Source organism: Bacillus cereus group sp. BfR-BA-01524 (genome assembly GCF_022662595.1).
Classification (GTDB): Bacteria; Bacillota; Bacilli; order Bacillales; family Bacillaceae_G; genus Bacillus_A; species Bacillus_A thuringiensis_S.
This window is the reverse complement of sequence record NZ_JAKUDW010000003.1, coordinates 1-57,671: the sequence shown is the minus strand read 5'-3', so window position 1 is coordinate 57,671 and position 57,671 is coordinate 1. Positions and strand designations below refer to the sequence as shown.

The window sequence follows — 57,671 nt, the reverse complement described above, 5'->3', positions numbered from 1 at the left end:
TCAACACTGATTCGTAACGTTGAAATGGCCATCACAACAAAGAATATGAAATCTATCCAGTATCCATACATGCCTGAAGAAGGTATGGTTGAAGTAGGCGAACTAAAAATACACCAAGCATCACATGCCCGCTACTTTGAAGACTTCTTAAAATTCGTCGAATATGAACGCTCTATGCCTGAAATTATGAAAACACAGGTAATGGACATGGTATACGACCAAATTGAAGATGTATTTGAAGAAGGTACGGAAGAACGCGAACAATTCGACCAAGCGATGGAAGTATGGGCTGCCAGTCCGAAACGCGAAATTATGGAACAATTTTCAACCGAAGAAGTAATGGAAGCAACTGCCCAAATCGTCGAGCACGCTCCTGAAGTGGAATTAAAACTAAAAGCAGATCATATCTCTGTGAAGGCGTTACTTGCTGATTTCGGGGATCAAATACATATTGCGAAGGTAAATGACCGATATGTACTTATGATTGAAGCAGACACACTTACGTTTGAAAAGGGCTTCTCTCCTATTGAGTTTCTGAAGCCAGATGAGCTGCAAGATGTGATTGAGCGAATTGAGAATAAGCAACAGTATTCTTATGATCCGAACGGGATTGAATAAATCCTTCCATATATCTGTCTTTACTGGGCGCTTTTAATAAGCGCTCTTTTATTTTGAGCTTAGTTGATGTTTATATTAAAAAACGATTCTTAATAGAATCGTTTTTCCTGATTTATAACAAAAACATGCTTATTTTTAAAAATTATTATTGATCCAAGATATCAATTGTCGCAGAATCAAGTAAATTCCTTCCTTGTTGTACAAGCGTATTTCCATTAGAGTAGTCACTATATATGTTGGTAAAATGAAAACTTCACTTCACTACCTCAAATTTATTATACTCGTAAAAAGATAATTGAAAACGATATTCTGGATGCTCTCTCACCCAATCATAGGCTTCTTCTAAAATATCCATTTTGTTTTGCAAGTCATTAAGTTCACTACATTCGTCCCTTTTCTGTTTGCACAGAGGGCAGAATCCATTCACTATGTCGGCACTTGTCGCCCTAATAGTTTTACTTTTTAAGTCAACTACTAAACGAAGAAGAAAAGAATGCTCAGCTTTTGTAGTCACCGTCATTTCAGCAACCCCATCCTCATTCCAAAAGACACCGTTTAATTCCATCTGTACGGTGACGTCTTTAATATCCAAGTCTATCACTATCACACCTCCCTTGTATAAAACTCATATTTTACTCTTCGATTTTAATCTTTAATACACCACGCTTTAAAGATATATTAAGCTTTTTCCAATTCTTCTTCTTTGCTATGAAAGGAAGTATAATTACTGCTGATAGCGTGGTAAATATTATCCCCAAAACTACAACTGTTACAATGTTAAAGATTGCTTCCATTTAACTCTATCCTCTTTCATTTCTATGGGCTCTAATTTTATGAATGTATTTAAAAATTCTTACCACCCCTTAATTTTCAAAGCAATTATAATGGCCCAATCACAACAAATCAATTCCTATTTAATATGAATACTTTATTCATCCATCAGTATAATGATGTTAAATTTATGTAGCTAGAAATAGAGGAGAATGTCATTTAACCTCTACATTCTCCTCCATCTCAGCCAAATACCTAATCTGCCGCTCCGCTTTTCTCACTGCCGTAAGCAAATGTTTTTTCAGGAGTTCTACTGTATTTTCACTTATATAATATCTTTCCGTTATACTTTCCCACGTGTCGCTACTTTCAAATGTACTCCATTGATAAGGGCGTTCTGTATTTTTCTTTAGTTCTTTAAACACCCATTTTCGCATCTTTTTTTTCGCTTTTTCTGTTAGTTTTCCGTTTTTTACAAGTTCAAGTTCACCATGTCTTTTGTATCGCTTATTAATATCTCTCTCGCTATACACTTTAAGAAGTATATTTGCTGTATTTTCGGCATCTGCTAAAGCACGATGCTGTTTCCCTTCCCACATTAAAGCGAGCTGTTCTACCGCAAATTGTAAACTTGGCGTATGTTCAAACAATTCCTCATATGCTTGGAAAACAAATTTTTGCAAATCAATTCTACTTTCTTTTTCTATACTTGGGCATTCAACATCATGTAATGTACAATCATGAGATAGAAAGCGATAATCTTCTTTTCCCCATGAAACAAATATAGAACCTTCGCCGATGAACTGAATAAATTTCTCTATAATTTGAGGGAATTTTTCTACATCCATTAAATCTTTCTTTGTAATACCGGTTAATTTTGTTGTATGACGAGTTAATCTTGCACTTGGTTTTACTAACTCTGAAAATTCTTCAATTATCTTCATTGTACCTATTTCTATTTTTACAGCTCCGATATCAACTATTTCTGACGGATCTTCTGATTTATACGGTCTGAAATTCCTCTCAATATCAAACACAATAAAATGTGTAGCGTTTTTCAATTTATTTACCTCTTTCTAAATTCCTTTTCACACAAACACTTTATTTTCAGTATTTATTTATTCATGTACTTTATACAAAAATACTACGAATAAATAAATGAAAATTCAGTCTTATTATGATATGTAAGTAGGAGGACATCTATAAAAATGCAAAAAAAAGAAGGGCGAGCCCTTCTTTTTTCAAAAATTACTTCTTGTTTACGTTAGTAGCTTGAGGTCCACGGTTACCTTGTTCTACTTCGAAAGTAACTTCTTGACCTTCTTCTAAAGTTTTGAAGCCTTCGCCTTGGATAGCTGAGAAATGAACGAATACGTCTTCTCCGCCTTCAACTTCGATGAAACCGAAACCTTTTTCTGAGTTAAACCATTTTACTTTACCGTTTTGCATGAAAAAAATCCTCCTACAATGTACCTATATGTACATATTCATTTTCAACCACCTTACAATAATAAGCCAGATATTAAAAAACTGCAACCCCTGAGGAGATTTAACATTGCTATCCTCCTCGGAAGTTACAGCTCATTTAAATCTCTATATTATTAAAAGTAAAATGGTTTAAACATACTATATCATATCAATATAATAAAAGTAAAGTTTTTTTCTCAAATTATTTTTTGTTCCCACTGCATTGCTTTTAATTCACCTGATCCAGCTACTACATAACCATCTTTTTGATTAACAATGCGCCATCCGTGCCCTTTAACTGAATCACATACTGTAACAATACCTTCGTCAAGAAGTACACGGCACACACTACTAATACCCGCCTTATTTTGCGTTGAAGTTGTATATAAGACATGTTGGTCTACACTTAAGTCTAAATAGCTACTTGCTTTCTGCTCACTTTGACATGTATGCCAATATATTTTTTCACTTGCAATACTTTCATCTATTTTACAATAAGAAATATTCCCGCTAACTCCCTTGCACGATCCACTTGCCGCTACTAAATAAGAATTGTGTAAAGTCAACGCAGAGATCATTTGATTCATCGCAATTTTAATCCTCTTTAATTTACGTGTCTTCAAATCAAAGAGCCAAACACCACCATACTTAGCATGTATTTTCGTACCAATAAATAAGTAATGTTTATATAAAAATAATGATCGAATAGACGGTGCCGCACTGCCATACTCAAGAAACGGATGAATAGTCTCCCATGTCGAACCGAAATTATTAGAAAGATACAGCGTTTTTTCTCCATGAGCAATGACAGTTCCTTGTACATTGCTACATACATTCCAACTCGTTGCTTTTGTTGGAAAACGCTGAATTGTCCAGTTCTCTCCACCATTCATACTACGAATAAAAATCCCTTCGTCACCTACACCATAAACTACATTATCTTCGCTATGTAAATCCCTAATTCGTTTTTGAAAACCATTTAAAATTCGTTTCCATTCTCCGTCTTGTTCAACAAATAAGCCATTATATGTAGTAGCTAACAACAGTTTTCCATCTCTTAACTTTGTAATAGCAGTTGCACTTAACATTGTCTCCACGTTGACACTCCCATTCTTAGAACTTCTCAGCAAATGCAATTGCAAAATTACTGCATTTTTCAACATCCTCTTCATCTTCTGGAGCTAATTCAATTTTCAGCCCTTCTTGTACAAGCTCTGCACCTCGTTCTACAAGGCGTTCTTCAAATATCGTTACCGCTTCACAAAACAGTTCATACGCCGTATCACCTGATCCGAATACCGCTACCTTTTTCCCAGCTAAATCTATATTTTCTAAGTCCTCATGAAAATCTTCCGCTTCAAATGGTAATTCACCATCGCCCCACGTATAAGATCCTAAAATGATTCCATCATAAGCTAATAATTCTTCAGCATCCATGCCTTCCATCTCTTGCAATACTACTTCATGATCAAAAGCATCTAAACTAACTTTAATTAAATCAGCAATACTCTCTGTATTTCCTGACATACTTGCATAAGCTATTAAAATTTTTGCCACTTTGGCATCCCCCTCTAACAATAAATGATTCTCATTCTCATTATATTAATAATGAGAATCAATTTCAATTGATTTTTCTACTTTTATTTACATTTCACATCTGACTATTTATATTTCATTTTAAACATCTACATTCATATTCAACTATTGCCAAATCTATCTTCAAACATTATTGTATTATCATCATTTCACATTACTTATTTCAAATAAAAAATGTGTTTGTATCATGCTCAATCATTAATCAACTGTTCACTTTACAGAAAGAGGAGTCCTTATGATGAGAAAGTATTTTATTAGATTTTTAAAAGCAACCTCCCTTTTAACAATATTCTTACTAATAGGAGCTGCTATTATTTTATTCGGTACTGCATACGGTCATAATTTACGTGTTATCGCCGCCGAGAGTATTTTGACTTCTCAGCATCCTCAATATGCAAAATTCACGTTATTGTCTGATAAAGAATTAAATGATATTTATCAATCCATCACAAATCCAAAATGGAAAAATAGTGAATTTTTAACTTCTAAACTTTCAAAAAAAGAGTTAGAAAGACGAAAAGATTTACCACTAAATGTTTCTATTGAAACAATAAAGAAAAAATATAATGACCATTTTTTTGAAGGGAAATTAATGACAATTAGTAATCCATTCAACGTAAAACTTGTTACCCAGCAAGGTTCAGAAGGTAAAGACGTCGGAGAAAAAATATACGTAATGGCAAAGCGAAACCATGCAGTTGCCGCTGTCAATGCCAGTGGATTTTGGGATGAAACCGGGCATGGTGGTGGTAAAACTGGAATCGGTATTGTTATTGAAAACGGTAAAGTTATAAACACTCCGAAGGATATTAATACCCCTACCCTCACTAGTGGTATTACAAAATATGGACAAATGGTTTCTGGGGAGTTTTCTGCTAGCCAATTGTTAAATAAAAATGTTGTTTCCGCTGCTGGATTTATGCCTCAGCTAATTGTAAATGGAGAAAAAATGATTACAAATGATGGTGGTTGAGGATATGGCCCTCGAAGTATTATGGCCCAGAAAAAAGATGGCTCGATTATGTTTTTCGTCATTGATGGTAGACAACCTCACAGCATTGGTGCTTCCTTGAGAGATTGTCAAGATATTCTTTATGAAAAAGGTGCTGTCAATGCGATGGCAATGGACGGTGGATCATCAGCAACATTATATGCAATGGGAGATATTTTAAATATCCCTTCCACCTTATCTCATAAATCACGCTATTTACCAAACGCATGGGTAGTTAAAGCGAACCCTAAGCAACAAGTTCATGTAACAATAGACGGTAATTCTGCGAGCTCTCAAAAAATTTCTGAATTAACAAGTACGACCGCTATAGCTATCAATAAATAAAAAAAGCACAGATGACTATACAATCATCTGTGCTTTTTTATTACTTTTTAAAAATACCAAAAGGCTTTCCTACTGGTAAAACAACTTTTCCGAAGTGTGTATTTAACACTGCTGCTGCTGAACCATAGAAAGATAATAATGAAATAAGAAGTTCAGAATATGCTGCTAAATTATGCATTGCGTGCGGCATAACACCTAAAGTACTTAATGAAAGACCAATAAATAAGAAATCAATAAGGACGAAGATCATAAATAATACTTTATGTGTTTCCATTGCACCAATCGTCATAAAGATTGTGAAAATCAAATATCCGATAAAGGCTACACCAAGCTGTTTTGAATCTGCAGCTTGTGCTAATTTTTCGCCAAATACTCCAAGTTGAATTAACCAAGTCATTCCAACACCTAACCAAAATAGGCCGTACGCACCAAATGCTGTCGTACCGAATGTATTGTTATGCTTTGCATCGTGAATGCAAGCAAAGATTTGTGCAAATCCTCCTAAAAAGATTGCCCATGGTAATACAAGTGAAACGCCATCTGTTAAGCCTAACTTTTGAGATGATGCTACAAGTGTTACCATCGCTAATCCAAATAGACCAATTCCAGATGGATCCGCTGTTGTCATTTTCACATGATGTGTAGTAGTTTGATTGCTCATATAAACCTCCTGATTATAAACATACTCGAATACAATACTTAAATCAGAGGCCTATGTCAATGGTTTTTTTTGTATGTTGTCAGACGTTATATTTTATAATGATTAAATATATTTCCGACCACTTCATAAGGTTTTATATTCACTTTTTCCAACTCGTTTATCGGTAGCCATAACGGAATATAACTTCCTCTATCTTCCCGCTGAAATTCCTCAGCTGTTCCACTTTCAAACACTCCGCCAGTAATATAGGCACCATAATAATATTCATTTCCTTTATATTTTACCTTTGCAATAAGGTGCTCCACTTGTATATGTACCCCTAATTCTTCGTATACCTCTCTTTTCGTTGCCTCTTCAGGCGTTTCACCTTCCTCAATCCCTCCGCCAGGAAAAACATAATATGTTTCCTCTTCTCGAATACGTTTTATAAGAGCGATTTTCCCTTCCTGTACAATGATAGCCGCCCCGCGATTTCTTATCATTTTATTTCCTCAATACGAATCGCGACTGTTCCCCACTCTTTTTCTTGTTCTTTCGTATATATTTTGTATGTACTTTCTAACATTTCCTCTAAACTATCATTTTCACAATCCAATAATTTTTTATCAATTTGTTCATACATAGATTTAAAGCTCTCGTATCGCTTTATTTCCGTTACTTTTACCGTCATCATTTCTGTTGTCGTAAGATTCGTAAATACGATTTCATCGCCTTTGTTTATTAGTTGACGTTTTTTTATCGTATAGGCGTACTTCATATACTTTTTTTCCTGATTGAATTGACTGAAACGGTTTATTATATAAACCCATTTCGTATCGCATACATCCCACTCCCTTTTGGTCATTTCACCTATTAATACAGTTCACATTACTACATCTTGCATATAATATTCCATACGTATCACTTAATTAAGAAAGGAGGCTGAAGAAGCATGTTATATTTAAATCAAAAACCTGAATATAATAAATATGATATTGGTGATTATACTTATAGTAAAGTAGGGCCAACCATTTTTTCTTGGAACGATGAAACAAAATTAAAAATAGGTAAGTTTTGTTCATTAGCAGAAGAAGTCGTTTTCATACTTGGCGGTGAACATCGTGCAGACTGGATAACAACTTATCCATTTAATGCACTTTTTGATGAAGGAGCACATATTACTGGTCACCCTTCTTCAAAAGGTGATATCGTAGTCGGCAATGATGTATGGATTGGTTATCAATCCTGCATTTTATCTGGTGTTACAATTGGTAACGGGGCCATTATCGGCGCCAGGAGCGTTGTTACAAAAGACGTACCCCCGTATGCAATTGTAGCTGGTAATCCTGCAAAATTTGTTCGATATCGTTTCCCACAAGAAACGATTGACAAACTAGAGAATCTCGCATGGTGGGACTGGGACATTTCTGTTATAAAAGGAGCCATTCCATTACTACTCTCCGACAAAATCGACGAATTTTTCACCTCACCCGAAAATGAATCTATATGATTAAAACAGAAAGAGCATCCAATTATTTTTCAGGATGCTCTTTCTGTTTTTATTTTTTATGTCCATGCAAATGATTACACGGAGAACATTGAAATGGAATTTTATCTAAGCAATTAAAGTTTGTTTCACAAATTTGTTCAATCGTTGGAACAAATGGAATGACAACTATGTTACTTTCTACTATTTGTGTAACAGGTGGCAATACTGTGCCTACTTGATGTTCAAAACGAATATTCGCTTGATTTATATAATTTCCTGAACCATTTGGCGCACTCTGTACTGCTACTTGGAACGAAACTGTCCTTGCTTCACCAGGATTTAAACTTCCGATAAGAAACCCTACTGCCGGGCTTACATTCGGCACTGGCGTATTATCGACCGTTACACTTCCAGGAACAAATCGAACACTACTATCTAACATATCTTGAAAACGAATATTTTGCATTACAGTATCACCCGTATTTGTGATGACTGTCGTAAACGTAATGACATCTCCAATTGTTGCTGCCTGTAAATCTGCAGTTTTTACGACTGTCGTTGAGACATTTTGAGGAATAAACGGGATAACAACTGTATTACTATCACCTTCAACTACTACTGGCGGCTCATTCGGATTTACAGTTGCGAGCCCATTCGCTGTAGCAGTATTTGTAACTAAATTATTTATTTGCCCTCCTGTTATTACAACTTGGAAATTAATAATTGCTGCATCATTTGGCTGAAAATCACCTAACGGAATACCAGTATTCGGATTAGCGAATGGAAGAGGTACATCATTTACCGTTACCGTACCATTTATAAATAGCGTATTCGGATCAATGATATCTGTTAACACAATATTGGTCACAGGAACTGTACTATCATTTATAACAGCGATTCCGTAAGTGACAACATCCCCTATCATCGCTACTTCAAAGTTTGCTCCTTTTGCAACAAATAAGATTGCAGTATTTACCGTTACAATAACTGTATTGCTCGTGTCCATCACTGTAACTGGCGGCTCTCCTGGTACTAAAATATATTCTGCTAACGCTCCAGCAACGTTTACTACTGTTCCACCATCCGGAAAACTTGTAATCGTAGCTTCATATGTTACAAGTGCCGTCTCACCAACTGGTATATCAGGTATCGTAAATCCAATCTGCGGATTTAACCCCGGTTGCGGAACCCCATTTATTGTTACACTATTTGGAACGAAATCAGCTTCCTGAGATAGCACATCGATAAATTGAACATTCATTGCATCAGCAGTACCAGTATTTAATATACGAACAGTATACGTTACCGTTTCTCCTACACCAACAACTGAATGGTCTACTTCTTTTAGCATATCTAAGCTGCCTCTATTTACCGGCGTAACCGTCGTATTACTTGAATTTGTAATTGTAGACGGAGGTTCTCCTGGAATCAATTCGAAATCACCCGTTACTCTTGCTGTATTCATAATGCTACTAGAAGGCGGAACTGCGATTACATTTACTTCAAATGTAATTAATACACTATCCCCTACTGCAAGATCAGGCAATGCAAAGCCTACAAATGGATCTAAACCTACTTGCGGAATCCCATTTATTTGTACACTTCCAGGAACGAATTCTAAACTAGGTGATGGAACATCGATAAACTGAACATTCGTTGCTGTTACTGTTCCTGTATTTGTAACTTGCACACTATAAGTTAACGTATCTCCTAATCGTGTAGCTTCTTTATTTACAGATTTTATAACGCTGAATCGTCCTCTATTCACTCTAGTTATCGTCGTATTACTCGGCTCTGTTACTACAACCGGTGGCTCTCCTGGCACTAAAGTAAAGCTTCCTGTTATATTTGCAACGTTCGTAATTGTTCCTGATGACGGGATGTTTGTAACTGTCGCTTGAAACGTCACTATAACTGTTTCACCTACCGGTATATCTCCAACTCCAAATCCAGTAATTGGATTTAAGTTTGGTTGCGAGGCTCCATTTATCGTTACACTATTTGGTACAAATGACGCCCCTGCTGAAATGGTATCAACAAACTGAACAGCATTAGCTGTTACTGTTCCTGTATTCGTTATTTGAACCGTATACGTTAATATATCTCCAACGAGAGTAGCAACCCTATTTACTTGTTTAATAACATTAAATTGCCCTCTATTTACAGTTGTAAGTGTTGTATTGCTCGGCTCTGTTACTATAACTGGTGGTTCTCCTGGTACTAATACAAAACTTCCAGTTACATTTGCCGTATTGGCAATTGTTCCGTTTGATGGCGCACTAACAACGGTTACTTGGAAGATGACTTCTACACTTTCACCTGGATTTATATCTGGAAGCGGGAATCCGTTATTCGGATTGAATCCAGTTTGTAACACACCATCTATCGTTACACTGTTCGGCACAAATGCTATAGAGGAAGGTAATACATCACTATATTGAACATTCGTTGCTGGCACTGTTCCTGTATTTTGAACTACTGTTGTATATGTGATTGTATCGCCTACTGCAACAACCGGCTGACTCACTGATTTTAAAACATTCAAACCAGGCTCATTGATTTCCGTTAATGTCGTATTACTTGTCGTCGTTTCCGTAATAGGCGGTTCTGTTTCACTTACAGCAAATGTAGCTGTAACGTCTACAAAATTAACAATCGTTCCACCTTCTGGTATGCTTGTAACCACTTCCTGATATGTGACAAGTACAAAATCATCGACAGGTATATCTGGAACTGTAAAACCAATGAAAGGATCTAATCCTGGTGCTGGTACCCCGTTTATGCTCACACTTCCTGGTACAAATGCTACACCCGCGGAAGTAGTATCGATAAATTGAACATTCGTCGCTGGCACTGTTCCGAAATTAAAAATCAATACATCATACGTTAATATTTCCCCTACCGTCGCTACTTCTTTATCTACTAGTTTCAATGGAAAAATAAACGCTATATTAATTGTCGTAACGACTAAATTTGTTAATATCGTTTCCGTAATCGGTGGTTCCTGCGGATTTGGTTGTGAAGTAAATGTAACATCTGCATCATTTAATATGACTTCATTATCTGGAATTTCTGTAATCGTCACTTGGAATGTGACCTCAATACTTCCACCAGCGATTAATAATGGAGTAACTGTAAATCCTATTTCTGGATTTAAACCAAGTTGCTGCACTCCACCTATCGTTACACTATTGTCAACAAACGTCGTTCCTTCTGGTATGACATCTTGGAAGAACACATCTGTAACAGAGATAATTCCTACGTTTGAAATGAGCACAGTATACGTTAATACATCCCCAACGGCCCCAGTTGCAACATCAACTGTTTTTGTTGCAGTTACTTCACCAGGAGGAGGTAACGGTATTGTAACTACCGTTGTATTACTTGAATTCGTTGTTGTTACAGGTGGCTGTAAAGGATTTAATAAGAAAGTGGCTGTAGCAGATGCTGTATTTAATACTGCTCCACGTGTAGACGGTGCAACTACCGTAACTTGGAACGTTACTGTCAATGATGTTCCAGCTGCAATATTAGGAAGCGGGAAACCAACATTTGGGTCAAATCCAGGTTGTGGCGTTCCATTTATCGTTACACTATTTGCTACAAAAGTTGTTTCTAAAGCAATTGGATCAAGGAAAGAGACATTCGTTGCTGTTACTGTACCGTTATTTCGAATGACAACAGAATACGTGTAAGTTTCTCCAAGTGCTGCTTGTTGTACAGATGAAGATTTTTGTATATTTAACTGTGCTGTGTTTACTTGCGTCACTACAAAATTACTATTTGTAACAGTCGTTATTGGAGGGTTTGCTGGATTTATAAGAAAACTTGCAGTAACGTTCGATTGGTTTCTTATATTTCCACCGCTCGGAACACTCGTCACTGTAACTTGAAACGTAATCGTAGCCGTTTGCCCGACCGGAATATTTGGTACCGGGAAACCTAGCATAGGATCCGCGCCTTGCTGTACGACTCCATTTATCGTCACACTATTTGCTACAAACGCAGTACCAGATGGAATTGGATCTTGAAAAACAATATTCGTTGCAGGAACAGTTCCTGTATTTTGAATAAGAATCGTATACGTTAACGTATCTCCTACACCGGCTTGTGGTGTATTTACACTTTTTATTACATTAATTGATCCTACATTCACTCGTGTCACAACGGTATTACTAATTGTTACAATTGTAATTGGTGGCTGCAACGGGCTTACTTGAAAATCGGCAGTTACATTTGCATTATTCGGAAGCGCCCTATTTGGTGGTACACTCGTGATTGTCACTTGGAAAGTAACTGTTACCATCCCTCCTACTGGAATATTAGCAAGTGGAAATCCAGTTGTTGGGTTTAAACCTGATTGAGGTGTCCCGTTTATTGTTACACTATTCGCTACAAAAGTGGTTCCGACTGGAATCGGATCAAGGAATGATACATTTGTTGCTGCTACTGTTCCACTATTTTGTATACGAACTGTATACGTTAACGTATCTCCTACACCGGCTTCAGTAGCACTTACACTTTTCATTACATTTAACCCTGAAGAATTCACGACCGTCATAACAGTATTACTTGGTACTGTTACAGTAATCGGTGGCTCTGTTGGATTTACAAGGAAATCTCCAGTTACATTCGCATTATTTACGACATTATTTCCTTGGGGAATTTCATCAATTAATACTTCAAACGTAACAATAACACTTGCGCCAGTAGGCAAATCATTTAATGGGAATCCTAGTCCTGGATCTGCCCCCTCTTGTAAAACTCCATTAACCAATACACTATTTTCAATAAATAATGTCCCTTGCGGAATTGAATCTTGGAAAAACACATTTGTAGCTGGTACACTACCTGCATTTATAACTTCGATTGTATATACTAAAACATCCCCTACTGTTGCAACATCCGTATTCACTGCTTTCACAACTTCAAAGTTTCCTGATTGTATTGTCGTATTCACAACATTACTCGGTACATTGATTGTTACTGGTGGTTCATTCGGATTCACTTGAAAGCTTGCTGTTACATTTGCTTGATTTAAAATATCTTCATTTTCTGGATTCTGTACAATTACTACGTCAAATGTGACTACAACCGTTTGAGCCGCAGGAATATTCGGAAGAGAGAATCCTGTATTCGGATTTAGTCCACTTTGCTGTACTCCATTAATTGTTACAGAATTTGCAACAAATGAAACCGCAGAAGAAATAGGGTCTTGGAAAAATACATTTGTTAACGGAACGTTCCCTGTATTTTGGACGGCAATTGTGTACGTTAAAGTATCCCCTACCGCCGCTTGCGTTGTATTTACTTCTTTTATTAAATTTAAACCGCCTGTATTAACTTGTGTCACAACTGTATTCGTTTGTCTATTAATTGTTATCGGTGGCTGATTCGGAATAACGACGAAATTAGCAGATACATTTCCGCGATTTGCAATCGTACCTCCCGATGGTGTAGATGTTACTCGTACTTGAAATGTAACAGTCCTACTTCCGCCAGGAGATATATTAGCTACTGTAAACCCAGTCGCTGGATTTACCCCAGGTTGTGAAACCCCGTCCACAGTCACACTATTTGCGATAAATGTCGTTCCAATTGGGATTGGATCTTGAAAAATAACGTTCGTTGCAAGTACATTTCCTGTATTTTGAATTGTTACCGTGTACGTAAGAACGTCGTTAACCGTTGCAAAAGCTTTATCCACTGTTTTTCTCGTTGTTATATCAGCTATATTAATTGTCGTAACTACAGTATTACTTGTCGCTTGCCCTGAAACTGGTTGTTGACCAGGCACTGGAGTAAAGTTAAATGTTACACTCGCACGGTTTGGAATTGGATTGACAAGAGGGTTCGATGTTACTCGAACTTGAAAGCGCACTACAGTCGTTTGCGATGCATTAATACTCCCAAGATTAATACTACTTGCCGGATTCGCTCCTGGACGTGCTACTCCATTCACTGTAACGCTATTTGGAACAAATGTTGTTCCAGCAGGTATACTATCAACAAAAATAACATTGTTTGCAGTAACGTTCCCATTATTTGTGACATTAACTGTGTACGTTAATACATCATTAAGCGTTGCCGTCTGTAAATCTACAGATTTTTGCATACTTATAGTTGCTTGATTCACTGTCGTTTGTACTGTGTTTGAAGAAGAAGTACTTGTAATAGGAGGACTACCAACGAAAGGACGGAATTGATATGACACCATTGCACGATTTAAAATAGGATTGGGATTCGGGAATGATGTTATTCGAACTTGAAATGTAACAATTCTTTGCATGTTATTTGGGATTATACCTAAATTAATTCCATTAGCAGGGTTTGCATTCGGTTGTGTTCCTCCACCTACTGTTACACTACCTGCTATAAACGTCGTTCCGTTCGGAATACTATCACGTAATACAACGTTTTCTGCACTTCCTGTCCCTGTATTTGGGACCGTAATCGTATAAGTGAGAGTATCCCCTACCCCTGCGACTGTTCTATTAACCGATTTAACAGGATTAATAATTGGACCTGTTGCATCAATTTGAACACCAAAACCAGCTGCAGCGTATCCATCTCCATTTGTAACAAATCGAACTGTTGCTGACGTTTGATTATTTACTAATGATGCAGAGGCATTTACATTCGTAATATCCCATCCTTGTCTTCGGACAGCTAAAGCTATCCCTAACGGCTGATTCAAATCTCCAAATGTCCCGGTTGTATCTAACTCTCCAATGTCATTACAAATTTGAGACTGGAAGAAATTATTCGCAGGGTTTCTCGGTCCGAATAATGCCACTGTAGCATTTGCATTCGGTCCAAAGCGAAGTTGATCTCCAACAATGTTAGAATCGCCTTCTTGAGCAGTTACGAGCACTCTTCCTGTAACAGCTCCTGTTGCCGGCGTAGCAAATCCTGAAATAGTAGCATCAACTGGTGGTGATGAAGCATCAATAATTTCTTGGCCTGCATATACTGACAAATTTCGAAGTGGTAAACTTGCATTTTGATACACAACCTCAAGCGTCCATCCAGCTGAACGACTGATTGTCGGGTCAGCTGAAGTTCTTGCAGCTGGCACGGCACCTGTTGTATATGTGCCTGCTCCACCTGCACTAACAAGGTTCGTTACATTGGCAGAGCGAGCATAATAAAACTGGTTTCCTACTGAACCTTGCTGCGCGGTAGCAGGATCTGGCGTAACAGAAAACGTCCCTGCTGGCGTTGTAAATGTAATGTTATCATTTAAAAATGGTAAAACATCTTCCGTATCAGTCCGGAAAGTACCAGCCCAAACTAATTCTGCATATAACACACTGCTTCCCGCTGGAAGATTTAAAATTGCACTTGAAGAATTCAATTGCCATTCATCTGTTGTCCCTGCTGGGAATCCTGGTACTTGCAACGCTGTATTTACTGTCGTAAACACAGCAAGTGTACCAAAAATATTACCTGGTGCAGGTGATGTAGGGCTAAGCCCCAGCGTATTCCCAGTGAACGTGACGGCACCAGGTACTGTTGTCGTAAAACGATTTATAAAAGGCACACAATCATCTCATTTCATTTATAGTAAAAAGTGCTCTATACTATAAAATGTAGACAACCTATGGGATGTACGTTGTCCAACAAAATTCCGCACATATGAGAGGAGTTTATAAAACTATGCGCTACATTATTATAACAGGAACTTCACAAGGTTTAGGTGAGGCAATCGCTGCGCAATTGTTAGAAGAAAGTACAACTGTCATCTCTATTTCTAGAAGAGAAAATAAAGAGCTTACTAAACTTGCAGAACAATATAACAGCAATTGCATTTTTCATTCCCTCGATCTTCAAGATGTACATAACTTAGAAACTAACTTTAAAGAAATTATTTCATCTATTAAAAAAGACAATGTATCCTCTATTCATTTAATTAATAATGCAGGTACAGTTGCACCTATGAAGCCGATTGAAAAAGCTGAAAGCGAACAATTCATTACGAACGTTCACATTAATTTACTTGCACCTATGATTCTTATATCTACATTTATGAAACATACGAAAGACTGGAAAGTAGATAAACGCGTTATTAACATTTCATCTGGTGCAGGAAAAAATCCTTACTTTGGCTGGGGCGCTTATTGTACAACGAAAGCTGGTGTAAATATGTTTACACAGTGCGTAGCAACTGAAGAAGTAGAAAAAGAATATCCAGTAAAAATCGTCGCTTTTGCACCTGGTGTTGTTGATACAAATATGCAATCACAAATTCGCGAAACAAATAAAGAAGACTTCATAAATTTGGACCGCTTCATCACACTAAAAGAAGAAGGAAAACTACTATCACCTGAATACGTTGCGAAAGCAATTCGTAACTTACTAGAAACTGAGAATTTTCCGCAAGGTGAAGTAATTCGAATTGATGAATAACAAAAAGGCACGCTTTAATAGCGTGCCTTTTCATTTTATTTCTCTAAAAATATAAGTACAGACTCCATCAACTTCTCATAACCAATCTCTTGATAAATTTTATTTGATGTTGGATTTGCCAAGTCAGTATATAATGTCGTTGTTTTGTAACCTTCGCCTAACATACGTTGACTAAGTGCAGCGACACAACTAGATGCGTACCCTTTTGTCCGTTCTTCTTTCGGCGTATATACGAAATTAACTGTTATATTATTTGTAGTTGGTCTCGTTTTTGCAGCTACAGAAACAAGTTTCCCGTCTACTTCTAGACCAAAAAGACGACGATTAGTAATTAATGTATGAGCGGTTTGTTTCGCTTCTTCTTTCGTAGTAGGAAGCTTCACATCTTCGCAAAATTGATATATCCACTGTTCTATTAATGGTAGCTCCTCACTACTTACTTCTCGAAAGATTCCATCTCCGTTCCATTTTTTCTTTACTTGTTTTAATTCATATACACCTTGCTCCATTGCAACAGTAGTTTTTTTCTGTTCTAACGTCGCAATCTCTTCCGCTAATTTCTGTACAATTTTCTTATTACCAATTAATCCAGGAACATTTGGATATACTTTCGTTAATTTTTTTGCAAGTTCCACGATGTCCTCTTCCACAATTTCAGACGTAGCAACAATGATTTGTTTCTTTTCTTCTGTTTGAAGAAATACAACTACAATTTCTTCCTCTTGTTTTGCTACCCCCATAAATATCGGTTGTTGGACCATTTGTAATACACCTAATATAAGATTATTTTCCTGCTCATTCTTTTCTAAAAATGGTGTAACCTCTTCTTTAAAATTAAGAATCTCTTCATATACATGTAATTGAATCATCGACAATCTCTTCTCTCTATTTATATTTTAATTAAGTATTGGCGATTAATTCATTAAATCCCTCTTTTACGATTCAATAATATTCAAAGCTAATGTATTCAAAGCATTTTCAGCTTGTAAAATTCTCTGTTTTTCCTTTTTAAATACATCTTCTTCTTTTCGAAAGGACTCTTTTCGATTTTTAATCATACGCTTCATTTCTTTTTTACTCGGTCCACCGTATACATTTCTTTTTTGAATAAAAGCTTCTGGCGATATAATTTCTTTCCACTCTTTTTCTAATAGATTTATATTAAATTTTTCTTGCAAATAGATATTTACATCTTTGAAATGTAATTCATGTAGTTCTTTTTTCTGCTCCAATGACATATTTGCAATAGCACTTGCTGCATGATGAGCATGCCGAAATGGAATTTCATAGTTTTTTGTTAAAACATCGGCGAAATCCGTTATCGTTATTGCATGTTTATAGGAACGACTTTTTAACGTTTCTTCTTCTACTTTCATCGTTCGGATCACTGCATTCATCATACAAAAAACACGAGTTGCCTTTTCAATCCCTTTATATAAATATGGCTGCAAGTCATCTTCCGTATCGACAATATCACCAAATGGTGTATTATGAATCATTTGAAATACTGTAAATGCTTCTCCTAAAGCACTACTCGTAATTGCACGAGCGTGTTCAATTGAAACTGGATTTCGTTTTTGCGGCATAATACTACTAATTTGTACATATGGCTTTGCAACAGTAATACCGTCATATTCTTTCGTTGCTAACAACAAAAAGTCATGAATCCATCTACTCGTATTCGTCATCATTACCATAAGTAGCGAGCTAACTTCTAATAAATAATCCGCTCCGGCAACAGCATCATATGAGTTCTCAATTACAGTTGTAAATCCAAGTAGATAAGCAACTCGTTCTCGTTTAATCGGGAAACTTGTTGTAGAGAGTGCAGCCGCCCCCATTGGAGACTGATTTAAAAGCTGGTATGTTTTTTTCATTCGTTCTAAATCTCTTTGCATCGTATCATAAATTGCTAAAGTATAATGACCAAATGTTGTTGGCTGTGCCGGTTGTGTATGTGTATAAGCTGGCATGATCGTTTCCTTATGATCAGCAGCAAGTTGCAGTATACTTTCTTGCAATAGCAAATGATGTTCCATTAATCGTAATACATATCGCCTTAAACTCATGCGATACATCGTTACACCCATATCATTTCTACTTCTACCAATATGCATATTACTGACAAAATCGCATTTCGCTTCTTGAGAAATTAAATGTTCGACTAAAAAAAAGAGGTCTTCATGCTGCTCTGTATATACCAATTTATCTTTTGGTATTCGCTCTACTTTTCTAAGTGCGTTTAATATAACTTTAGCTTCTTCTATTTTCATTAAACTTTCTTCAGTTAGCATCGTAATATGTGCTTTATGCACTTGAAACATATCTTTCAATAAGTGATTTCGTTGAAAATCAAATACATGTTGTAATACACAATCCACATATGTTTTTCCAGGGAAATCAGCGCCTTCACTCTTTATAAACTCTCCCTTACTCTGTTTCATCACCTTTTCCCCTCTCACCTAAGTATTACTACCCATCATACCCAGAGATAGAAAAAAAGTGCTTGTATATAAAAATAAACTCGGTGCTCTCTGCACCGAGTTTATTTAATAAAAGTCGCATCATACTTATCACTTTGCAACACTTGGAAATGTAAGTTTGCTAAATGTTTCCGTATTTCTGCACTATCGTCTTCATTTAAATTGTTCGCCAAAAACACAATTTCTGTACAGTTTCCACGTTTATCCATAGCGTAAACCGCTTTTGTAACCGTCCATGGTGTGTAACCATTCTTTTGCCCAGCATGTCTAAATGTTTTACGGTATTTCTTGGCACTCATGTCTGTTTCAACGATATTTGCCCACACTTTTTCTTCAGCTTCTGTCAAACCACCTTTATGGTTTGCCTTTTGAAGTAATACCATATAATCATTTGCCGAAGCTGCTGGTAATCTATCTGACCAAATTTTGTCGTAACGTTCCTCTAAATAAAGCGGAATTTCCTTCTGTAATAATGGTCCCTTCTTCTTTAAGCGTTCATGAATAATCATCGCATATTCACGATATTGCTCTTGAGACATTTCTTTTAACTTTTTCTCTATTTTATATTTTGGAACATGTAATTCTTTATGCAAATATCCCGGGATATACAAAGATGAAACGATTGGAAATAGTGGTTGATGTGCAGGAAGTGATAAACTTTGTAAGTTTCGATTAATGTTATCTAATCCTAACAATTCCATTAAGTATTCAGCATTTGCATTCGAACTAAACTTAACCATTCCTTTTGCCACTTCTTCTAAAGAAACCGCTCCTTCAGTTATCTTGCCCGTCTTCTCCAAATACTTTTGCCATCTATCTTGTGCACCACCATCTGTATTTGGCACATAATAGCGATTCACATCATTAATCGACACGAAACTAGACGAATCAATTTTCCCTTCAGTAACTTGTTTCGTATATTCAAGCGCCACAATTAATTTCATCGTACTAGCAACTGGCAATACAACATTTGGGTTTACAGAATAAACAACTTTATCATTTCTCTTTACTAGAAGCGCACTATTTTTTTCATCTTTATGTTCTTCAATAAAAGATGCAATATACTGTGCATCATCATTATTTGAACTCCACACTTTTTTCACTAAAAAGTTACCCGATATTAGCAAAACAAAAATACCCACAATTACTGCGCATACTATAGTTTTTTTCAAGTAAAATTCCTCTCCTATTGTGTAACTCTTCTCTATTTATCATTTAAAAACAAAATAATGGAGATGGTCATTTAAATAACCATCTCCATTATTTTAACTTGTATGCTCCTATTATGTCTACGTCATAAATTTCACAAAATCCTCAAGAAACTTTTTATAATGCAACGACCAACCAATTCGCACCCAATTTTTTAATGCTTTTGCATCAGGTTGAGGCCGAAAATCAGCAATACTCTCTCCTTTTGCAATTCCAGCTGTATCTACATCGACACGACGATATACATAGTCTAAAAGGGATGGATTTGCCGCAACCATCATTGTAACGACGTCATGTACTGGACTTCCTTTTATTTTCGGATTTAACTTTCTATAAGCTTTATAATAATACGTAAATATCGGCTCGATTAACTTATTAAAACTCGTTTTAGAGTGTTTCGTAATATATTTTACCATTTCCGGCGTAATAATTGCTTCCGATGTAACGTTAAGTGGCACTAATGTCACATTTTTGGCATTTTGCATGACTAATTGTGACGCAATGGGATCACCATGAAAATTCGCCTCTGCGACTGGTGTTACATTGCCAGGCATCAAGAAAGCACCGCCCATTATATAATATTCTTTCACATACTTCATCATCGCCTTTTCTAAAATAAATGCTGTCGCTAGTGTTGTTGATCTACCAGCATCGACTATTATTAATTCTCCTTTATATTTTTCAAGAAGATCAAAAAATGCACAAAAAGGTTTTATATTTGGCGAAAAAGTTTTTGGAGGTTTAATTGGTCCTAAACCGTCTGCCCCATGAATTTCTGGATAATACGTTGTAACATCTCCGGATAAAGGAATTTTCGCACCATTAATAACAGGTATATCTTCCCGTCCTGCCATTTGCAATAAATATGCGGCATTACTTGTCGCCTTTTCTTGTGTTACATTTCCATATCCCGTTACTACCCCAACAATATCAATATCAGGATGCAACAATCCATACATAATCGCTAAAGAGTCATCAATTCCTGGGTCTCCTAAAAATAACACTTTTTTCATCGACCTCAACTCCATCTCCTCAGTTGTTATTAACTTATGAATAAACGTGGATATACAGAATAAAAAAGAACAAATTCATACGAAAAAACGCAGTCTTATAAGGACTACGTTCTTCAGCTAACCTATACTGTTTTTTTTTACAGCACTCATACTTCCAATAACATAAGCGATAAACGCAAAACAAATTGGGAAGACAACTGTATGTATACCGAACGGATTTGGATAGAAAAGATGAATACACATATATGAACCTACTCCAACGAAAATGGAAGCAAGCGCTCCTGTAGCATTTCCTTTTCTCCAATATAACCCTAATACGATTGGCCAAATGAATGCTGCTTCTAATCCACCGAAAGAAAATAAATTTAACCATATTAAAAAGTCTGGTGGTTTAATGGCCGCTACATAAACGAGTAGTCCTACAATACCAGTAATCCACAAACTTCCTTTTTTTATCGTACTGTCTGCTGCATCTTTATTTATGTAATTTACGTATATATCTTTAATAATTGACGAGCTTACAAGTAATAATAAAGAGTTTACTGTAGACATAATCGCCGCCATTGGTGCAGCTAAGAAAACTCCAGCTAACCAAGGTGGCAACACTTCCATCGCGAGTAGCGGCATTACTTTATCTGGTACCGTTATACCTGGAAGTACTACTCTTGCAAATACACCTGTTAAATGCATACCGATCATAATTGTACCAACGACAACTGTTCCAATTATTAAAGCTTGGTGCATAGCTTTTGAATTTTTATAAGACATGGCACGCACGCTAATTTGCGGTAAACCTACAACACCAATTCCAATTAAAATCCAAAATGATGTAACATATGATTTCGTTAAACTGCCATCTGCGCCGAATGGTGTAATTAAATTCGGATTAATTTGAACAAGTTCCTGCATAATCTTTTCAATTCCACCACCAGCAATGACAGTAGCAATTAAAATGATTGTCGTTCCAACTAACATAATGATTCCTAATAATGTATCTGATAGCGCGACTGCACGAAAACCACCAATTAATACGTACACAAGTACAGAAAAAGTAAATAAAAATAGTGCTGTTGTATACGATAGACCCGTTAGTGACTCGATTAATCGTCCGCCGCCGACCCACTGGGCTACTGTCGCCGAAAATAAAAAGATAATAATACATAACGCAGAGAGTATAACAACTGCTTTATTATTGTATCTCCCTTTTAAATAATCGATAAGAGTAATTGCTTCCATCTTCCTAGCGATAATTGCAAACTTTTTACCGATAACCGTTAAAACGATATACCCTGTTACAACTTGAATCGCAGATAACAGTACCCATCCAAGCCCCATATTGTAAGCAATACCGGGACCACCAATAAAGCTACTTGCACTACCGTACGTAGCAATCATTGTCATCGCTAATAATAAACCGCCTAGCTCACGCCCACCAAGAAAATATTCTTGTAAAAATTTATTATGAGCAGTTGCTTGCACGCGTCTTGAAGCATATACACCAATTAAAAATACAACGATAAACGAAATTATCATTGGAATGATTACATACCAATTCATCTATTATTCCTCACTTTTTTCTTCCTCATCGAGTGAAATATCTTGAAATACAAAACGAACAACTAAACTAAGTAAAATAACCATAACGATAAATCCAACGATACAGCTATAAAAAAACCATGCGGGAAAACCTAATACATATGTATATTCACTCGGATTTTTACTACCAAGCCCATAAGCGAATCCGTACCATATTATAAAATTAATAATAGCAAGTCCAAGACCAATTAACGCTTCTCTATGAGCTATTCGAAACCGTGGATCATCATGATAATCTTTCATTTTTCCCCCTCCTCTCACGATGTATTATTGTACCATTGTTCTTCTAGTTTTTCCTACTAGAAAGCAAAAACAAGCAGGATTTTTTATAATTATATAGAAGCTTCTCTTACATTACATATTTTTTACAATTGTAACACAAATGAAATTTGAATTTTCAGTATTTATTAATTATGATTTTAATTAGAGGCTTTCCATCTAGTTTCCACATCCTTGATTTCGGAATAAGCGCCGTCTCGTACTGCGTTTACATTATATTTTCAAGGGGGTTATACAATGAGTCAACTAGCTGTAAATCTTCATGAAAAGGTAGAAAAGTTTCTTCAAGGTACAAAAAAGTTATATGTGAATGGATCTTTCATTGAAAGCGCTTCCGGTAAAACGTTTAAAACACCTAACCCAGCAACTGGTGAAACACTTGCCGTCGTTTCTGAAGCTGGTCGCGAAGATATTCATAAAGCTGTAGTCGCAGCTCGCATGGCTTTTGACGAAGGTCCTTGGTCTCGTATGAGCACTGCTGAGCGAAGCCGTCTCATGTACAAGTTAGCTGATTTAATGGAAGAACATAAAGAAGAGCTTGCACAGCTCGAAACATTAGATAACGGAAAGCCAATCCGTGAAACAATGGCAGCAGACATACCACTTGCAATTGAGCATATGCGCTATTACGCTGGCTGGGCTACGAAAATCGTTGGTCAAACAATTCCTGTTTCCGGTGATTACTTTAACTATACACGCCATGAAGCTGTTGGTGTCGTTGGTCAAATTATCCCTTGGAACTTCCCGCTTCTTATGGCAATGTGGAAAATGGGAGCAGCGCTTGCTACAGGATGTACAATCGTTTTAAAACCTGCAGAACAAACTCCACTATCTGCTCTATACTTAGCTGAATTAATTGAAGAAGCTGGATTCCCAAAAGGTGTTATTAATATCGTACCTGGATTCGGTGAATCAGCTGGACAAGCTCTCGTTAATCATCCACTCGTTGATAAGATTGCATTTACCGGTTCTACTCCTGTCGGTAAACAAATTATGCGACAAGCATCCGAATCATTAAAACGCGTTACACTTGAGTTAGGCGGTAAATCACCAAATATCATCTTACCAGATGCTGATTTATCTCGCGCGATTCCTGGTGCACTTTCTGGTGTTATGTTTAACCAAGGACAAGTATGCTCTGCTGGATCACGCTTATTTGTTCCGAAGAAAATGTATGATAATGTCATGGCTGATCTCGTCCTCTATTCTAAAAAACTAAATCAAGGTGTCGGTCTTAACCCTGAAACAACAATTGGTCCTCTCGTTTCTGAAGAACAACAAAAACGTGTAATGGGCTACATTGAAAAAGGGATTGAAGAAGGCGCTGAAGTACTTTGCGGAGGAAGTAATCCATTCGATCAAGGCTATTTCGTTTCTCCTACAGTATTCGCTGACGTAAATGATGAAATGACGATCGCAAAAGAAGAGATTTTCGGTCCAGTTATTTCTGCAATACCGTTTAACGATATTGATGAAGTAATTGAACGTGCAAATAAATCACAATTCGGCTTAGCGGCTGGTGTGTGGACAGAAAATGTTAAAACAGCACACTATGTTGCAAGTAAAGTACGTGCAGGTACAGTATGGGTAAACTGTTATAACGTCTTTGATGCAGCATCTCCATTTGGAGGATTTAAACAATCTGGTCTTGGCCGTGAAATGGGATCTTACGCATTAAATAACTATACAGAAGTAAAGAGCGTTTGGCTTAACTTAAATTAATGAAAAGAACCTGACCTACCTGGTCAGGTTCTTTTCATTATGTATTCCTTTAAACTTGCAGTCCTCCGCTCACATTTAATACTTCACCTGTAATATAAGATGCGTATTCTGATGCTAAAAAGGCTGCCGCGTTCGCAATATCTTCTGGCGTTCCAATTCTACCAACTGGAATAGCACCAACCATCTTTTCTTTCACTTTATCTGGTATCGTTTTTGTCATATCTGTATCCATAAACCCCGGACAAATCGCATTACAAGTAATACCGAAGCTTCCAACTTCTTTCGCTGCTGTTTTCGTTAAACCGACAACTCCTGCCTTTGTAGCCGCATAATTTGCTTGACCTATGTTTCCTTCTCTACTAATTGAAGATATATTAATAATGCGTCCATACCCTTGTTGTCTCATGTAAAGAAGCGCTGGTTGCATACAATAAAAAACTCCAGTTAAGTTCACTTGTAATACTTGTTCCCAAGCAGACTTCTCCATTTTATGTAACATTGCGTCTCTTGTAATTCCAGCATTATTCACCAAAATATGTAATGTACCAAATTTTTGAACCGCATATTCAATTAACGACTTTGCTTCATTTTGATTACTCACATCACATCGATATGAGCACACTTCATATCCTTCATCTGATAACTCACGTGTCGTTTTTTGTAGATTCTCTTCATTTACATCGCTAATTAATACTTTCGCCCCTAGTTTTGCATAAACCCTTGCAATCTCTTTTCCAATTCCCTGTGCAGCTCCTGTTACAACAGCTGTTTTCCCATTTAAAAACTCCATCCCTATCCCTCATTTCTATTACTTATACTGTATATTTCGGCTCCTTGCTTTCCAATTCCTCTTTGTATAAAAAAGTCTATTTGTGTCAAACTAACTTTGCAACGTCGCATAAAGTGAAACTTTAATCAGTGGGAAGTTTGTTCATCCCCACTGATTATTAGTTGAACCAATCGGGCATTTACGGGCAGTTAATCTCCCACCTAGCTTCTTTGTTCCATCTGAATTTTGAGGTGGGAATTTTACTACCCGTTATGCAGGATAAAGTGTAAGGAGATTGTGTCGAATGAACAAAAAGAATTTCAAACAAAGCAAAGCAACTGATGGCATTGACGTTGAGTTCTCTCGCGAACTCGCTGACCACAATGACTTAGAAGCAAACGCACGTGCAAATGCCGCTGATGCACGTCAAAAACGCCAATCAACCGAAAAATAAGGTACATCACAACCTTATTCTTTTCAAAAGGGACCTACTACCCAACAAAATAAACCGAGAGACATCTCTCGGTTTATTTTCTATATTTTTTTGCATAATGAGCCAAAGTAAGCAACGGATATATATGAGCATAACTATGATAACGAATATAAAATCCACCTGGTAAACCTGTTCCAGTAGGATATTTTTCATTTGCATAAGGGTTGGAGAGCAAATATGAAATACCTTTTCGAATGACTGGTGTTTCTTTATCATAGTAAGAAATGAGGGCATCTAAAGCCCATGCTGTTTGGGATGGTGTACTAAATGGCAAAGTAACGAATCTTTTTTCCACACTACTTTGGCAAGATTCTCCCCAGCCACCATCTTCATGCTGTATATGTTCAAGCCATAAAACTGCTCGTTTCAATGATGAATCGCTAGATGGTATTCCTAGTGACCGTACACCAGTCAACACTGCCCACGTACCATATATATAACAAATTCCCCATTTCCCATACCATGATCCATTTTCCTCTTGTACATTCATTAACCAATTTATCGCACTTTGTTTTTGTTTCTCGGGCAATTCATTTTGCGTATATGTCCCGAAAAACTCTAGCACTCTTCCTGTAATATCTGGTGTAGAAGGATCTGTAATCATATCACTTGCATTTTCGATTGGTAAATTTGCTAATATACGGCTCGTTACCCCTTTTTCAAAAGCCCCCCAACCACCATCATTATTTTGCAATCCTTTAACCCAATTAACCGCTCGCTTCCAAGCATTGTCTACATTTTCGTTCCCTCTACTTCGCGCCAATGCTCTTAACGCAGCAGTTGTATCATCAATATCTGGAATCGTCGTATTCACATCCGAAAACCCCCAACCACCTGGGGATATATCCGGTGCATGTACACTCCAATCTACTTTCTTCGTTTGCTGTTTTCTTAGTAAATACGCTGATGCATTTTGAATCACTTTACTTACTTTCGGAACTTGAGCTTCTTGCAAAGCATAACTGAGTAAAGCTGTATCCCATACAGTTGACGGAGAGTTTTGCAAATGGCCCCCTCTCTCCATCTTCCATATATAAGATGTGATTCCCGTTATAGCCTTCTGAATAATTGGTGATTGAATAGAATGTCCTAATGCAAGTAAAGCATAAATCATATAAAACGAGGCAGTTGCGTAACTATATAATGTTCCATTTTCATCAATACGCTCTTTCATAAAACGTTCTACTTCCTCATATCCTTTATGATGCAAAGAAAGTGGATACGTTATAATTTTCTTCACGTCACTTAATAGTGTTTGAAAAACCGGAGATCGGTCCTCCCGAAACCATTCTCCGCCCCCACCTGCAATGTGATTTAAATTTGGCAATAACTTTTTCCCTACTCGAAATCTTTTATTTAAACACAACATCATCGGAATTAAATGAATACGTGCTGAGCTACTCAATTCAAATATACTGAGAGGGGAATCATTCTGCAGAAACATAATTGGTGTTGGCAAATGAAAGAGAGAAGGATATTCATATTCTCCATGAATCGCTAATAAAAACTTCGTCATAAAATGAGCACGCGCTACCCCCCCACGCTCATTTATAAACATTTCCGCTCGCTTCATATTCGCATCTTCTTTTGTATATTTTTCCGATGCAAGTAAGGCAGCATAAGATTGGATTGTAGCAGATAAATTACCACCCACTTCATCTTCATACAATTTCCATGTTCCTTCATTTGTTTGAAGTGATGCTAATCTTTTTACAAACGGTTCTATCTCTTTATCTCTACCTAATAATTTTAATAAAAAAATCATATGACAATCTGTTAGTGGCGCTCCTTCAAAACAAAACCGCCACGTACCATCTTGCCGTTGCATCGTTTGAAGTGCAGTTGTTCTTCTCGCTATTTCTTCATGCACTTTTTCATATAATAACAAGTTACTCACCCACCCTTTCGAAATCCGTATAACGATATTCAAAAAGGTAGCTGAATATGTATAAAAACAAAGAAAAGCAGAACATATAACATGTTCTGCTCATAAACAATATCCTACTCCGACAATAATCCCTAATAAAGCACCAACTACTACTTCATACGGTGTATGCCCAACAAGTTCATTTAACTTCTTATATTCTGTTTCTCTACCGTGAAAAAAGTCATTCAATATTTTTGCTTGTTTACTTACTGCAAGTCTTACTCCTGAAGCATCATACATAACAATAATGGCAAAAATAGCAGCAACCGCAAACATCGAGCTTTCCACACCTTCCACTACTCCAACTCCTGTAGCAAGCGCTGTAACAGTTGAAGCATGAGAACTTGGCATCCCACCTGAAGCAAAAAACTTTGCAAAATCAAATTCACCCATTTTAACTAATTTAAAGACTACTTTCGTTAATTGTGCTAAAAACCATGAAATTACAGCTGCCATAAGCGGATCATTATGTAAAATTGTTTCCATGTTCTCAGCTCCTTACTGACTATAATGGAAATTCTATATAATATAAGTATAAAGAAAAATGCGTAGAAAATACTACGCATTATGATACTTTTGCTGATTTATTTTTTATAAATTTCGGTTGTTTCTGCACTAAAAACTTTGTCTTCGCTACCGAGAATACAAATAAAGCAACCCATATACAGAAAAATGCAATCATATGTGTAGATGTGAAATGTTCACCAAATACAAATACACCTAAAATTAAGCTAATTGTTGGCGCAATATATTGTAAAAATCCCACCATATAAAGCGGAATAAGTTGTGCTCCTTTTGCAAAATAAAATAGTGGTAATGCCGTTACAATACCTGCTCCTATTAAAAGTAACGTTGATAACATTGAAATAGATCCAAATGAGCCGAAACCATGTGCTCCTGTCATAACAAGATAAATGATCGCAAACGGCGTCACTAACATCGTTTCCATCGTAAGTCCAATTGTAGCATCATAATTTAACAGTTTTTTCGTTAATCCGTACAATCCAAATGAAAAGGCAAGTGAAAGAGAAACCCACGGAATAGATCCGAAACGTACTGTTAAAATGACAACCCCTACTCCTGCTAAACCAACTGCAACATATTGCCAAAAGTTTAACTTTTCCTTTAAAACGACTGTACCAAGTAAAATACTAATAAGCGGATTAATATAATAGCCAAGACTCGCTTCAATAACATGATTATGATTAACGGCCCATATGTAAACAAACCAGTTTCCGCTAATCAAGACTGAAGCTATTGTTAATGACATTAATAATTTAGGTCGTTTAAAAAGATTCACAAATTCCCCAATAAACTGGCGAAACCTCTTCGTAACACCTAATACAAGTAACATAAAAACAAACGCCCAAACGATGCGGTGTGCTAATATTTCATCTGCTGGAACTTCCTCAACCCATTTCCAATAAATCGGTAGAATTCCCCACATCGTATAAGCACCAGCCGCATATAGTATCCCTTTTTTTTGCTCTGCTGATTGACTCCCCATCTTCCCTTTTCTCCTCTTCTCATTTTTTCTCCATTATACGGTCTCACATGCTCACTTTACCAATAATCAATCTGCATTTCTTTCGACATTTCTCATACAACGAATAATAAACATACCGTTATTACAACAAGTAACGGTATGCCGAAAACAAATTTCTTTTTATGAGTTTTATGATGAAACATATACATACCGATCCAAGCTCCAACTGCTCCTCCAGCTGCCGCTGATAAAAACAACGTACTTTCTGGCGTTCTCCACTGTTTCTTCTTTGCTTTTCGTTTATCAAGCCCCATAAGGCTAAAAGCTATAACGTTAATAATAAGAAAATAAATCCATTTCATCGCTTTCTCTCCTTATGAAAAATTCGCTTAATGGTAACACGAAAAAACGCCGGAAACAACTGAAGAACTTTTTTTATCAAACTAGTTTCATTCCTTTTTCTTAATTAGTTACCTTCATATTTACAAAACCAACTAAAATCGCAATTAAAGCATTTAAATAGAAAAATGTTATGAGCAGAATCTTATATTTCATTACATTCACCCACTACCATATCATCAAAAAAACTGCTCTCAATCACTTTCTCCTCAAAATGAAGAACTACAATTAGCCCTACATATAAAGAAACCAAATTTAGAAACCATTCCCCATTCTCATCTTTCTTAGCTAAGCATTTAAATATCTCTTGAAATTGCATACGATCGTCTGCAGCAACAATCGGACGCACACCAAAATATTTCAATACGAGATTCAGCTTCAACTGCACGGATAATGATAAAATATATTTTAATAGCTTCGTATACTCTGTACTATCTTTTTGACTATACAACTTCACAAGCTTTGGATGTAAATTCGAAATCGATAATTCCTCGTCAGTCACTCTAGTTACTTCTATCGTTTCAATCATCTTTTTCATATCCATCACATTCACCCCTTCTGAAAAAATTCTAAAGCCAAAGAGTACTTAATTCAAAATGTGCAATAATTGTGCGTTTCTCGTCTCTCGTTCTTCCTCACTGACTAAATCATACTTTTTTAGAAGGTGAAAAATATCATTTAATAATTTCTGCGAATGATTACCTTGTAAAAAACTCTTTAACTCTTTAAAGATCCCTTCAGGTAAAGAATTCTTTTGACTTTCGAGCTTATTCATCACATCTTCAATAGAATGATCAATGTTACACGCCATACTAAACTTCCCCCTCTATCCTCTATAAATAATATCCTCAGCTAACGATGTAAACACTTCTCCAACAAGAGAATCTTCATCATATACAGATGAACCGCTATTTTCTTCACGTTTTGCAAAAGGTATCTTGGCAATTACTTCTGTTTGCAATTGTTCTGCAAGCATTTCGCCGCCGCCTTTTCCGAACAGATAATTTTTCGATCCATCTTGTTCTTCATAATAAGCCATATTTTCTACAATACCTAAAATCTCATGCTTCGTATGTTTTGCCATTACACCGACTCTTGAAGCAACGAATGAAGCTACATTGTGCGGAGTTGTAACAATTATTTCTTTCGCTTGCGGAATCATCGCTGCAACATCAATCGCAACATCTCCTGTACCTGGTGGTAAATCAAGTAATAAATAATCTAATTCTCCCCAGTGCGTATTCGCAAGGAAATTTTGAATCCATTTATTTAGCATCGGTCCGCGCCACATAACTGGGTTATTTCCTTCTGTAAAAAATCCCATCGACATGATTTTAACACCGTGACTAATGACTGGAATTGCCGTTTGATCAATCATCGTTGGTTTCTTATTCGTTTCCATCATAGCTGGAATACTAAAACCATATATATCTGCATCTAATATCCCCACTTTTTTGCCCATACGAGCTAGTGCAGTTGCAAGATTAATTGTCACCGTTGATTTTCCAACTCCGCCTTTTCCGCTCGTTACAGTAATAAACCGTACTCCCGAATCAAGGCAAAGCATGCTCGGCATACCAGTTTCTGTTCTAGTATTTTTCTTTAAATTCTCTGTTAAAGCTGCACGTTCTTCTTGCGTCATAGAACCAAATGTTATATCCACTTTAGAGGCACCAATTGCGTGAAGTGATTCTTCAATATCTTGTTGAATTTTTGCTTTTAACGGACAACCTTGGATTGTTAGTACTACTTCAAGTTTAACCTCTGTTCCGTTCATTTGTACATTTCTAACCATATTTAATTCTACAACACTTTTGTGTAACTCTGGATCCTCTACATGTTTTAATGCATTTATTATTTGTTCTTGAGTAAGCATAGAACTCATCCCTTCTCTTATTCTAATTTATATACAACATCTTCTTGGCGCTTCATCTGTTGAAAAAGCTTATTACCCTCCGCTAACGGGCGGGATTAATGCGGCTATATCTCCAGCTTTTATCATCTCTTCATTCGTTACAAACTCTTCATTAATTGCAACCATTACTGTATCCAAGGATTGCAAATGATAACTATCTTTCAACCATTCTTTTAATTGCCCAACAGTCATTTCTTGTTTTTCTGAAATTATTAATTGATCCAATCCGACTTCCTCACGCAAATTTGCAAACAATAAAATTGTAATCATTTTCTCATTCTTCCTTCTTTAGTTTTCCTCCTGGATATGGTGTGTTTTCAAGTTGATCTCCAATCCACATCGTTCCATCTTCCCAAAATTCTTTTTTCCAAATTGGAACAATTCGTTTTATACGTTCAATCGCGTACTCATTCGCTTCATAAGCTACTTTACGATGCGGTGATGAAACTGCAATGACTACCGCAATATCCATTATTTCTAGCCGCCCTACACGGTGCGTAATTGCTACTTTTGCATCCGGCCATCTTTCACTAATCTCTTCACCAATTCTCATAAGTTGTTTTACTGCCATCGGTTTATATGCTTCATACTCTAAATGTAGCGTTCGTTTTCCTTTTGTTAATTCTCTCACTGTACCAATAAATGTTGTAATCGCACCTGCTTCCCTTCTTGCGACTTTATTCGTTACTTCTTCAACTAAAATCGGATTATCTACAATCTCAAATAGCACTTGTCCCATTAAAACCACCTCTCACTTTATGAAATGTCCAAGGCCATTCACTACCTTCGTTATCTTCTAATAAAAGAACATCAACAAACATATCTTTTTTATATCCTCTTGTCCCGCCCGGCAATACGATAAACACGTTTGATTCTGCCAATGAAGAAACTGAGCTAGATTTATCAAACCCTGATGGATAAGCGATTAATTTCCCCTCATCATATTGCAATTTTGCTCGTACAAATCTTGTAAATGGATTCGGTTTTAGAAAATCTTCTCCTAATAACGCTTTTTCTCTTTTTAAATGTACTTTTTCACTAAACATATATGTCCGAATACACGGTCTTAGGAATAATTCAAACCCTACGTAACAAGCTGATGGATTTCCTGATAAACCAAATAATAACTTGCCATTTAATTGTGCTACAGTCGTAACACTTCCTGGTCGCATTGCAACTTTATTAAAAAGAACAGATGCACCTAATTTTTCGTAAATAGCTGGTAAATAATCATAATCTCCTACTGATACACCGCCCGTTGTAATTAACATATCTACTTGGCCAAGCGCTTCTTTCACAGCTGTAAAACACGTATTAAAATCATCACTAAACTTCCCAAAATATTTTACTCTTCCGCCCGCTCTTCGAATTTGAGACAATATCATATACGTATTACTGTTTCGAATTTTCCCTGGCTGTAATGAATCATCGACATCAAGCAATTCACTCCCAGTCGCTAACAGTCCAATTACAGGCTTTCTCGCAACTGGCACTTCACTATAACCGAATGTAGCAAGAAGAGCTGAAATACCTGGATTAATGTACGATCCTTTCTTTGCAAGAACCGTTCCTTTACGAGCATCTTCACCTTGAAAAGAAATATTGTCGCCCTTTTTGAATGATCGCTTCACTTCCATATAATTGTTGCCATTCTTCTCATATTGACGAGTCAGCTCTAACATAACAACCGCATCACACCCATTTGGAATTTGTGCTCCCGTCATAATTCGAACTGCTTGAAACGGACCTACTTTCTCATGGAATAGCGATCCTGCACCAATTTCACCCACTACTTCAAATACAATTGGCGTTTCATAACTTGCTAAATTAGTATCTTCTGCTCGAATAGCAAATCCGTCATACGGTGAACGATTAAATGACGGTACATCATGGTCAGCTACTAAATCCTCCGCTAATATACGTCCATAAGCTAATTCAATTGGTAATAGCTCCTTTAATCCTTTATCAGCAAATCCCATCACTTTACGAACAGCTTCTTCAACCGTAATTGGCACTCTTCTTTCCATTGTTGACACCCTCTCTATTAACCGAATACGCGATAATATAGTTGTTTCGCTTTCGAAATATCATTTGTACCATGAATAAAAACACGACCATCTCGAAAAACAACCACGCGGTAATCATCGAATTGGCAAGATAGTAAATACGGATTCCGATCTACTTTCCCCAGTTTTTGTAATACTTTTTCTATATCATCAAAATTGTATTTCCTATTGTCTACTGTTCTAATTTGAACTGTATTTCTTCCGCATAAAACAGCTGCTTTCGTTTGATTTTCGTATGATAAATAAGGATAAGTTCGATTCAAACCGCATGAGAGACAAGTGTCTGTTTTTATTTTCCCTAATTTTATAAAATGATTTTGATTACTCCATATATCAAACATGAAAAATGTTTTTCTAATTGCTGAGAAATCTTCCACTAAAATTTTGAGTGCTTCTGCCACTTGATATGCTGCGACGATTTGAACAGTCGGGCTAATAATTCCAGCGGTATCACATGTCACACCTATAACAGGAATATTTTTCAGCATACAATGTAAACACGGTGTCTCTTGCGGAATAATTGTATAACTCATACCATACGATCCAACGCAAGAACCATATACCCAAGGAATATTATGTTTTTGTGATAAATCATTTATTACAAATCGAATATCAAAATTATCTGTTGCATCAATGATTACATCTACATTTTTTAATAGACCTTCCATATTTTCTGAAGTTGCATCCATTACGAAAGCATGTATTTGTACTTCCGAATTAATTTGTTCTAACCGATTTTTTGCAGCAATTGCTTTCGGCATTTTCTCTCTTGCATCTTGTTCAGAGTACAATTGTTGCCTTTGTAAATTACTCCATTCAACGTAGTCACGATCAATAATCGTCAACTTGCCAACACCTGCACGTACGAAACTTTCGGCACTTGCACTTCCTAATGCGCCTGCCCCTACAATTAACACATGTTTATTTCGAATTTTTTCTTGTCCTTTACTCCCAATTGGTTTGAACAACTGTTGTCGTGAATACCGATCAGCCATTACATACCCTTCCTCTCAAGAACTCTATTTCATATTAGAATGTTGTTTCTGATAACAAGCAAAGTAAGCAAAACCAACAAACCCAGCTCCTCCAATTACATTTCCGATAAAAACAGGAACAAAATTTTTAGCCAAATCCATCCACGTTAGATGACCAGCAAAAATAACAGCGGAAATGACAAACATATTTGCTACTACTTGCTGAAATCCAATCACTACAAATGCCATAATTGGAATCCAAATTCCGATGATTTTTCCGACAAAATCACTCGTCCCGTAAGCGAGCCAAAGAGCAAGACAAACGAGCCAATTACAACCAATTGCTAAAATTAAAGTTCTCCCAAATGATTCATGTAACTTCCCTTCCGCTATCGCTACCGTTTTATTTAAATACTCTCCCTCTGTTAATCCGCCAAGATGCCCAAAGCAATACGCAACGAAAATTGCCCCAATAAAATTCATGAGAGTAATCCAAACCCAGTTATTCAGTACACTTATCAATGTAATTTTCTTTGCATAAAGCGCCATAGACAGTGACATCATATTTCCCGTAATTAATTCTCCTCCTGCTAATACTACGAGCATGAGTCCAACAGGAAATACTGCTCCTCCTAAAACATTCACTAGACTTCCCCAGCGCTCAGGTAAATTCCCTAAAACTCGAATGTTAAGTAAAAAACCTATCGCAATAAATGCTCCTCCTAAAAAACCGAGAATAAGCATCGCTGGCAATGTCTGTCTTACTTTTTGAACACCGGCCTCAATGACAAGCTCAGCAATTTGTTCCGGCTTATGAAATGCCATTACCCATTCCTCCATTTTCTCCAAATAAAAAAGCAGCTTCAAAAAACCTCCTCAAAATAAAGGTTTTTGAATGCTGCTTAATTTCTCTGCACATCTTTTACAGAGATATCAATCATCACTTTTACTATAAAATAGAAAATCCACAACTCTTGTAAATTTTCCATTTTTCACTATGAAGCTAGCTTTATATATTAACCACCGATATGTGACATTTCAATTTTAGGTATTGTTTTCTTATTTGTATGATTTAAGCGTTCATCTGAATAACGATCTTCCCTATTATTCCATATATCGCGTACTACATCTGTAATGTCCTCATCTGTATGTTCAGAACGAAGCAATTCTCTTAAATCATTTCCTTTAGAAGCAAATAAGCAAGTATATAATTTTCCTTCTGCAGAAATACGAGCTCTCGTACATGATGAGCAAAAAGAATCTGTTACTGATGAAATAATACCTATTTCCTCATCGCTTCCTATATAACGATACCTAGTAGCCACTTCACCAGAATAATTTGCTTCTATCCGTTCTAACGGCATAACTTGATGAATCGTATCTACTATTTCTTGTTTGGAAATAACTTCACCTAACTCCCAGCCATTATAATTCCCAACATCCATATACTCAATAAACCGAAGAATATGCTTATTTTCTTTAAAGTATTGCGCCATCTGCAAAATATCTTGTTCATTTTTCCCTTTTTGAACGACCATATTTATTTTAATTTTCATACCAACTTCAGCAGCAGCCTGTATTCCTTCCAGAACCCTTTGCACTTTGCTCCTATTACCATTTAAATAGAAAAACCGATCTTCTTCCAAGGAATCTAAGCTAACTGTTACACGTGATAGTCCCGCCTTATATAAATCAGGAGCAAACTTTTTAAGTAACGATCCATTTGTTGTTAAACCGATATCCTCCACACCATCTATTTTATTAAGGCGCTCAATAAGCTGCGGAAGACCTCTTCGAAGTAACGGTTCTCCGCCCGTAATTCGTAACTTTCTTACACCTAAAGAAACAAAAATACGTGTTATCCTTTCAATCTCATCAAAAGATAAAATTTTATCATTAGACAAAAACGAGTAATCAGGACCAAATATTTCTTCTGGCATACAATACCGACAACGAAAATTACAGCGATCAGTAACTGAAATACGTAAATCCTTTAACGGGCGTTGCAACTTGTCTAATGTAACTGATTTCATCTTCATTGCCTCACTTTTATTTTATATTTAAAACACGTTCTGGATGCGTATATACATTTAAGGAGTGATTACGAATAAATCCTATTGTCGTAATACCTAAATCTTCCGCTAGTTGCAAAGCTAACTCAGTTGGAGCTGATTTTGATAGTATAATTTCACAACCGATTTTTGCAACTTTCAATAATATTTCCGAAGAAATACGACCACTAAAAACAATGATTTTATCTTTTATAGAAATATCGTTTCTTAAACAATAACCGTAAATTTTGTCTAGTGCATTATGCCTACCAATATCCATTCGGCTTAAAATAATACCATTCACATCACATAAAGCTGCATTATGAACCCCGCCAGTATGATGAAACGTATCCGCAGATTGCTGCATTTCTTTCATTAACCGAAAACAATCCTCTGCCGCAACCTGTACATGGACACCCTGCATTTTTTTTGCACTTAGTGCATCATTGGCAAAAACAAACCCTTGCCTACTCATACCACAACAAGACGTAATATATCGTTTATTTTGCATTTGCTCATAATACGGATTTACTTTTGTCGTTGTTACATGTACAAATCCTTCTTTCTCCTGCACCCATATGCTATCAATATCTTCATACTTCCGAATGATTCCTTCAGACGCTAAGAATCCTATTACCATATCTTCTATATATTCTGGAGTACTAACCATTGTAACAAACTCCTGTCCGTTCATTTTAATGGTGACAGGAAACTCTGTTACAATGCTGTCCTCTATATGCTTAAACGCCCCTTGTTCATAACGAAAGATTTCTCTTTCTACCTGTATCGGTTTCACGATCAGTATCCTTCTCTCACGTTATATTTTTATCGAAAACAAATACCGAAACTGCAATATCTTCTTCTACTTTCATATCTGAAAACAAATTCACTAATTTTGCTCCAACAAGTTCCTCCAAATGTTCACGGGAATTCGCAGCATACACTTCTTGAATCATTTTCGTTCTAGCCATATGAACCATTTCCGCACCGTCCATCGTACTTGAAATAAATTTTTCAGTAGGTGTTAAGTTTCCATAAAGAGTCGCTATAGCCATATTTTCTGCAAAAACAGTATGAATTCGTTCTGGTCCTTTTCCGAAAAGTTCTTTTCGAAGTTTTCGTATCATATCATTAAATTCATGTACTTTTTTTGACATACAATCATACCTCCCAAAAGCCTCATTTTACTTTATTATATATTTTACCAAAATGAGCTTTCCGCCCAAACTATTTCGTACAAATATTTAGGCGGAAAGGTTCACTTCATGAAGTTTATTCGTCTTTTAACCCTTTCCCCATACCTTTTAAGAAATGAAGTCCAAACCCGATAGCACGGTTAATATCTGGGTCTTTCAATACTTTCATAAGATCGAATACCCCTACTTTTTTATTACTTTCTAGATGTTCATTACCTTCTTCTAGCCCGACTAATAAACTACCTATAAGCTTTTTCGTAAGTTCTGGGTCAAGTTCAGTTAACGCACCTGCAGCACCCATCATATTATTAATTAAATTTGTAACAGGCTCACGAGTTACTTGACCTAGAACAATCTTTGCAATTGGTTCTTTCGCTTTCAGCATAGAATTTGCAGCTTCTAGCATTCCAATGTCATTTAATTCCCCTACTATATTAAACATCTGATTTAGAGCTTCTTCATTATTTGTTAAAAGCTCCTTTAAATCATCTAATTTTTGCTGTTTTATTTCTTCCTCAGTTAATTCTTGTTTTTGAATCATTTTTATAGGTGCAGCCATAGTTTTCTCCTCCTACTTATCCGTTAAATGCACATACCCTGGACGTGTCCACTTACGATGTACCTCAATTCCAGCTTGAGGGTGACGTTTTTTATTGCGTGGGTTCGCTTTTGGCATCGGATTTTCGCCATCAACTTCTAACACTTCCATACGCACTTTCGTTTGTTTATACGCAGGTGTATTCGTACGTACATCCACAGCAGGACCTGTTAAGAAATTAATTGCCGTTTCGTTATCTGTAGAGTTCATCGGTAAATATAACTCATTCGCTTTTACACGATCTGTAACGAGTGCACGTAATTTTAATGCTCCAAAAGGAGAGACAAGACGAACTAACGAACCTGTTTTTACGCCACGTTCTTTTGCAAGGTCTGGAGAGATTTCAACGAAAACACCAGGTACTTTCGTTTGAATACCTGTTGATTTATTTGTCATATTCCCTTCATGGAAATGCTCAAGCATACGACCGTTGTTAATGTGAAGGTCGAACTCAGCTGGAAATTCAGCTGGACGTACCCAGTCAGCAATCGCAAAACGAGCTTTTTTATCTGGGAAGTTAAATCCATCTTGGAACAGAAGTGGTGTATTCGTTCCATCAAAACTTCCCCAATGGAAACTGTTCCATCCTTCAAGCACTTCATAGTTTGCTTGCGAGAACAATGGTGATAAACTTGCCATTTCAGCAAAGATTTCACTTGGGTGGCTATAATTCCAGTTTGCCCCTAGTTTATTCGCAACCTCCTGGACGATCCACCAGTCTGGTTTCGCATCTCCTAGCGTAGGAAGAACTTGATATAATCTTTGGACACGGCGCTCTGTATTTGTGAAAGTACCTTCTTTCTCAAGAGATGGCGCTGCTGGTAATACAACATCTGCATATTGAGCAGTTTTAGAAAGGAAAACATCTTGCACAACGAAGAAATCAAGACTCGACAACACTTCATGTACATGATTTGCATTAGAATCTACAAGAGCCATATCTTCTCCGACAAGATACATTGCTTTCATTTTTCCTTCGTCAATTGCGTGAAGCATTTCAATATTATTAAGACCTGGTTCACTATCAATTTTCACTCCGTAAGCAGTTTCAAATTTCGCACGTTCCATTTCGTTAGTAACGTGCTGATATCCTGGAAGCCATCCTGGTAAAGTACCCATATCACAAGCACCTTGTACGTTATTGTGACCTCGAAGTGGGTATGCACCTGCTCCTGGACGACGATAGTTCCCTGTTGCAAGAAGTAAGTTTGAAATTGCAGCGGAAGTATCAGAACCACCTGTATTTTGCGTTACCCCCATACCCCAAAGGATACATGTACCATCTGCATCACGAATCATTTCAGCCATTTGAATAAGTGTTTCTTTTGAAATACCTGTTACTTCTTCTGCATATGCAAGTGTATATTCTTCTAGACTTTCTTTGAAATCTTCAAAGAAGTTTACATTCTCATTAATAAATTCCTGATCATGCCAACCTCGATCAATCATATATTTTGTAACAGCCATTAACCAAACTTGATCTGTTCCTTGTTTTGGACTAATAAAGACATCTGATCGCTCTGCCATTTCTGTTTTACGAAGATCAGCTACAATTAACTTTTGTCCGTGTAATTTATGTGCACGTTTAATACGTGTAGCTAAAACAGGATGACCTTCTGTCGGATTACATCCTACAATAATAACAAGACCAGATTGCGCAATATCTTTAATCGTTCCTGCATCACCGCCCATACCAATTGTACGGAACAAACCATCCGTTGCTGGTGATTGGCAATAACGTGAGCAGTTATCAATATTATTCGTTCCAAATACTTGTCGAGCTAATTTTTGAATTACATAATTATCTTCATTTGTAATTTTAGATGAAGAAATAAATCCGATAGAACCTTTACCGTACTCTTCTTTAATAGTACCTAATTTATTTGCAACTACATTCAGTGCTTCTTCCCATGTAGATTCAACAAACGTTCCATTTTTACGAATTAAAGGTTTTGTAATTCGTTCTTTAGAATTTACGAAATCCCAACCAAATTTCCCTTTTACACAAGTGGAAATTGCGTTAACTGGTGCATCTGAAGATGGCTGTACTTTAAGGATTTTACGCCCCTTCGTCCACACTTCAAACGAACAACCTACACCACAAAATGTACATACTGTTTTCGTTTTCTTCGTACGAGTATCACGCATGGCCGCTTCCACTTCTGATACCGCAAAAATACCGCTATATCCAGGCTCAACTTCTTTAATTAAATCTACCATCGGTTCAAGAATATCTGGTTTTAATCCCGTCATAAATCCAGCTTCACCGAGCATCGTTTTCTCCATTAAAGCGTTACAAGGGCAAATCGTTACACATTGACCACAGCTAACGCATGAAGAATCATTAATATTTACTCCTTCATCCCAAATAACTCGTGGGCGTTCCGCTTCCCAGTCTATCGATAACGTTTCATTTACTTGTAAGTTTTGACACACCTCAACGCATTGACCGCATGCAATACATTGATTAGGGTCATAGCGATAAAACGGATGCGTCATATCAACTTCACTTACATCTACTTTCGGTTCATAAGGATATTTTTGATGTTCAATTTCCATTAATTCTGCTGTATTATGCAGTTTACAGTTCCCATTGTTGTTGTCACATACTGTACAGTATAATAAATGATTTTCTAGTAACCGATCCATCGCCTCTGTTTGTGCTTCTTTTGCGCGAACAGAAGCACGCTCAACGTTCATACCTTCCGTTGCTATCGTCGAACAAGAACGCATTAACTTTCCGTCAACTTCTACAATACAAGTGTCACATGTTTGAATAGGATCTACTTCCGGCACGTAACAAATTTGCGGATGTTCAATCCCGTTCTCATTAATAACACCCAATATCGTTGAACCAGGCTCCGCTGTATACTTTTTTCCGTCAATTGTAATATGAACCATGTTGTCATTCATGGTCTTTCCCCCTTTTTGAGAATAAAAAAACTCCACCACGAAAATATACGCACCACATTTTGGGCACGCTATCATCATGGTGGAGTAGTTTATTAGCACATCTTGCTAAAATACCAATCCATTTATTCATAAATAAAACGATAGATTCATAACAGGTCATATCACGATTCCATCTTTAACACTATAATTATAGCGTTAAATGTACAAATATACAATATAAATTTTAAACTGCGCATATGTCTGTATGTAACTATCCATAATAACCCATATAAAGTTCAACGAGGAATAAGGTGAATATATGGGATCTTTTCGAAAATGGATAAGGGGCGAAAAATCTTTCTCTACACATGAGCAATCTGAAACTGTATTAAATAAAGAAATTTCTTCCTCCATGCCGCTTAATCTTAAACACTTATCCAAATTATTTAGTGGTATTCCAGAATTAATTATACGCACTTTCCCGTTAAAAAACGGAAAAGAAGCTGCTCTTATATATATGGAAGGACTTGTAGATAAAACTGTTATTAATGTAGACATTCTTCGTCCTCTCTTATTTAAAGAATGGAATGAAGACGATTTTTGGGAATCTTCTGTTTCTATAGGGAATATTAAAAAAGTTCAGAAGTGGATAGACATTGAGCAATCTCTCTTACATGGCAAAAGTATTTTATTTATAAACGGGCAATTATCAGCTTTAGAACTAGATACGCAAGCGGCGCCAAAAAGGAGTATTGAAGAACCTACAACAGAGACTTCCATAAAAAGCTCACACGAAGGATTTAATGAAGTGGCAAGTGATAGTATCGCACTTATTCGTCGATATATTCCAAATCACGAATTAAAAGTGAAGGAATTCACTGTTGGCGAACGAGCAACCTCTAAAGTTTTTTTACTTTATCTTGCAGATGTTGCAAACGAAGATGTTGTACAAGATATGGCATGCCGCATTGAATCAATCAAAGTAGATGCTATTCTTACTACCGGTGAATTAGAAGGATTTGTTGAAGATAATTCCTATACTCTCTTCCCACAATTGTCTATCACTGAACGTCCTGACACAACGGCACATCATATTTTGAATGGGCGAATTGCTGTTGTTGTAGATCGCTCACCAGGCGTATTAATAGGACCTATGACCTTTTCATCCTTCTTTCAGACGATAGATGATTACAGCTTCAGACCTATGATTCCATCTTTTATACGACTCCTTCGTTTCACTGGGCTATTTATTGCAATATTTGCTCCTGCTCTTTATATTGCTATGATTTCCTTCCATTATGAAGTGATTCCGCTCAAATTATTGTTAACAATTGGAGAATCTCGAGCTAAAATTCCTTTCCCCCCTATACTAGAAGCATTGTTAATGGAATTAGTACTTGAAATGCTCCGCGAAGCTGCAGTTCGGCTTCCTGGTCCCGTTGGACAAACGATTGGCGTCGTAGGAGGGATTGTCATTGGACAAGCTGCAGTTCAAGCAGGAATCGTAAGTAATGTTATGGTTATCGTCGTATCTATTACCGCAGTCGCTTCTTTTATCATCCCTAACATGGAAATGTCAGCAGGAATTCGGCTTCTTCGCTTTCCAATGATGATAATCGCTTCTTTATTTGGGGTCATTGGAATTATGGTTGGGATGGCGGTTATCATCATCCATATTCTTTCTATGGAATCACTTGGTGTTCCTTATGGTAGTCCTTTTTCCCCACTATTCTCTTCCGATATAAAAGATATTCTTATACGATTACCTTGGAAAATAATGAAAAAACGACCAATGTCTCTTAACCTAAAACAAGAAAATCGACAAAGAGATGACGAGGAAACGGAGGAAAACAAGTGACAAATCGTGCAAAGAGGGAGATTACTTTATTTCAATACATTCTCACTATTAGTGGTGTTCAAGTCGGTTTTGGTTTACTTACACTTCCGCGTGAAGTTGCACAAGGAGCGAATACTGATGGATGGATGTCGATTATTATCGGATGCGTCATAACTACTTTATTCAGTCTATGTATTATAAAAATCATGGAAAAACATCCCGGAGATACTTTACTTGATGTCCTGACACGTTATCTTGGAAAATGGCTAGGAAACGGAATGATGCTCCTTTGGATTTTATATGCTGCACTTGCCGCTATTTCTTTAATATTTTCCCTCTTATACATCGTTCACATTTGGATTTTACCTAGATCTCCTATGTTTTTAATTATGATTTTGCTATCTATCCCAATGATTATGTTGGCGTGCAAAGGAATAATCATTATAAGTCGATATGCCGTATTCACTCTTTTTTTTACAATTTGGATGCCATTATTATTATTTATCCCACTTAAAGATGGTCATTGGATATACCTTCTTCCCCTTCTCAAAGAAGGGTGGTTACCCGTTTTAAATACAGTCAAATCAACTATCATTGCGTTTCTTGGATTTGAGTTTGCATTTGTCCTTTATCCTTATCTTAGTAACAAGTCATCCGCTAAAAAAGGTATTGTTTTTGCAAATTTAATTACACTATTTATTTATCTTCAAGTTACGTTCGTTTCTTTTGTTTATTTTAGCCCAGATGGTATAACGAAGTTTTTATGGCCTACTCTTTCTCTCATTACACCATTTCATTTTTCATTCTTAGAGCGATTTGAAATTATATTTTTATCATTTTATCTCTTTATTATTTTTGATTCTTGTATTCCTTATATTTTTACCGTTTCAGATGGAATCAATCAATTACTCAATAAAAAAGGTAGTTCATTACCTATTTGGCTTTTTTTATTCGGGTGTATTTTCACCCTACTTTTTTATATCCCTTCTTCTTATCAAATAAATGCTTTACGCGAATTTTGGGGAACTGCCAGTTATTTTATCGTTTTTCTGTTCCCAGTCGTATTCCTCTCATACATTACATTTTATCAGTATTGGAAAAGGAGAAACACTTAAATGAAACGATTTATTCATTTCACTATATTTTGTTTCCTCACAATCTTTTTGACTGGCTGTGGGGATCGACTCGATCTCGAAAAACAATCCATTTCATTAGTTTACGGTTTTGATAAAGATAATAAAAACAAGCTGAAAGTGTACCAAATAATACCTACTTTTAACAAGGATGTCGAGAAAAAGTACGAGACACATGAAACAAAAGTACATACACCTAGAGAAGCAAAGGCGATGTTTAATAGTTCTAGTAGCGGTTTAGTATCTACGGAAAAATTACAAATCGTCTTATTTAGCAATACGTTCTTGAAACAAGAAGGAGCTATGCCATATCTTGATGTTTGGTATCGAGACCCGAAAAACACTGGTAATATGCGTATTGTAGCAGTACAAGGACCTGTTTCTTCTATAATTTATAATAACTTTAAAGATAAACCAGATCTCCCTGAACATTTAACTGAATTAATTAATACAAACAAATTATACAATCGAACAGTTTATACAACATTCCATGAATTTCATAGACAAACTTTTAATAAAGGGATTACACCAACAATTTCAGAAATAAAAAAAGAAAAGAAAGAAATTACTGTTACTGGATCTGTACTTTTAACTTCCCGTGGAATTTATAAAATGTCATTAAATCGAGATGAAAGTGCCCTTCTTCTTATGTTGCAAAAGAAATCTAATACACCAGTTTCACTTACAATGAAAATCCCTTCTGATTCAGTTGAAAGTAACAATCATCTAAAAGATACAAAAGGCAATGATTTTGTAACAATAAACGTTCTTAGTGTGAATCGCGATATTGGTACAGGTTATATCGATAACCACTTCACATTTAATATTAAAATGAATTTAAAAGTTGCCATATCTGAGGTTACATTCAATATAGATATAGACAAAGATAACAAGAAATTAACAACACTTATAACAAAACAACTAAACAAAGATTTAAACGAATTAATCCACAAAATTCAAAAGCAGCAAGTGGATCCATTCGGATTTGGCGATTATGCAAGAGCTTTTCAATATAAAGAATGGAAAAAGGTTGAAGATGATTGGCCTAGCGCTTTTTCAAAAGCTAGTGTGAAAGTAACACCTACTATCAAAATTTTAGAAAGTGGAATTATTAAATAGTAAAAACACGCTACTTGTTCTTATATGAATAAGTAGCGTGTTTTCATTTCCATTACAAGTATTATTTCAATGGACTATACTCTATTTCCATTTCTAACATTACTATGTTTTTTAGCATATACAAAATATATGAAAACACCTATTATAATCCATGCCACAAAACTAATTAAAGTAAGCTTAGAAAGGTTCAAAGCCAAATATATACAACTTACTATTGAAACGATAGGTAAAAAAGGTACTAGAGGGGCACGGAATGGCCTCTTCATATTAGGATGTGTCTTTCTTAATACAATGACAGCTATAGATACAAACACAAATGCTGTTATCGTTCCCATATTCACTAAATTAGCTAATAAATTCAAATCCACTAATCCCGCTAATAAAGCTGCTAGTATACCTGTAACCCACGTATTAAAAAATGGAGTTTGTAAACGTTTATGGACACTTGAAAGTCTTTTTGGTAACAATCCATCTCGACTCATCGAGTAAGATACACGAACAAATGCAAACATAGCTACTAACAGAACTGTTGTTAGCCCTGCTATCGCTCCCACCGATAACAACCCAGCAATTCTATCTTCTCCTACAGTGCGCAACGCATATGCAACCGGATCAGCAACATTTAATTCCGTAAACGGAACCATTCCAGTTAGCACGAATGAAACACCTACATATAGAACGGTACAAATGAGCAAGGAAACAAGTAGCCCAATTGGCACGTTACGTTGTGGACGCTTCACTTCCTCTGCGGCTGTTGCAACTGCATCAAATCCTAAAAAAGCAAAAAATACAGTAGCAGCGCCCCCTACCACGCCGTGAAAACCAAACGGTAGAAATGGTTGCCAATTCTCTGGTCTTACATATTGTGTCCCTACAACAATAAATCCTACAATAACAGCCAGTTTAATAATAACCATTATATTATTAATTCGTGCACTTTCTTTTGCACCACGGCTTAATAAAAATGTAACAACTAAAATAATAAGAACTGCTGGTAAATCAATGATTCCCCCCTTCCCCATTCCTGGTGCCGAAGCAAAAACCGTAGGAATGTGAATATTAAAACCTAGTAGCAGTGACTGAAAATATGCTGACCAGCCCGCTGCAACCGCAGAAGTCGCTAATAAATACTCCAGCATAACACACCAGCCAACTATAAATGCAAAAATCTCACCTAGTGTCATATATGTGTATGAATATACACTTCCCGAAACTGGAACTGTAGATGCAAATTCAGCATAACAGAAAGCTACACATGCACATATAATTGCTGCTAATACAAAAGATAATACAATCGCCGGACCAGCATGTTTCGCTGCTACAATACCAGTTAATACGAAAATACCTGTACCAATAATTGCTCCAATACCTAACAGAGTTAGATCAATCGCTCCTAAAGTTTGATTCAATACTTTTTTCTTTTCTTCATCCATTGCTTTCTTTATGAAAAGACTCATTCTTTGAAACCTCTTTTTCAAGTTTATCTCTTACTTGTTACATTCTTTATTACTGTTCTATTTTAAAAATAAAAATATACATAATTCACTTCCCCTATAGACTTAGTAACCCACCCCATCAAAAAAACAGAAAAATCAATCTCTTTATATCGTATTGAATTTTCAAAATATTGACCGTACCAAAAAGCCATTAAGAATGCTGATTGAATTTATCATACAATTAATTATATTGTCAATAATAAATCATTCGAAAATAATTGGTTGATTATTTATCAAATGTTATTTTTATACATAATTATTTTCTCAAAAACATTGTTGTTTTCCACCTTAATATTCATATTCATTTTATTACATTGATTTTCATACATTTTTCATTACATACAATGTAATAAAAATCATAATAACCTCAAATAAACTATTATTCAAAAATAATAATTTATTTGAGGTTATTTCACCATTTTAATACTAACAAAAAAGTGCAGATTTTCATCTGCACTTTTTTTATTCTTCCACTTCAGCTTCTGCACTACTATTTTCAAGATGCTCCTTCTGAGCTTCCTCTTGCAGCTCTGCTGAAATCATCCCATAATAAAGTTCCGGATACAATCCAAATATTTGATATACACTTCCTAAAAACGGCATCAGAATCCCTCTTTTCTAAAGTTGTATTGCCACTTTTAAGGATTCCCTTTCCATTCATTATACATTCGTTTTTGGCGTTTCTTCTTCATCTTGAATACGTAATAAATTTTGCCATTTTTTATACGGAGCGCTATTTGGATCTACATATCCTTTCGCATGCGAGCGATCCCACAATTGTTTAATAAACATTTCTTTCTCTTTCTTTGCAACCATATCAGCACCTGTACCGTAATAGTTCTGGAAATACAACTCGATTTCATCAAGGAATAGTCTTAATAATTCATCTGATGTTTCTTCTAACGTCGGATCATACTTCGCTTCACGGTCATACATTAAAATCATATCTAAAAGATTGTGGACATGTTCTTTTCTAAGCCATCTTACATCTTGGGCTCCTAATACGAACGGATGTGTATATAAATGTCCACCTTGTATCATCGCCTTTTCTTGCTCTTCTTCAAATCGTGACAAGATGTTTTCATAAATAAACGGATTATGAAGCAATGCTCTGTGTAATTTATAACTTTCACTTGAAATATTTTTCCCCATCGACTGAATTAAAAAGCTACGCCCCACACCGTTATATTGATACACAAATTGTCCATCAACAGCAACTAAACTAATCCAGCGATACATATATGCGTATAGTAATGCACGATTACATTTATCATAATCTAATTTTGTTTGAGTCGCATTCAAGTCTGGCATAAAGGCTGGTAAGTGCCAATACTTATCTAAATGCGGCGTTAAACTAGATTTTTTACTATTCAATTTGTTTACACGGCGATAATACGATTGGAAATAGTCACCTTTATCATTCATAAATCCGTTTGAAATATGTCCTGATGATAATTTAGGAAAATCTTGCAGCGATAAACCATAATGTGCTCGATAACAGATCACTTCAAATGGCGAAAAGGCTTCATGTACTGTATCTTTTTCTTTAAACATTTCTTGAATCAATTCCTCTTGTAGCTCTTTCTTTAAAGAAGGATGTATACCCCAATATTGTAATTCCCTATGATGAGAAACTTTTGGAATGAACGGACTTGCTAAATGGAACAGGTCTTCAATTTTTTCACGAACGTATTCATCGCGATCACGTTTCTTATAATCTGCTTCTTTTCGCAACGCTTCAATGATATTCAGTTCTAATTTATCACGATAGCGTACTTGCAGTTCGTCATAACAATAGCTCAGTATATGTTCGCGGTAGAAATCCTCTACCTTTTTCGACTGAATCTCTTCTGTTTTCGCATCACGACAATATTCTCCGTACAAACTCATATAAATTTCCGCTGATATATCTTTCGGTAGTACACCTAAATTTAAATGTTGCTGCATATCTTGCCATATCTTTTCTTGCAACTGTTCCTCAGCTAATACATATACATTCGTCGGGTTTGTTTTTCCTTCAAATTCCTTACTGCGCTTTTGGATTTCAAATAATAAATTTTCACGTGTTTCATGTAAATTATCAAAAAACCTTTCCCAATATTGAATCATTTTATTAACTGCTTGATATAGCGATTGATATACAAGTTCTAATAGCATTTCTTTTCGATATTCATTTAATTTGTGTACATATTGCGTTACGATGTCTTCAAATTCTCTTTTGAATAAACGTTGCTGATTATTAATCATTTTTCCGAACCAGCCTTGTTGTTGAGCAATTTCTACTCGGCGTACAGCCGTTACCGTGCCATCGATATTACCTACATTAAATTTTTTATCGTAGTTTTGAATTACATTGCGCTTTTGTTCATTATTTTCATGTAGTCGATTCATTTTTTCTACTAACTGCTTTCGAATTTCATATAACATAAAACGTGCTGCTACTGGGTGAACTGGATCTGTTTTCTTTAAAAACCATGTATTTAATTGATAGGACTGCCCTTCAGAACCACTTGGTGAAAAGCGATCTGATTCAATCATGTCATATAAAAGTGTCGTTACATGTTCATGTACACGGCTCGGAATCGCATACGCATATAAACGAACCGCATGATCCACTCTTGCCACTTCACCTTTCATTTGTTCCATCATTTTCAGTTTCGCAGCTGAAATTTTACACTCATGTTGCAGACGATTTAATTCCTCATCTTTTTGCACCGTGCGTTGTACATAACTTTCTACAGCTTCTAAAAACAGTTTTGATTTTGCAACTCCGAGCTTACCACCTTCTGCTCCTTCACGTGTTTCATTGTACATTTGTCTATAGAAAATATGAGCTTGCTCTGGACGGGTAGCAAGATGTTCCAAGTCCTCTAAATAACTTTTACCTCTCTCCGGCTTTTCACGCTGCATACCACGTTTTACATCTTGGTCATATCTTTGCTTCTTCTCTTGAAACAGTTGATCTAAATGAAGCCACGATTCATCTAAACCTTGCACAGCCCATTTTAAAGCACAATATTTTAACACATGCTCATACGGATAAATGAGTTTTGCCGTTCCTGCCCCGCAATATCGTCCTTTTCCGCTTGATTCTGCTAATTGCTGAATTTGATTGTCTTCTTGTGCAAAATGACTTGTGGACATTGGGCTAAATAACTGTAAATAAATTGTATTTGCCATCTGTTCCATATAGTCCGATAAATTGTGTAAATGGTGTCCATGTAGGTTTTCATAATCGTATAAGAAACAATAATTGTACGGTAAATGATGTTGTTTAATTGTATGATTCGTTCTTCCGTCTTCATCTACTTGATCAGGGCGATACTCTAATTCAATTGTTACACCGCCACGTTTTGATAATTCTCCAGTAGAACCGAGCGTAATAGCATGTAATTCTTTTAACGATGCATAGCCGTTTGCTTGCACCGTTTCAAACTCTTTCGCACTAACCGTTCTCGTCTTAACTAACACATCCGGCATTAAAAACGCACCGCGTATTAAAATGTTGTGATGCTGCAGTTTTTTTCGAAGCATTTCACGTAAATATAATGCAATTTGCAGAAACATCCCTGAACCTGTTCCGCCCGCTAGTGACGTTACTATAATGACACGTACTCCATATTCCGTTTGATCGCTTGTAACTGGAAAAATCTTCTCAATTTCTTGCCAAAAGGATGTCAATTTATCTTCTTTCATCGCAGCACGTAACGCTAAACGTGAAATGACGCGTAACTGTCCTGCTCCTTCTGTTAATGGTTTATCAAGTATAGTCGGGTCCATCGGAAACCACTCTGGAATCGTTGGATCTCCCGCAATATACTCTCTTGGCGTTTTACTCGAACTCGTTTGCGTCTTAAACTTTCGAATATGATCAAATTTACTCAATGTATTCACATCTGTATCAAATACGTGCATTGCTACCTTTTTCCGGCGCTCTTCAGGCAGTTTTTCATATATTTGATGCGTCACAGTACTACCGATTCCACCTAAACCAATCAATATTGTTGGAACTTGTAATGTCATGTGAACCACCTTCCTATTCTTGCTTGTTTGAAAAAAGGGAAAGAGAATCAATACTCCATCCCCTTCTTATCCCTATCTACTATTCACATTCGTACTTGTAAATCTCCTTACCATATCCTCTATCAATTAGTAAAAGTTCATTTGGATATAGTGTCTTATGTTCCATTCCTACTTCATCCTCTGTTATAAACATCCCATCAATAATCATTCCAACTACTTGTGATTCTTTCGCTACAAAGACAGATTTCGAACCTTTCTTCGCTATAAACGTAACGGATTGCACCGTTTTTCTTTCTGCTCTAAATGGGATACCAAAATAATGGTTCCACCATTTATTTCGAAGTAATTCTGGTTCAGATTGATATAGCCAATCTTTCGCTACCTCTTGATCCCATTCATAATACAGTAGTGCCTTCCGGTGAAATCTCGGCCGAACAATCCATCCTAAAACAATGATTCCTACTACTAGCAGTAATAAAGTGATAGGAATGACAAACTTAAAAATGAGCGCATATTTTTCATAAAACGGAGCATCTTGAATACGGAATGTTATGTTTTTCTTTACTTCTTGTAACTTTGAATCCTGCATTACGATGGTAGCTTCTACGGTGCCGGTATCTGTAAAATTAAATGTGTCGGAGTAATAGGGACGAGGATAAACATAGATCTGGTTTCCATGTTGCTTTATTTCATAATTGATTGATTGTTCAGATGTGACACCAGTAGATTTTAATAGTTTTTTTACAGCTTCTTCTGTCATCGGCTTACCATCTAACTGTGGCTGCAAAACAAATGGTTTACTATTCTCTAAATTTGTCACTTTTTCTTCATAATCTTTTGTAACAGTTTGAAGTGATAATTTTGGTTTCTCAGCTGTTTCAATTTTAAATTCTTTCGTCTGTCTATAAAACCCCTTTATATTCATATGAACTTTCCCGCGTACTAACCCTTTATCAAGCTTAGTTTCGTAATAAAACACATGCCTTTTATCGTCCCACTTCATCGGATATTGTTTTCCGTCTATTTCTACTTCTGCTTGAAAGTAAGAAGACTGAACTGGCAACTCCGTAGGCTTCGCTTCAATAACAGCAGTAACACCTTCGTACATTTTCTCTACACTTTTTTGACTACTATCATCTTTGTCATAAGTAGAAACCGTATAATTAAGCGCCGGTTCAACTAGTACTTGTAGCCCTTCTTTCTCAATGTCCTGGTCCACTTCTATCGTATAAGTTCCTGGTTTAATAATTTCCTGATTTGCCGTACTTATATGAACTATATTTCCGAACAATTTTGCTTCTCCTGGTGCATGTATGGAAAAAGAAGATTGTAATTGTAATGGTTTAGAAATTTGTGTGACCTGATAATCGGGCAGAGAAGGCGATTGTCGTACAAGCGTCATACGTTTTAACGGAAACGGTGTTGTAATCTCTACTTTTTTCCCCACTACTTTCGTTTTGACAATCGATTCAACAGAGGAGAATGGATCACGATTTGCAACTAATGCTGCCACTTGATTTACACTTTTTACAATGCCATCTTCTCCGCTTGACGGCATCGTAACACCATTTATCTCTTTCTTCCATATTTCTTTGAACGTGTTTAATTGTTCTTTTTCTTGTTGTCCTAAATCTTCTTCCATCGTAATTAAGACTGGGTGTAACGATATCTTTTTTGCATCCATTTCTTTCTTAAACTGGGCTAATTTCTGCAAAATTTGTTCTTTTCCGCCAACCTTATCTTTCTCTAAATCATTAAATGCCCCGTCAGTTAATACAATAAGCCAAAATTCACGTTTTCCATCTATATCTGCTTCCTTTTTTATAGATTGCATAGCCGTTTCTACCGCGCTAAACGGAGTATTTAAATACGTTTTCCACGCTCCAATTCCCTCAATTTCTGTTTGCCTTTTATCCTTCGTTAACGAAATGTTTAATGGATCATTCGGCTTACTCATTGGAACGTAAGAAAATTTATCTTTTTCATCTAATAGCGCAACTAAACTTTGCAAAGCATAATTGGCATATTTCCAGCGATCGTTATTTCTCATGCTGCCCGAATCGTCATATACAAGTGAAACGACCCTTTCCTTTGCCTCCTCTCCTTTTGCAAAAGCTGATAAAGGTAAACATATAAATAGAAACAACATGAACGTGGCACAAATTCGAATTTTCATGATGAGGCTTCGCCACCTTTGTAGACAAATTCCTATGTTTAAATTTATGAGAGGAAACAAGATATATGACTTGTATTTTAGGACAACTAACCCACCATAACTTTATTATGTAAACAGATTATACACTTGGTAATATTCCTTCTAGCATTCTCTATCCAATTATATAAGTAAAAAAGCCTGTTTAAGATCCACGCTTAAAACAGACTTTTCCTACTTTTCATTTTAAAAACACATAACAAAAAGTTTGATTTTTGACTTAACACATCACTTCTATTGTAATTCCACCAGGTGCTTCAACGTAAAACGTATACGCATGGGCATGCTTAGGAGGCTCGACCAAAAATCCATCTTCCTGCAATCTTTGATTTATCTTATCTACTTGTTCTTCATTTTCTTGTGGAAATCCTACATGAAATGTTTTTGGATACTGAACTTCTTTTCCTTTCATTAAAGTTAGTATAAATCCATCATTATCACGCATAACTGCAAAGGCATTCCCCCTTGTTCCACTACAAATTAAACCAAAATACCTCTCTAAAAACTCTCTAGATGCTGTTACATCTGTAACTGTTAAATTAAGATGTTTAATTCCCAATCCCCCACCTCATTTCTTAATTTTCTAACATTTTATCATACAAATAAAAAACACGCTTTTCACAGCGTGTTTCATTGCTTTACATACACTTCAACAATCGGATTCTCTTTATTATCCGCATGCAAGCGTATATTCGCTTCACTTGTATTATAAATACTAGCTAATAACATTATCGTTAACACATTAGGTATCTTCGCATCACTTCCGTATTTTCTCTCAAGCCCTTCCTTATATTCAAAATCTAAATCCCCCTGCACATATGTATACACTTCAAAACCATCTTCTAAATTGCAAACTACTGTATCAATAATATCTGCCCCTACTTGCTTCTTCATTTCCTCTCGCAACGCTTCAATAAATTCTTCCCACGGTACTTCGTATGTCTGAAACTGATCTGTAGATTTCATGCCTTTTCCTCCTTATATATCCTCTTCTTATATTTCCCCTTTCCTATAACAATTATGATAGATAGGACATTCGTACAAGCCGCACTTGTCCCACTTACATATCGTATTACTGTAATGCGGAAGGAGGAAAGAACATGCATAGACAAAAATGTTATGATACATGCCGACGTTATTTCGGAAAAGTTGTTCGGATTGAAGACCGTGATGGCCGTATACATTTAGGTAAAATAATCGATTTGACACAAAACTCTGTATGGATCGAACCGGTGCAACAGCGCTCATCTTTTGATTCAGGATTCGGATACTATGATGCTTATGCAAACGGTGGTTGTGACCTTTGTGGCGGCCTTAGCAGATGTGATAGTTGCGGATTTGGATGCGGTGGTGGATTCAGCAGTTGCGGATGTGGTGGCCGTGGTTGCGGTAGTTGTGGTGGTGGCGGCGGCTGGGGTGGCGGCGGTTGTGGCTGGGGTGTTGAACTCGGATTTGGTTTCATCTTCGGAATTACATTAGCTGCATTATTTTTCATTTAACATAGTAAAGAGTTGGCTACCTTTAGCCAACTCTTTTTCTTTATTTTTCACATATAAAAATACGATGCCCTAAAATGTGTTGGTACATAAGCCTTACATTTTCATGCTGTACCCACGCCTCATATAACTCATTCGGAATATGTGAGGATACATTCCATTCTGGCTCTTCTACATAGCCAGAGATCGTTTCTGCAATCGTGCCACCGCCAGCAATTGTAATTCTTTTAAAATTTGCTTTCTGAAATAATTGTACCCACTCATTCTCAGTTAATAGTTCTTCCATGCCATATAATTGGGCGATTTTTTCTTCCTCACTCTTATCAATGTGCCTATCAATAATCATTTCAATGACAACAAGCTTACCGTCCTGCTGTAATACACGGTAACACTCCGAGATAACCCTTTCTTTCTCTGTAAAAGCGATGATTGATTCTCCAAGTACGAACTCAAATGAGTTATTCAAACAAGGTAATTGCTCTACACTTCCTTCAATTAATTGTATATCTAACCCTTCAAACAACCATCTATCTTTTGCCTTTTGAATCATAATTTCATTCTTTTCAACAGTTGTTACTTTATAACCAAATTCCCTTGTCATATATGCCGCTGTTTTTCCCGTACCGCAACCTATTTCAAGGACATTCGCTCCATATTTAAAAGGCAGTTGTGCTAACAATTGTTTTGTTAACGTAAAACCACCAGGATGAGCACTTCCTATTCCGTAATAAGCTAGGAAATCGATGTATGTGTTTCGCTTCATAGGACTCTCCTTCAAGTTTTCTATAATACATATATTCATCCTCAAAAAAATAGTGCACAGAAAAAAAAGCATTTTCAAGTGCAATGTTGCAACTTGAAAACGCTTTTTTCTTTTACTATTTCTCTTCTACATACGCCCATTTGAAACTATATTCCGGACTAATATTATGTTTTACAATTCCCTTTACATTTGGTTTCATAACATACGATCTACCACTTTGATATAAAGGTACGAGCGCTACATCTTCTTCAAGTAACAGTTTTTCTGCTTTCCCTAGCTCTGTCCAACGTTTTTTTGCATCAGCCATCCATTCCGTCTTACTTTTATTAATAATGTCATCATATTTTGAATTTGAATAGCTCATCTGATTCTGTGAATTTTTCGTTTCAAACATATCAAGATATGTCATTGGATCCGCATAATCTGGATTCCAGCCGCCATATGAGAAATCATAATCTTGGTCTGATTCTAATTTTAGTTTTTGCTTAAATGGTTGCAGTTTAATATTTACTGTTACACCCTTTAAATTCTTTTCAATTTGATCTTTTACATACTCCCCAACCTTTTTCGCATTACCAGTATCATAATTTAATAGCTCTATTGTCACTTGATCTTTTCCAAGTTCTTTTTTCGCAGCTTCCCAGGCTGCTGCTGCCTTTTTAGAGTCTTGTTTTAAACCATTTTTAAACGTTTCTGCGAAATCTTTACCGTCTGGTCCAGCTGCTAAACCTTTTGGTACTAAATAATCCACTGGTTTTGAACCATCATTTAAAATGACATTCGTTAAAGCTTTCTTATCGATTGATAATGCAATTGCTTCACGTAATTTTTTACTCTTTAACGGTGTATCTTGCCCACCACGTTTTTGATTTAGACGCAAGTAAAAAGTACTTGTTTCTGAATATGCACCAAACTCTTCTTTATTATTTCTATACTTATCAACAAATTCACCTGATAAAAGTGTAAAATCAATCGCACCTGTATCATATAAATTTACTCTTGTAGCTGGTTCTTTTACTACACTATAGTTGATTTCTTCTAGTTTTACAGTCTTTTTATCCCAATACTGATCATTTTTCTTTAATTTCCAACCTTGTTCATGCTTCCAATCAGTAAGTACAAACGGTCCATTATAAACTGTCGTATCAGACTCTAAACCGTATTTATCTCCTTTTTCTTTTACGAACTTTTCATTTAATGGATAGTATGACGCGAATGCCATTAAATTTAAGAAATATGGTACTGGTCTCTCTAGTTCAACTTCCAGCGTATAATCATCTACCGCTTTTACACCTAATGTAGAAACTTCTGCTTTCTCTTGATTTATTGCCTCTGCATTTTTAAGATAGTAAGCAATAAACGCATATTCTGCAGCTGTTTTTGGATCTACTAGACGTTGCCATGCAAATACGAAATCTTTCGCTGTTACAGGATCACCGTTTGACCATTTTGCATCTTTTCGTAATTTGAATGTATATTTTTTGTCATCCTCGCTTTTCGTACTAGATTCTGCCGCCGCTGGAATTGGCTTGTTATCTTTATCTAGACGATATAACCCTTCCATCGTGTTTCCTAAAATTTGAGAACCTAACGTATCTGTATTTTTAGAAGTATCCATCGTCGGAATTTCATTCGTTTCTGTACGATTCATTACTTGCTGTGCCGCATATTTAATATCGGATTTTTTCTCTTCCCCGCCACTATTAGACGTCGTAGTCGTTTTCTTCTCCCCACCAGAAGATCCAGAACATGCTGTTAACGCCACACTCATTGCTAATACTGGTGCTACAACCGCCGTAAACTTTTTCATCTTTTTCTTCATTTTTGTACCCTCCCCAATTATATGTACGAAACTAACTTTGAGAGATTTCTAATTTAAATTATCAGAAAATTATTACTAATTATTATTCTACTAATTTTTCTCGAATTGTAAAGTATTTTTAAAAATATTCATAATAATTAATTTATTTACTTCAATAACAATCTATTACTACTATACGAATTCTCCCACATCTACTATATGTAAGTACCACTTTTCTTATTCTTCTCTATTTAATTTAATAGTAAAAGAGCGTTCTAAAAGTCATTTTGAACTGCACCCCAATTGTTAGACACAGTCTAACAATTGGAGGTGCAGTTTTTCTATGGCTAAATTTACAGCTGATGAAAAAATACAAATCGTTCTACGTTATTTGAAC

Annotated in this window: 50 protein-coding genes and 2 pseudogenes (1 of these 52 running past the window's edge); 10 read left to right on the top strand and 42 right to left on the bottom strand. The window is 36.2% G+C overall.

Translation table 11 applies throughout. The features are described 5' to 3' along the window. Positions 1-618, top strand: the 3' portion of a protein-coding gene (locus tag MR170_RS01865; protein ID WP_000345035.1) for a DUF3900 domain-containing protein. 474 nt of this gene lie to the left of the window's left edge; the window shows 618 of its 1,092 coding nt (coding positions 475-1,092); its start codon lies off the left edge, out of view; its stop codon occupies positions 616-618. Positions 619-871: 253 nt separating this feature from the next. Here the strand turns inward: MR170_RS01865 and MR170_RS01860 are convergent, their stop codons facing one another. The 6 genes from MR170_RS01860 to MR170_RS01835 form a co-directional block, all read right to left on the bottom strand. Then, entirely contained in the window at positions 872-1,219 is a 348-nt protein-coding gene (locus tag MR170_RS01860; RefSeq protein ID WP_029442991.1) for a hypothetical protein, read from the bottom strand. 31 nt (positions 1,220-1,250) lie between these two features. Then, positions 1,251-1,412: a hypothetical protein gene (locus MR170_RS01855; protein WP_000387294.1), complete on the bottom strand. Its 162-nt coding sequence runs from the start codon at positions 1,410-1,412 to the stop codon at positions 1,251-1,253. 192 nt (positions 1,413-1,604) lie between these two features. After that, positions 1,605-2,450 carry an exonuclease gene (locus MR170_RS01850; protein WP_242306952.1) on the bottom strand — a complete coding sequence of 282 codons (846 nt, stop codon included), beginning with the start codon at positions 2,448-2,450 and terminating at the stop codon, positions 1,605-1,607. A gap of 187 nt (positions 2,451-2,637) precedes the next feature. Continuing rightward, entirely contained in the window at positions 2,638-2,838 is a 201-nt protein-coding gene (gene cspB / locus MR170_RS01845; protein ID WP_001179150.1) for a cold shock-like protein CspB, read from the bottom strand. Between the two features lie 215 nt (positions 2,839-3,053). Further along, positions 3,054-3,953, bottom strand: coding sequence for a WD40/YVTN/BNR-like repeat-containing protein (locus MR170_RS01840; RefSeq protein WP_048564501.1), 900 nt, complete (start codon positions 3,951-3,953; stop codon positions 3,054-3,056). 16 nt (positions 3,954-3,969) lie between these two features. Continuing rightward, on the bottom strand, positions 3,970-4,413 hold the full coding sequence (locus tag MR170_RS01835) for a flavodoxin (protein ID WP_001062758.1): 444 nt from the start codon (positions 4,411-4,413) through the stop codon (positions 3,970-3,972). Positions 4,414-4,690: 277 nt separating this feature from the next. On the opposite strand from MR170_RS01835, the pseudogene MR170_RS01830 reads away from it, so the two are divergent. Beyond that, positions 4,691-5,788, top strand: a pseudogene (locus MR170_RS01830) (phosphodiester glycosidase family protein). A 40-nt stretch (positions 5,789-5,828) separates the two neighbouring features. Here MR170_RS01830 and MR170_RS01825 read toward each other — a convergent pair. From MR170_RS01825 to MR170_RS01815, 3 genes and pseudogenes are all read right to left on the bottom strand, one after another. Further along, positions 5,829-6,449, bottom strand: coding sequence for an acetate uptake transporter (locus MR170_RS01825; protein WP_000070938.1), 621 nt, complete (start codon positions 6,447-6,449; stop codon positions 5,829-5,831). A gap of 86 nt (positions 6,450-6,535) precedes the next feature. Continuing rightward, a complete protein-coding gene (locus tag MR170_RS01820) occupies positions 6,536-6,931 on the bottom strand; it encodes an NUDIX hydrolase (RefSeq protein WP_242306950.1) in 396 nt (131 codons plus the stop codon). Beyond that, positions 6,928-7,270: pseudogene (locus MR170_RS01815) on the bottom strand (ASCH domain-containing protein). The gene MR170_RS01820 and the pseudogene MR170_RS01815 overlap by 4 nt, the downstream one beginning before the upstream one ends. Positions 7,271-7,380: 110 nt before the next feature. Here MR170_RS01815 and MR170_RS01810 point away from each other — a divergent pair. Then, positions 7,381-7,938 carry a CatB-related O-acetyltransferase gene (locus MR170_RS01810; protein ID WP_000966308.1) on the top strand — a complete coding sequence of 186 codons (558 nt, stop codon included), beginning with the start codon at positions 7,381-7,383 and terminating at the stop codon, positions 7,936-7,938. 49 nt (positions 7,939-7,987) lie between these two features. On the opposite strand, the gene MR170_RS01805 is transcribed toward MR170_RS01810, so the two are convergent. After that, a complete protein-coding gene (locus MR170_RS01805) occupies positions 7,988-15,460 on the bottom strand; it encodes a DUF11 domain-containing protein (protein WP_242306949.1) in 7,473 nt (2,490 codons plus the stop codon). 116 nt (positions 15,461-15,576) lie between these two features. On the opposite strand from MR170_RS01805, the gene MR170_RS01800 reads away from it, so the two are divergent. Further along, entirely contained in the window at positions 15,577-16,326 is a 750-nt protein-coding gene (locus tag MR170_RS01800) for a (S)-benzoin forming benzil reductase (protein WP_242306948.1), read from the top strand. Between the two features lie 35 nt (positions 16,327-16,361). On the opposite strand, the gene MR170_RS01795 is transcribed toward MR170_RS01800, so the two are convergent. The 6 genes from MR170_RS01795 to MR170_RS01770 form a co-directional block, all read right to left on the bottom strand. Continuing rightward, a complete protein-coding gene (locus tag MR170_RS01795; protein WP_016080715.1) occupies positions 16,362-17,195 on the bottom strand; it encodes a GNAT family N-acetyltransferase in 834 nt (277 codons plus the stop codon). A gap of 66 nt (positions 17,196-17,261) precedes the next feature. After that, positions 17,262-18,770, bottom strand: a complete 1,509-nt coding sequence (argH, locus tag MR170_RS01790) for an argininosuccinate lyase (protein ID WP_226604081.1) — start codon at positions 18,768-18,770, stop codon at positions 17,262-17,264. Between the two features lie 101 nt (positions 18,771-18,871). Next, the gene (locus MR170_RS01785; protein WP_000751366.1) at positions 18,872-19,981 is read right to left on the bottom strand and encodes a serine hydrolase; all 1,110 of its coding nucleotides are present in this window, start codon (positions 19,979-19,981) and stop codon (positions 18,872-18,874) included. A gap of 117 nt (positions 19,982-20,098) precedes the next feature. After that, positions 20,099-21,031, bottom strand: coding sequence for a nucleoside hydrolase (locus MR170_RS01780; RefSeq protein ID WP_242306946.1), 933 nt, complete (start codon positions 21,029-21,031; stop codon positions 20,099-20,101). A gap of 117 nt (positions 21,032-21,148) precedes the next feature. After that, a complete protein-coding gene (gene panF / locus MR170_RS01775; protein WP_001104825.1) occupies positions 21,149-22,588 on the bottom strand; it encodes a sodium/pantothenate symporter in 1,440 nt (479 codons plus the stop codon). Between the two features lie 3 nt (positions 22,589-22,591). Then, the gene (locus MR170_RS01770; RefSeq protein WP_000656244.1) at positions 22,592-22,870 is read right to left on the bottom strand and encodes a YhdT family protein; all 279 of its coding nucleotides are present in this window, start codon (positions 22,868-22,870) and stop codon (positions 22,592-22,594) included. Between the two features lie 273 nt (positions 22,871-23,143). Here MR170_RS01770 and dhaS point away from each other — a divergent pair, with 273 nt between their 5' ends. Continuing rightward, the gene (dhaS, locus tag MR170_RS01765; RefSeq protein WP_000080279.1) at positions 23,144-24,628 is read left to right on the top strand and encodes an aldehyde dehydrogenase DhaS; all 1,485 of its coding nucleotides are present in this window, start codon (positions 23,144-23,146) and stop codon (positions 24,626-24,628) included. Positions 24,629-24,677: 49 nt separating this feature from the next. Here the strand turns inward: dhaS and fabG are convergent, their stop codons facing one another. Beyond that, positions 24,678-25,418, bottom strand: a complete 741-nt coding sequence (fabG, locus tag MR170_RS01760) for a 3-oxoacyl-ACP reductase FabG (RefSeq protein WP_000395038.1) — start codon at positions 25,416-25,418, stop codon at positions 24,678-24,680. A 283-nt stretch (positions 25,419-25,701) separates the two neighbouring features. Here fabG and MR170_RS01755 point away from each other — a divergent pair, with 283 nt between their 5' ends. After that, the gene (locus MR170_RS01755; protein ID WP_001035815.1) at positions 25,702-25,851 is read left to right on the top strand and encodes a YfhD family protein; all 150 of its coding nucleotides are present in this window, start codon (positions 25,702-25,704) and stop codon (positions 25,849-25,851) included. A 73-nt stretch (positions 25,852-25,924) separates the two neighbouring features. On the opposite strand, the gene MR170_RS01750 is transcribed toward MR170_RS01755, so the two are convergent. The 17 genes from MR170_RS01750 to fdhF all read right to left on the bottom strand — a co-directional run bounded on the left by MR170_RS01750 (position 25,925) and on the right by fdhF (position 41,415). Further along, a complete protein-coding gene (locus tag MR170_RS01750) occupies positions 25,925-27,778 on the bottom strand; it encodes a terpene cyclase/mutase family protein (protein ID WP_242306944.1) in 1,854 nt (617 codons plus the stop codon). Between the two features lie 99 nt (positions 27,779-27,877). After that, positions 27,878-28,303, bottom strand: coding sequence for a divergent PAP2 family protein (locus MR170_RS01745; RefSeq protein WP_016080711.1), 426 nt, complete (start codon positions 28,301-28,303; stop codon positions 27,878-27,880). A 79-nt stretch (positions 28,304-28,382) separates the two neighbouring features. Further along, positions 28,383-29,324 carry an EamA family transporter RarD gene (gene rarD, locus MR170_RS01740; RefSeq protein ID WP_000535541.1) on the bottom strand — a complete coding sequence of 314 codons (942 nt, stop codon included), beginning with the start codon at positions 29,322-29,324 and terminating at the stop codon, positions 28,383-28,385. Between the two features lie 92 nt (positions 29,325-29,416). Then, entirely contained in the window at positions 29,417-29,665 is a 249-nt protein-coding gene (locus tag MR170_RS01735; RefSeq protein ID WP_000871349.1) for a DUF1294 domain-containing protein, read from the bottom strand. 182 nt (positions 29,666-29,847) lie between these two features. Further along, complete coding sequence (locus tag MR170_RS01730; protein ID WP_242306942.1) at positions 29,848-30,246, bottom strand: hypothetical protein; 399 nt, start codon at positions 30,244-30,246, stop codon at positions 29,848-29,850. A gap of 42 nt (positions 30,247-30,288) precedes the next feature. Continuing rightward, positions 30,289-30,513 (bottom strand): hypothetical protein, encoded by a 225-nt coding sequence (locus MR170_RS01725; RefSeq protein WP_000752378.1) that lies wholly within the window; start codon positions 30,511-30,513, stop codon positions 30,289-30,291. Between the two features lie 15 nt (positions 30,514-30,528). Beyond that, entirely contained in the window at positions 30,529-31,578 is a 1,050-nt protein-coding gene (locus MR170_RS01720) for a P-loop NTPase (protein ID WP_242306940.1), read from the bottom strand. Positions 31,579-31,650: 72 nt separating this feature from the next. Then, positions 31,651-31,887, bottom strand: a complete 237-nt coding sequence (gene moaD / locus MR170_RS01715; RefSeq protein ID WP_029443003.1) for a molybdopterin converting factor subunit 1 — start codon at positions 31,885-31,887, stop codon at positions 31,651-31,653. A gap of 4 nt (positions 31,888-31,891) precedes the next feature. Further along, positions 31,892-32,356, bottom strand: coding sequence for a molybdopterin synthase catalytic subunit MoaE (gene moaE / locus MR170_RS01710; protein WP_226604089.1), 465 nt, complete (start codon positions 32,354-32,356; stop codon positions 31,892-31,894). Then, positions 32,337-33,644, bottom strand: coding sequence for a molybdopterin molybdotransferase MoeA (locus MR170_RS01705; protein ID WP_242306938.1), 1,308 nt, complete (start codon positions 33,642-33,644; stop codon positions 32,337-32,339). The genes moaE and MR170_RS01705 overlap by 20 nt, the downstream gene beginning before the upstream one ends. Before the next feature lie 17 nt (positions 33,645-33,661). Next, complete coding sequence (locus MR170_RS01700; protein ID WP_098127289.1) at positions 33,662-34,678, bottom strand: molybdopterin-synthase adenylyltransferase MoeB; 1,017 nt, start codon at positions 34,676-34,678, stop codon at positions 33,662-33,664. Between the two features lie 24 nt (positions 34,679-34,702). Next, positions 34,703-35,482 carry a formate channel gene (locus MR170_RS01695; RefSeq protein WP_000863998.1) on the bottom strand — a complete coding sequence of 260 codons (780 nt, stop codon included), beginning with the start codon at positions 35,480-35,482 and terminating at the stop codon, positions 34,703-34,705. 191 nt (positions 35,483-35,673) lie between these two features. Beyond that, the gene (gene moaA, locus MR170_RS01690; RefSeq protein ID WP_043936412.1) at positions 35,674-36,690 is read right to left on the bottom strand and encodes a GTP 3',8-cyclase MoaA; all 1,017 of its coding nucleotides are present in this window, start codon (positions 36,688-36,690) and stop codon (positions 35,674-35,676) included. Positions 36,691-36,706: 16 nt separating this feature from the next. Beyond that, positions 36,707-37,504 (bottom strand): formate dehydrogenase accessory sulfurtransferase FdhD, encoded by a 798-nt coding sequence (fdhD, locus tag MR170_RS01685; RefSeq protein ID WP_029443008.1) that lies wholly within the window; start codon positions 37,502-37,504, stop codon positions 36,707-36,709. A 16-nt stretch (positions 37,505-37,520) separates the two neighbouring features. Continuing rightward, entirely contained in the window at positions 37,521-37,865 is a 345-nt protein-coding gene (locus MR170_RS01680) for a Na-translocating system protein MpsC family protein (protein ID WP_000039582.1), read from the bottom strand. Between the two features lie 115 nt (positions 37,866-37,980). Next, the gene (locus tag MR170_RS01675) at positions 37,981-38,463 is read right to left on the bottom strand and encodes a helical membrane plugin domain-containing protein (protein WP_000729897.1); all 483 of its coding nucleotides are present in this window, start codon (positions 38,461-38,463) and stop codon (positions 37,981-37,983) included. Between the two features lie 12 nt (positions 38,464-38,475). Beyond that, positions 38,476-41,415, bottom strand: coding sequence for a formate dehydrogenase subunit alpha (gene fdhF, locus MR170_RS01670; RefSeq protein ID WP_242306936.1), 2,940 nt, complete (start codon positions 41,413-41,415; stop codon positions 38,476-38,478). A 298-nt stretch (positions 41,416-41,713) separates the two neighbouring features. Here fdhF and MR170_RS01665 point away from each other — a divergent pair, with 298 nt between their 5' ends. From MR170_RS01665 to MR170_RS01655, 3 genes are read left to right on the top strand one after another with little or no spacing between them, the layout of a single operon-like run. Then, a complete protein-coding gene (locus tag MR170_RS01665; RefSeq protein WP_242306934.1) occupies positions 41,714-43,252 on the top strand; it encodes a spore germination protein in 1,539 nt (512 codons plus the stop codon). Then, a complete protein-coding gene (locus MR170_RS01660; protein ID WP_226604102.1) occupies positions 43,249-44,346 on the top strand; it encodes an endospore germination permease in 1,098 nt (365 codons plus the stop codon). The genes MR170_RS01665 and MR170_RS01660 overlap by 4 nt, the downstream gene beginning before the upstream one ends. Further along, positions 44,347-45,483 carry a Ger(x)C family spore germination protein gene (locus tag MR170_RS01655; protein ID WP_029443011.1) on the top strand — a complete coding sequence of 379 codons (1,137 nt, stop codon included), beginning with the start codon at positions 44,347-44,349 and terminating at the stop codon, positions 45,481-45,483. Between the two features lie 74 nt (positions 45,484-45,557). Here MR170_RS01655 and MR170_RS01650 read toward each other — a convergent pair whose 3' ends face one another. From MR170_RS01650 to MR170_RS01625, 6 genes are all read right to left on the bottom strand, one after another. Next, entirely contained in the window at positions 45,558-46,940 is a 1,383-nt protein-coding gene (locus MR170_RS01650; protein ID WP_016080695.1) for an APC family permease, read from the bottom strand. Positions 46,941-47,441: 501 nt separating this feature from the next. Then, positions 47,442-47,582, bottom strand: coding sequence for a hypothetical protein (locus tag MR170_RS01645; protein ID WP_001116193.1), 141 nt, complete (start codon positions 47,580-47,582; stop codon positions 47,442-47,444). A 57-nt stretch (positions 47,583-47,639) separates the two neighbouring features. Beyond that, entirely contained in the window at positions 47,640-51,002 is a 3,363-nt protein-coding gene (locus MR170_RS01640) for a tubulin-like doman-containing protein (protein WP_242306932.1), read from the bottom strand. 79 nt (positions 51,003-51,081) lie between these two features. Beyond that, entirely contained in the window at positions 51,082-53,178 is a 2,097-nt protein-coding gene (locus MR170_RS01635; protein ID WP_242306929.1) for a vWA domain-containing protein, read from the bottom strand. 256 nt (positions 53,179-53,434) lie between these two features. Continuing rightward, a complete protein-coding gene (locus MR170_RS01630; RefSeq protein ID WP_242306927.1) occupies positions 53,435-53,773 on the bottom strand; it encodes a VOC family protein in 339 nt (112 codons plus the stop codon). A 71-nt stretch (positions 53,774-53,844) separates the two neighbouring features. Next, a complete protein-coding gene (locus MR170_RS01625) occupies positions 53,845-54,180 on the bottom strand; it encodes a hypothetical protein (RefSeq protein WP_000842905.1) in 336 nt (111 codons plus the stop codon). A 134-nt stretch (positions 54,181-54,314) separates the two neighbouring features. On the opposite strand from MR170_RS01625, the gene MR170_RS01620 reads away from it, so the two are divergent. After that, the gene (locus tag MR170_RS01620) at positions 54,315-54,713 is read left to right on the top strand and encodes a hypothetical protein (protein WP_016080691.1); all 399 of its coding nucleotides are present in this window, start codon (positions 54,315-54,317) and stop codon (positions 54,711-54,713) included. 40 nt (positions 54,714-54,753) lie between these two features. On the opposite strand, the gene MR170_RS01615 is transcribed toward MR170_RS01620, so the two are convergent. Together MR170_RS01615 and MR170_RS01610 are read right to left on the bottom strand one after the other, a co-directional pair. Continuing rightward, positions 54,754-55,473, bottom strand: coding sequence for a class I SAM-dependent methyltransferase (locus MR170_RS01615; RefSeq protein ID WP_048564490.1), 720 nt, complete (start codon positions 55,471-55,473; stop codon positions 54,754-54,756). 115 nt (positions 55,474-55,588) lie between these two features. Next, positions 55,589-57,295 carry a peptide ABC transporter substrate-binding protein gene (locus tag MR170_RS01610; protein WP_242306925.1) on the bottom strand — a complete coding sequence of 569 codons (1,707 nt, stop codon included), beginning with the start codon at positions 57,293-57,295 and terminating at the stop codon, positions 55,589-55,591. Between the last annotated feature and the right edge of the window lie 376 nt (positions 57,296-57,671).

What these genes read in the sequence shown, in the direction of transcription:
- MR170_RS01855 (WP_000387294.1), bottom strand. Translation starts at nt 1,412, where the DNA reads ATGGAAGCAATCTTTAACATTGTAACAGTTGTAGTTTTGGGGATAATA.
- cspB (WP_001179150.1), bottom strand. Translation starts at nt 2,838, where the DNA reads ATGCAAAACGGTAAAGTAAAATGGTTTAACTCAGAAAAAGGTTTCGGT.
- MR170_RS01825 (WP_000070938.1), bottom strand. Translation starts at nt 6,449, where the DNA reads ATGAGCAATCAAACTACTACACATCATGTGAAAATGACAACAGCGGAT.
- MR170_RS01820 (WP_242306950.1), bottom strand. Translation starts at nt 6,931, where the DNA reads ATGATAAGAAATCGCGGGGCGGCTATCATTGTACAGGAAGGGAAAATC.
- MR170_RS01810 (WP_000966308.1), top strand. Translation starts at nt 7,381, where the DNA reads ATGTTATATTTAAATCAAAAACCTGAATATAATAAATATGATATTGGT.
- MR170_RS01800 (WP_242306948.1), top strand. Translation starts at nt 15,577, where the DNA reads ATGCGCTACATTATTATAACAGGAACTTCACAAGGTTTAGGTGAGGCA.
- MR170_RS01795 (WP_016080715.1), bottom strand. Translation starts at nt 17,195, where the DNA reads ATGATTCAATTACATGTATATGAAGAGATTCTTAATTTTAAAGAAGAG.
- argH (WP_226604081.1), bottom strand. Translation starts at nt 18,770, where the DNA reads ATGAAACAGAGTAAGGGAGAGTTTATAAAGAGTGAAGGCGCTGATTTC.
- MR170_RS01780 (WP_242306946.1), bottom strand. Translation starts at nt 21,031, where the DNA reads ATGAAAAAAGTGTTATTTTTAGGAGACCCAGGAATTGATGACTCTTTA.
- panF (WP_001104825.1), bottom strand. Translation starts at nt 22,588, where the DNA reads ATGAATTGGTATGTAATCATTCCAATGATAATTTCGTTTATCGTTGTA.
- MR170_RS01770 (WP_000656244.1), bottom strand. Translation starts at nt 22,870, where the DNA reads ATGAAAGATTATCATGATGATCCACGGTTTCGAATAGCTCATAGAGAA.
- dhaS (WP_000080279.1), top strand. Translation starts at nt 23,144, where the DNA reads ATGAGTCAACTAGCTGTAAATCTTCATGAAAAGGTAGAAAAGTTTCTT.
- fabG (WP_000395038.1), bottom strand. Translation starts at nt 25,418, where the DNA reads ATGGAGTTTTTAAATGGGAAAACAGCTGTTGTAACAGGAGCTGCACAG.
- MR170_RS01755 (WP_001035815.1), top strand. Translation starts at nt 25,702, where the DNA reads ATGAACAAAAAGAATTTCAAACAAAGCAAAGCAACTGATGGCATTGAC.
- MR170_RS01745 (WP_016080711.1), bottom strand. Translation starts at nt 28,303, where the DNA reads ATGGAAACAATTTTACATAATGATCCGCTTATGGCAGCTGTAATTTCA.
- rarD (WP_000535541.1), bottom strand. Translation starts at nt 29,324, where the DNA reads ATGGGGAGTCAATCAGCAGAGCAAAAAAAAGGGATACTATATGCGGCT.
- MR170_RS01735 (WP_000871349.1), bottom strand. Translation starts at nt 29,665, where the DNA reads ATGAAATGGATTTATTTTCTTATTATTAACGTTATAGCTTTTAGCCTT.
- MR170_RS01730 (WP_242306942.1), bottom strand. Translation starts at nt 30,246, where the DNA reads ATGGATATGAAAAAGATGATTGAAACGATAGAAGTAACTAGAGTGACT.
- MR170_RS01725 (WP_000752378.1), bottom strand. Translation starts at nt 30,513, where the DNA reads ATGGCGTGTAACATTGATCATTCTATTGAAGATGTGATGAATAAGCTC.
- MR170_RS01720 (WP_242306940.1), bottom strand. Translation starts at nt 31,578, where the DNA reads ATGCTTACTCAAGAACAAATAATAAATGCATTAAAACATGTAGAGGAT.
- moaD (WP_029443003.1), bottom strand. Translation starts at nt 31,887, where the DNA reads ATGATTACAATTTTATTGTTTGCAAATTTGCGTGAGGAAGTCGGATTG.
- moaE (WP_226604089.1), bottom strand. Translation starts at nt 32,356, where the DNA reads ATGGGACAAGTGCTATTTGAGATTGTAGATAATCCGATTTTAGTTGAA.
- MR170_RS01705 (WP_242306938.1), bottom strand. Translation starts at nt 33,644, where the DNA reads ATGGAAAGAAGAGTGCCAATTACGGTTGAAGAAGCTGTTCGTAAAGTG.
- MR170_RS01700 (WP_098127289.1), bottom strand. Translation starts at nt 34,678, where the DNA reads ATGGCTGATCGGTATTCACGACAACAGTTGTTCAAACCAATTGGGAGT.
- MR170_RS01695 (WP_000863998.1), bottom strand. Translation starts at nt 35,482, where the DNA reads ATGGCATTTCATAAGCCGGAACAAATTGCTGAGCTTGTCATTGAGGCC.
- moaA (WP_043936412.1), bottom strand. Translation starts at nt 36,690, where the DNA reads ATGAAATCAGTTACATTAGACAAGTTGCAACGCCCGTTAAAGGATTTA.
- MR170_RS01680 (WP_000039582.1), bottom strand. Translation starts at nt 37,865, where the DNA reads ATGTCAAAAAAAGTACATGAATTTAATGATATGATACGAAAACTTCGA.
- MR170_RS01675 (WP_000729897.1), bottom strand. Translation starts at nt 38,463, where the DNA reads ATGGCTGCACCTATAAAAATGATTCAAAAACAAGAATTAACTGAGGAA.
- fdhF (WP_242306936.1), bottom strand. Translation starts at nt 41,415, where the DNA reads ATGAATGACAACATGGTTCATATTACAATTGACGGAAAAAAGTATACA.
- MR170_RS01665 (WP_242306934.1), top strand. Translation starts at nt 41,714, where the DNA reads ATGGGATCTTTTCGAAAATGGATAAGGGGCGAAAAATCTTTCTCTACA.
- MR170_RS01655 (WP_029443011.1), top strand. Translation starts at nt 44,347, where the DNA reads ATGAAACGATTTATTCATTTCACTATATTTTGTTTCCTCACAATCTTT.
- MR170_RS01650 (WP_016080695.1), bottom strand. Translation starts at nt 46,940, where the DNA reads ATGAGTCTTTTCATAAAGAAAGCAATGGATGAAGAAAAGAAAAAAGTA.
- MR170_RS01645 (WP_001116193.1), bottom strand. Translation starts at nt 47,582, where the DNA reads ATGCCGTTTTTAGGAAGTGTATATCAAATATTTGGATTGTATCCGGAA.
- MR170_RS01640 (WP_242306932.1), bottom strand. Translation starts at nt 51,002, where the DNA reads ATGACATTACAAGTTCCAACAATATTGATTGGTTTAGGTGGAATCGGT.
- MR170_RS01635 (WP_242306929.1), bottom strand. Translation starts at nt 53,178, where the DNA reads ATGAAAATTCGAATTTGTGCCACGTTCATGTTGTTTCTATTTATATGT.
- MR170_RS01625 (WP_000842905.1), bottom strand. Translation starts at nt 54,180, where the DNA reads ATGAAATCTACAGATCAGTTTCAGACATACGAAGTACCGTGGGAAGAA.
- MR170_RS01620 (WP_016080691.1), top strand. Translation starts at nt 54,315, where the DNA reads ATGCATAGACAAAAATGTTATGATACATGCCGACGTTATTTCGGAAAA.
- MR170_RS01615 (WP_048564490.1), bottom strand. Translation starts at nt 55,473, where the DNA reads ATGAAGCGAAACACATACATCGATTTCCTAGCTTATTACGGAATAGGA.
- MR170_RS01610 (WP_242306925.1), bottom strand. Translation starts at nt 57,295, where the DNA reads ATGAAGAAAAAGATGAAAAAGTTTACGGCGGTTGTAGCACCAGTATTA.